Genomic DNA, 44,996 nt, shown 5'->3' on the forward strand with positions numbered 1-44,996 from the left:
CCAGATTTTTTATAATGCTGTTTTAACTCTAGTAATTCAATCCCTCTTTCTCTTTGTTCACCAGTGTTCATATACGTTAAATACATATTCGTCTTTTTACCAAAATCAAATGTATATACGTAACCATCAATGAGTTGATCGTTCGTTTTATTTAGCGCTTGTTTTATAAATGCTGTAAGTGAAGCTTTAACATCGTCCTGTTCAATCGCTTCCATCTCTTCTTGTAATTCAGCTAAAGCTTCTCTCCACCCGATTTCTGGGTAGGAGAGAAGAAATGAAGAACATGAAAAAGCAGTTTGTAAACTTTGTTTCATATTTTTCCGCCCCCATTATTTAAGAAATTGTCATACAAGAGCCTGGACCACCTGCAAATGATAAACCACAGCTTCCTTGTTCGTTATATAAATCTGCAACTTGTTCACGGTGAGATGTCGGGATAACAAAACGATCTTTATATTTTGCGATAGCAAGAAGACGATACATATCTTCTACATCCTGTTTCGTTAAGCCAAGTTCTTTTAATACAGCTTCATTTGGTACTTTATTAATTTGAAGTGCTCTCATATGCGTTCGCATAACAGCCATTTTCTTCAATGTAAGACGAATATGTGATTCATCCCCTGCAGTGAGTAAATTCGCTAAATATTGAATTGGAATACGCATATTATCAATAGCAGGGAAAATCTCTTCTGCTTGCCAGTTACTACCTTTTCCTTCCACCATATTCATAATTGGGCTAAGCGGCGGGATATACCAAACCATTGGCATTGTACGATACTCTGGGTGAAGAGGTAGAGCAATTTTCCAATCGATAATCATTTTATAAATTGGCGATTGTTGCGCCGCTTTAATCCATTCTTCAGGAATTCCTTGTTTTTTCGCTTCAGCTGCTACTTCAGGATCATTTGGATCTAGGAAAACAGTAAGCTGAGATTCATATAAATCTTTTTCGTCTTCAACAGAAGCTGCTTCTTTTACTTTGTCAGCGTCATATAGCATTACCCCAATATATCTGATACGTCCTACACATGTTTCTGAACAAATTGTTGGCATACCAGCCTCAATACGTGGGAAACACATTGTACATTTTTCAGCTTTATTCGTTTGCCAGTTAAAATACACTTTTTTATATGGACAAGATGATACGCAGAATCTCCAAGCACGACATGCATTTTGATCCACAAGAACAATCCCATCTTCTTCACGTTTATACATTGCACCAGATGGACAAGATGATACGCACGATGGATTCATACAATGTTCGCATATGCGTGGTAAATACATCATAAAGACATTTTCAAAATCAGTTTTAATTTCTTCTTCCATTTTCTTTACGTTCGGATCTTGTAATCCTGTTATATGTCCACCAGCTAAATCATCTTCCCAGTTTGGACCCCATTCAATTTTATCGATAAATTCACCTGTAATTGCTGATTTCGGACGAGCAACTGGCTGATGCTTACGCTGCGGACTATTTGTTAACGTTTCATAATCATAGTTCCAAGGTTCAAAGTAATCATCAATCGTTGGTTGATCTGGGTTGTGGAAAATATTCATAAGGCGCTTCATTTTCGAACCGGATTTCAGCTGAATTTCACCATTTTTCAATTCCCAGCCGCCTTTATATTTCTCCTGATCTTCCCATTGCTTCGGATAACCAATACCAGGCTTCGTTTCTACGTTATTGAAATACATATATTCAGCACCTGGACGATTTGTCCAGGTGTTTTTGCATGTTACGCTACAAGTATGGCAGCCGATGCATTTATCTAGGTTCATTACCATTCCGACTTGTGCTTTAATCTTCAAGCCAATCTACCTCCTTCAGTTTGCGAATTACTACGTTTAAGTCGCGTTGATTCCCCGTCGGACCATAATAGTTAAATCCATAACTTAATTGACCATATCCACCAATCATATGCGTCGGTTTTACGTGAATTCGAGTTGGACTATTATGCGTTCCCCCGCGGTTACTTGTTAATTTCGTACCAGGTACGTTAATGTGACGATCTTGCGCATGGTGCATAAATGCCATTCCTCTCGGTATACGGTGTGTTACAACGGCACGCGCTACAACAACACCGTTACGATTAAAGCACTCAATCCAATCATTATCTGCAACACCCGCTTCAGCAGCGTCCTCTTTATTCATCCAAACGGTTGGACCACCTCTAAACAGCGTTAACATCGGTAATGAATCGAAATACATACTATGAATGGACCACTTATTATGCGGTGTTAAATAGTTCAATGTAATCTCTTTTCCTTCTACTTCAGGACGTGATTTACGGAACGGTTTATGTTGCAGAATTGGTTTAAATGTTGCCATCGTTTCACCAAATTCTTTCATCATGTCATGATCTAAATAGAAAGATTGTCGTCCAGTGATTGTTCTCCAAGGGATGAGACGTTCCACATTTGTTGTAAACGGTGAGTAACGACGTCCACCTTTTTCTGAACCTGTAAAAGCCGGAGAAGTAATTACTGTTTTTGGCTGCGCTGTAATTTGTTCAAATGTGAAGCACTCTTCTTCACGTTCTTCTGCTAAATCACGTAGTTTTAAATTTGTTTGTTTTTCAAGTGCTTCCCATGCCTTTACAGCCATATGACCGTTTGTTGTAGAAGAAAGCGTTAATACTGCTTCAGCAGCATTGATTGCTTCTTTTATGTCTGGGCAACCTTTCGCAATAGTATCCGTTCGAACAACTCCTAATTTGCTCTTTAATTGCTCATACTCTTTTTCTGCTGACCAAGAGATCCCTTTCGTACCAATCGGTTGTTTTCCGGCATTTGGTCCAAGTGCTGTCATTTTGTCATAAATCGTTTTATAATCCCTTTCAACAACATGAATTTGTGGCATCGTTTTACCCGGGATTGGTTCACATTCACCTTTACTCCAATCTTTAATCTTGCCAAGTGGTTGCGCTAATTCTTGCGGTGTATCATGAAGAAGTGGTGTTGCAACAACTTCTTTCATTGGCTCAAGATCTATTTTCTTCGCTAAATCTGACACAGCTTTAGAAAGTGAAGTGAAAATATCCCAGTCAGAGCGTGCTTCCCACGGTGAACCGATTGCTGGATTAAATGGATGCACAAATGGATGCATATCTGTACTACTTAAATCATGTTTTTCGTACCAAGTTGAAGCAGGTAAGACGATATCAGAATACAGTGCTGTTCCAGCCATACGGAAATCTAAATTAATGAGTAAATCCAGCTTCCCTTCTGGCGCTTCTTCATGCCACTTTATTTCTTCTGGTCGTAATGAATCACTGTCGTCATTCATTAACCCGTTTGTTGTACCTAATAAATGTTTTAAGAAATATTCATGTCCTTTACCAGAACTCGAAATTAAATTCGCACGCCATACGAATAAGTTGCGCGGGAAGTTGTTTTTGTTATCTGGATCTTCAATCGCAAATTTCAGTTCTTTTTCTTTTAATTTTTGTGCAACATATTTTCCGATTTCTTCTTGCGTTGTTGCACCAGCAGCAACAGCTTCTTTATATAGTTCAATTCCATTTTTCTCAAATGTAGGATAAGAAGGTAACCAACCAAGTCGCGCCGCTAAAACGTTATAATCACCGTGATGTTGATAACGAGAGTTTCCTTCCACTGGTGATGCTAAATGTCCAACTGGTGTATCTTCATAGCGCCATTGATCTGTTACGAAATAGAAGAAAGATGTACCATTTTGTAATTTTGGTGGCCCTTGCCAATCTTTTGCCATCGCGATTGTTTGCCATCCTTCTGCTGGTCGTAATTTTTCTTGCCCAACGTAATGCGCCCAGCCACCGCCGTTTACACCTTGTGCCCCAACGAGAAGTACAAGATTTAAAACGGCGCGATAAATCGTATCAGAGTTAAACCAATGGTTAATACCAGCTCCGACAATAATCATTGAGCGACCGTTCGTATCAACAGCATTTTGTGCGAACTCACGAGCGATTTGAATAATAAGCTCACGTTTCACTCCTGTCATTTTCTCTTGCCATGCAGGTGTAAACGGAACGTCATCATTGAAGTCTTTCGGCTCTTGTCCGCCAAGCCCTCGGTTCACACCGTAATTTGCTAACGTTAAGTCGTATACAGTTGTAACGAACACTTCGCCTTCTTCTGTCATAACCTTTTTCACTGGAATTGTACGTTCTAATACTTTGTTTCCATCATCAGAGAAGTACGGAATTTGTACAGTTCCAATCGATTCTTCCATTCCAAGTAAAGAAAGACGTGGATCAATCTTTTCACCTGTTTCTTCATCTTCTAAACGCAAGTTCCATTTCTTTTCGTTATCCCAACGTGAGCCCATTGTGCCATGAGGTGTTGCAAAATCATTCGTGTTCTCGTTCCAAAGAACAGGTTTCCATTCTCCTAACTTCGTTTCGCGTCCAATATCAGCAGCGTTTAAGAAACGATCAGCAACGAATTGATCTCCTTTTTGTTTCAATGTGACAAAGAAAGGAAAATCAGTATATTGCTTCGCATACTTTGTGAAATATTCCACTTGATTATCTACGTAAAATTCTTGTAAGATCACATGCCCCATTGCCATCGCAAGTGCACCATCTGTACCTTGTTTCACACTAATCCAATCATCCGCAAACTTTGTAGATTCAGCGAAGTCAGGACTGACAGAAACGACTTTCGTTCCTTTATATCGAACCTCTGCTAAAAAGTGAGCATCTGGTGTTCTCGTCATCGGTACATTTGAACCCCATGTCATAATGTAACCAGAGTTATACCAGTCACTACTTTCTGGTACATCTGTTTGATCGCCCCAAATTTGCGGAGAAGCTGGTGGTAAATCTGCGTACCAATCATAAAAACTAAGCATCGGCCCACCCATAAGTTGCATAAAACGACTACCAGCAGCATGACTTAACATCGACATAGCTGGAATTGGTGAAAAGCCAACATTTCGATCTGGCCCGTATTTAATTACTGTATAAAGTAGAGAAGCTGAAACGAGTTGTAATACTTCATCCCAATTCGCACGAATAAATCCACCTTTACCACGCGCCTGCTTATACTTACGTGCTTTTTCAGGGTTTTCCACAATACTTTTCCAAGCATCTAGTGGTGACTCGTTATTTTGTAGTTCCTCTTGCCACATACTCCAAAGAACACCACGTACATACGGATATTTCACACGAAGTGGACTATAAATGTACCAAGAAAAACTTGCTCCACGTGGGCATCCTCGCGGTTCAAAATCTGGCATATCAGGACCTGTCGTTGGATAGTTAAGCTCCTGCCCTTCCCACGTCACAATTCCATCTTTCACATATATATTCCAGCTACATGAACCAGTACAGTTCACGCCGTGTGTAGAACGAATTACTTTATCATGCTGCCAACGCTTTTTGTACACATTTTCCCATTCACGATCTTCATATGTTTCTTGTGTATGATTATCGTTATAACGATCTATTGGTGAAAAATATTTTAAACGTCTCATTAGTGCTGAAGTTTTTTTCTTCATACTGTTCACTCCTTTAATACGTCTCTCTTACATACCCTTACTATAAGAGAGGTTGTAAAATACAGATGTGACATTTCGCACAGTTCAAGAGATTGTCAAAAATTCAGTAGAAAATAAGTTTGTGAGAAAACCTTTTGTTCCTTTGTGAAGGTTATGGTTAATCGTGATTATTAGGAGAATAGTATTTTGAGGTATCGACTATTTTGCAAAAGAAAAAACGCAGGAGAAGTTCCTACGTTTTTTCTTTATAAATATATGAAAAAGAATTTTGATATTATTTCAAAAATTCCATAAAGAAAAGAATATAAATTGTATGTAAGGAATTTTTTCTTCAATGTCATTTTTAATATCAAGTCTCATTTTACATAAAACTACAAATCATTATTTACTGTATTGCCCTTAGTTACGGAAACAATTATACTAGATATAATCAAAATAAATAATCTGAATATTCTCAGAATTAAAGGTGGAAGTTTTACTATCTACATATAGAATTAGAAATATGTCAACTAAATGGATTAGAAAACGATAATAACATTAGGAGGATTACGATGCCCCAGCTTGATTCATTACATCCCACTGTAGAAAAAATAATCAATAATATTGAAAAAATAATGGTCGGAAAACGAAAAGAAACAATCTTAGCTTTGACAGCTCTCTTAGCTGAAGGTCATGTGCTATTAGAAGATGTTCCTGGTGTCGGTAAAACAATGCTAGTACGTGCTCTTTCTAAATCCATTGATGCTGATTATAAGCGAATTCAATTTACACCTGATTTACTGCCGTCAGATGTAACAGGAGTTTCTATTTATAATCCGAAAGAGCTCCAATTTGAGTTCAAGCCTGGACCAATTATGGGGAATTTTGTACTTGCTGATGAAATTAATCGTACATCTCCAAAGACACAATCTGCTTTACTTGAATGTATGGAAGAAGGCAATATTACAATAGATGGTATTACAAGACCTTTACCAAAGCCGTTCTTTGTCATGGCTACACAAAATCCGGTCGAATATGAAGGAACATATTCTCTACCAGAAGCTCAGCTCGATCGTTTCTTATTGAAACTAAAAATGGGATATCCTACACCAGAGGAAGAATTTGAAATTTTAAACCGGATGGAAAAAACAAATCCACTCTCTCAATTACAGACCATTACTACAATACAAGAATTACTTTATTTACAACAAAGCGTACGGGTAGTAAGTATGGACAAAGCAATTAAGCATTACATTGTAAAGCTTGTTAATCAGACTCGTACGTACAGTTCTATACAGTTAGGTGCAAGTCCACGTGGTTCGATTGCTTTAATGAAAGCTTCACAAGCTTATGCATTTATCCATGGCAGGAATTATGTTATTTCAGACGATGTTAAACTTTTAGCCCCTTACGTTTTAGCACATAGACTCATTCTAAAAATGGAAGCAAAATTTGAAGGAATAACTGGCAAACAAGTTATCGCAAAAATCGTTGCACGAACTACCGTGCCTACTCAAAGGACGATGAACCCTTGATGAAACGAATGCTGCGAGCGCTATATCACGTTATGAAGTTATTGCTACTCCCTTTATGCCTAGTCTTAACATTTGTGTACGCTATGTTTCAAGGAGGGTTTGTAAGTTGGTTTTTATTTTACAGCATAATTCCCATTGCTCTTTATTCGCTACTACTCCCCTTCTACGCTTTACGGGACGCTGAAGTAAAGCGAATAACAAACCAAAATGGATATGTAGTAGGAGAACAATTTGTAAGCACGATTACAATAAAAAGAAAATTTCCTTTTCCCTTACTTTATTTAGTTATAGAAGATGCACTGCCACCACAATTTATAAGTTGTAAACAAATAAAGATGAATAAGGTAGTACTCTTCCCAGGATTGAAACGAAATATTTCGTTTCAATATGTTATTGACACAATCCCTAGAGGCGAGCACACTTTTTCAAGCGTTCGTGTCAAAACTGGCGATTTATTCGGCATGATGGAGAAAGAAGTAACTTTTTTAGTTCCAGATACATTTTTAGTCTATCCCCAGTATGTAGATATAGCGTATCGACAATTGGAAAATCATTTCGAACAAGGAGCGCTTTCAGCAAATATAAATTCAGCAAAAGACTCTACAATCTCGGTCGGTGTCAGAGACTATAAACCTGGCGATCGCTTTTCATGGATCGATTGGAAAGCAACTGCACGAACAAACAATATTATGACAAAAGAGTTTGAACAACAGCGCAGCCATAATATTATGATATTCATAGACAGAACCGAGTCTCCTCTATTCGAATCAGTCGTCACATTTACTGCCTCTATCGTAAGGGCTGTCTTGAAACAAAATTCACCAGCATCATTCGTGTCTATCGGAAAAGAACAAACCATTTTCCCTTTAGACAATGGAGATACGCAGTTACAACAAATCCTTTGTCATTTAGCAAAAGTACAAGCAGACAGTGTATTTCCGCTCTCCCAGAGTGTAGACATGGAACTAAGAAAAATTTATGAACCCGTCACGGTTATACTCGTGACCAGTAATCTTTCTCCCGATATTCAAAAGGCGGCTGATTGTGCTGCTATAAGAAATAGAAAATGTATGGTTTTTGTCGTGAAAGAAAAAGCGAATCAACTTTCACACCGAGAACTCAGTATACTAGAAACTCTAAAAAAACGACAAATATTTGTAAACACGGTTTATGAAAACCGGTATACAAACGTGTTTTTTGAGGTGAGCAAATGATGATATTACAAGCAAAATACAAGTGGGATACGAACAGATTCTTCATGCATGCATGTGTATTTCTTCTTTTACTAGAATGGCTAAGACCTCTTATAGGTATTACAAATGTAGGTAGATTAGATATTTTCGTAACATTTATAGGAATTTGCTTCGCTCTCTCTTTTTTTCAAACGAGGTGGCAGATTCCTATAAAAATTGTCACAGTCTTATTTATCATTCATTCCCTATATTATAAAAATGCTTTTATAAATCCATCTTGGCTAACAACATTCTTTTCTGATATGTTTCGAAATTCCTCCCTGTTTTTCCAAGGGAATTTACTAGATATTTCTCCAGTTTTTCCGACGGTTTTATTTTTTCTCTCATTTTGGTTTTTGAGTTCTTTCACTTCATTTTGGATTATTCATAAAAAACGTGGGTTTCTATTCCTTGTATTGACTATTATTTATATCGCAACTTTTCATAACTTACATTTATACAATGCAAACTACGCTATTATTCGTACTGTTGTCATCGGCTTTTTTATGCTTAGTCTTCTTCAAGTAGAACGAATAAAAGAACGTGAACACTTACAAAATTATGCTAGAGAAATCTCAAAATTACTTAGACCACTTACAATATTTATCGTATTATTAGCAACCATTGCATACTTTGCTCCAAAATTTGGCCCTCAATGGCCAAACACAATGGATTTTTTAAAATTCAACACATCTGAAGCAAGTAAAGAACAAAAAGTTTCTACAATTGGGTATGGTTTAGATGACTCGCGATTAGGCGGTCCTTTTAAGGCGGATCCTACAATTGTTTTCACAGCACGAACGCAAAACAAACAATATTGGAGAGTAGAAACAAAAGATTTTTATACAGGAAAAGGCTGGGAAATTTCTGAAAATCCGAAAAAGATTTCTTTTAAAAATAAAAACGACGTCGTAAGCTGGTACGAACAAAATACAAAAACGAAAACGACTGAGGCAACAATTACCATGCAAAAAAGTTACCCTCACCTTACCTATCCAGCAGGATTAGTATCAGTTGAGGCTGCTTCTGATGTATCATACAGTGTTGACCCGTTTTCAGAAAAAATTTATACAATGAATGGAGACTCTTCTACTACTTTACATTCATATAAAGTAACATATGAGATCCCTGAGTTTTCCATAGAAAACTTGAAAGCTGTAAAAACAAATGAAGGTCAAGAAACAAATCCTTATTTTATGACAAAGTACACACAACTTCCCAAGTCATTACCACAGCGCGTAAAAGACTTGGCTGTCAATCTTACAAATGATAAAGACAACCGATATGATAAAGTATTAGCTATTGAAAATTACTTTACAGACAACTCTTTTACATACGAATCAACAAATGTCTTATTCCCTGCCAAAAGCCAAGATTATGTAGATCAATTCCTTTTCGATACAAAAAGCGGCTACTGTAATAATTTTTCGACGTCTATGATTGTACTACTTCGTTCTGCCGGGATTCCTGCTCGCTGGGTAAAAGGCTATACAGAAGGAACTCTTAACAATACACTTGCCTCTGCAGAAGGTGAGGATGTTTATACAATCACGAACGATAACGCACACTCTTGGGTCGAAGTATATTTCCCAGGATACGGATGGATTCCATTCGAACCAACAAAAGGATTTACTAATCCCTATAATTTTATAAATAATACGCCTGCTCCTATTTCACAAAATAGCGAAGCAAATAATTCTAATAACACGCAAATACAACAACGAAATAATGAAGCAAAACTTAAAAGTTTAATAGAAAATACAGAAGAAGCTTCTACTAAAAAGGTTACAAATTCTCAAACTAGTTTTTCTTGGTGGTACGTATTCCTCTCTACGATACTAATTAGTATTATGGGATACATTCTCTTCACCACTAGAATGATATGGAGGACATTTCTTATTATTCATTTCTATAAATACCGAAAAAATGATGCTGTTTATCAAAAAGCTTACGGTGCACTTTTAAAACAATTTGCGAGAATTGGCATACCACGGAGTGAAAGTCAAACATTCCGAGAATACGCTCTCCATATCGATACACTTTACAACTCGGCCGATATGCAACAACTTACTGCCAGTTATGAGAACGCTATGTATAAACAGAGGCAGACTGCAGAAGAATGGAAGAAATCTGTACACTTATGGGAAGTGCTTATGAAAAAAGCAGCTTCTCTACCTAAATCAGATGACTTTGATACAGTTATTTAATCTTGAAAATGTGAGTTTAAAGAAAACGTCTCAAAGAACTACATTGTTCTTTGAGACGTTTTTTAATAAAGTGAAACTCCTAATTATTCTCCAAGTACCTTCTCAATCTCAACCTCTAAATCTACCGGCTTCGTCTGCGGCGCAAAACGCCCTACTACTTTCCCGTCTTTTCCAATTAGAAACTTCGTAAAATTCCATTTCACTGCTTTCATACCGAGTAAACCTGGTGCTTGTTCTGTCATGTAGGTATATAAAGGATGAGCCTTATCACCTTTCACATCAACCTTTGCAAACATCGGGAAGTTTACACCGTAGTTTAACTCACAAAAACTAGTAATATCTGCTTCTGTACCTGGCTCTTGTCCTCCAAATTGGTTACAAGGGAAACCGAGTATTTCTAGTCCTTGGTCCTTATATTTATCATACACCTCTTGTAATCCTTTATATTGAGGTGTGAAACCACATTTACTAGCTACATTTACAATAAGAAGTGCTTTTCCTTCATAATCTCTTAACGACTTTTCTTCACCTGTAATTGTTTTAGCTGAAAAATCATAAACTGTCATTGTCTTTGCCCCTCTCTTCACTATCATTCTATGTTTATACTATACTACATTCGTGAATATACAGCTCTTATTACGTACTTACACGCTGAAATGATAGCGCTTTATTTTTGTTCGAAAATTCGACAAAAAATACTAGACTTTTATTTTGGAAAGTTTTACAATTGAAATGTGAACAAAATGTGACAGTTTATATTCCATTATAAAAGAAAAGGATGGTGTCCATTATGAAAACTGCACAACATGAAACGATTTCAAATCGCGAGTTTTATTTCGTACTATATATGATGTTATTGTATGTTACTGGCTGGGTAATCGATGTAAATGGTTTATTCTTAAGCTCCTACTTTAATTTAGCAGGAGAGATTATGCTTCCATTAGTAGGCGGGATTGTTGGACTGTTCATTATGTCTATTAATAAACAACAAACGAAATAATAATATTACAAAAAGGCAGAAGACGAGCTTTCGTTTTCTGCCTTTTTTCTATTTTAGCGTATAATAGAAACATGCAGTATATAAGGAGTGGTAAATATGAAAAAAGTAGAGCAATTATCTTCTCACCTATATCTTATTGATGATTTCGATTTACAGCATAATGAACGAACAGGTACGTACGTTTTATTAGGTGACGATATTACTTTAATTGAAACTTGTGCAGCCCCTTCTCTTCCGTATATTTTAGACGGCTTACAACAATTACATATTGATTTAAACGATGTTAAAAACATTATCGTTACACATGTGCATTTAGATCACGCTGGCGCAGCTGGTTTAATGATGGAAAAATGCCCAAATGCTACGTTATATGTGCATTCTCGTGGTGCTCGTCATATGATTGATCCAACAAAACTTATTTTAGGTGCAAAAGCTGTTTACAAAGAAGATTTCGATAAACTCTTTGATCCAATTCTTCCAATTGGAGAAGAACGTGTTCATATTGTACAACATGGTGATACGTTAAAAATTGCAAAAGACCGCACCCTTACATTTTACGATACACCAGGACATGCGAAGCACCATATTAGCATTCACGATTCATTAACAAACGGGATTTTTACTGGCGATACAATTGGAATTTATTATAGAGAACTCGCAGACGTTGATGTAGAGTTATATCTACCATCAACGTCCCCTTCACAATTCCAACCAGATGCGATGATTGCTTCTAAAAATCACATTCAAAGCATGAATGTAGATACTATTTATTTCGGTCATTACGGCGCATCCTCTCATGTTACAGAAGTATACAATCAATTGGAACATTGGTTACCTATTTTCATTCAGACTGGTAAGGAAGTCTTTGAACAGTATAATGATTTCGATGAAGCAACTAAAGCTTTACAAACTGTGTTAATGGATAAAATCTCTTCTCATCTTACAACGTTAAACGTTCCAGCTGATCATTCCGTTTATAATATTTTACATTTAGATATAGAAATTAGCGCAATGGGCATTATTGATTATTTCACGAAGCAAGAAAAAGCAAACTCCACTATTAACTAACAGTAAAAGAAGAGATATACAACAGTAGTTATTGTATATCTCTTCTTTTTTTGAATATATTTTGAGTAAAGGATGGTGGAATATAATGCAAAAAGTAATGCTATACCTCTGCTTCACATTATTTATCGTCTTATTATTATTTGTAGGAGTAAAAATTCAATTTTATTTAGATACAGACACGCAAGTGAACTTTAACGTTTATCCAAGATTATTCTACTTTACACTCTTCCCTCTTATAGTTGGCATTTTATTACGATTCCTTCAATCTATTAATCGCGAAACGAGTAAACAAAACTGGAGCTTTCAACCGGATAAATTTATTGCTATTACAGTGCCTATACTATTCATTTCCTTTTCCCCAGCACTACTCTTTTCACCACTTGCAGAATACCTACCTTATTTAGTTAATATTATTCTAATAAATACAACTTTTGTTACGATTATTAGTTTAATAGCTGGTTATTCCCTTTTAGATTGTTTTATACAAAAGGATCATGCAGCGATGAAAAAATATAATTGAATGCTTTATTTTCTTTCAATAAAAAAAGCTCGAAGCTAAAGCTTTGAGCTTTTTTACTTATCTCACCTTTTCATTTACATACTCCATAAACTGCTCCGCTTTAATAAACCTTTCTTTGTACGCTTCAGGTACTTCTTCTACTGTTATCCCCCCACTCGATTTCGTTTTTACTAATACGGTTTGATATGACATTAATGCTTCCATATATTGTTCATACTCTTCAGGAGTTAATACTTCTTTACTAGATTTATGGCCATTTAATTTATCAAAATACGGCTGAAGCTCCATCTCTATTCTTTTCATTTCTTCTTTTTTAGCTGATGATAATTGATCGTAATCAATATTACCGTTTGAATCTCCGTACGCAAGCTTTGCATCTGTTAATTTTTTTAATTCTTTTGTAAACTCTTCATATTCCTTCGCACCCATTTCATCTTTCGCTTCTAATAATTTTGCACTAAAACGCATGTACGCCTCTAATGTCATCGCTCCAGCATGTTTTTTTAAATTCTCAAAAGAACCGTATATACCATCCGCCATAATAGATTGATATGCAAAACCGGTCGTAGGGATTAAAAGTGCTGCTGCAAGCACTCCGGCGATTAGGCGTCTCTTCACCTTACTTCCCCCGCGATTCATTTTGATTTGAACAATTATTTTTTCTTTTAACTCCGGCGGGGCAACAATTCCCTTCGCTTCTTCTCGTATAGATTCTCTAACTCTACAATCTAAACTCATTTCACATTCCCTACCTCTCCTAAAAAAATTTCTTCTACTTGCTCTTTTTGACGTAGTTTCTTTAATGCCGCATGAATTCTAGATTTCACTGTACCAATTGGAATATGTAATATTTGTGCTACTTCTTCTTGTGAATAATCATGTAAGTATCTTAAGATAATAACTTGTTTCAATTTATACGGTAATTTATGAATGAGTTCGATTAGTTTTTGGTTTGATATTTTACTTACAACATCGTTAGAAAAATCAATTTGCACTGGCTTTCTTTGCTCTTCTGCTTTTTTTATAATTCGTAGTCGCATCCACCTCTTTCTTCTATAAGAATGAATTTGTTTAATCGCAAGCCCAATTAGCCAAGGACGAAATGGCTTCTCCCTATCATATTTACGAAGCGATTCATATAGCTGTATGTATACTTCTTGAACGACATCATCTACATCCGTTTTATCTTCAATTAAAAAATGTGCTGTTTTATATACTTCTTGAATCGTTACATCATACAATTCGCTATACGCTTCTTTATTGCCTGATAAAGTTAATTGAATTAAATGTGCGTAATCTATTTCACCCTTCATATTCCAGCCCTCCTTTGTCTTACACTATATATTGGCAGGTAATTCATATTTCGTTCGATTTTTTAAAAGTTTTTTTATATAAGTTAATATTATGATTCATTGAGTTCATAAGCTTCACTTATAATCAAACATAACTATTATATAATTTTCCAATTTCTAATGAACATTTAAAATGATTTATATAGTCAAATTTAGGAGGATATATGATGAAAGCTATCGTTGTAACGTCGTTCGGTGGTCCTGAAGTGATGAAATATACAGATGTGGATGTGCCGACTATTTCAGAAGACCAAGTTTTAATTCGCGTTGTTGCTACTAGTGTAAATTTCGCCGATATTAAATCCCGTTATGGTAAAAAAGGAAATAAAGCACTACCTTTTATACCAGGGATAGATGTCGCTGGTGTTGTAGAACGAGTCGGTTCTCATGTGAAAAATATTTATCCTGGACAGCGAGTCATCGCTTTTCCTCAAAATGGATCTTACGCAGAATACGTTGTCGCAAACGAAAATCTTACTTTTTCTTTACCTCATGAAGTCGATTTTCAAACTGCAGCTGCTTGTCCAATTGTATCTTTTACAAGCTATAATTTACTCGCTAATGTTGCAAGGCTTCAACAAGGTGAATCTGTACTCATTCATGCGGCTGCTGGCGGAATTGGCACTACTGCTATTCAACTTGCTAAACTATTAGAGGCTGGAACAGTTATAGGCATTGTCGGAAGTGAAGCAAAAAAAGAAATTGCTTTAGATGCTGGAGCTGATTATGTTATTTGTCATCAAGCTGAAGATTTTGTAGAGAAAGTCAATGAACTGACAAATGGTGAAGGGGTTGATGTAATTTTAGACTCTATTTCTGGAACGGTTTCTGAAAGAAGTTTAAACTGCCTTGCTTATTACGGTCGCCTCGTTCATTTCGGTAATGCTAGCGGTGAAATTGGTAACTTTCAAACGAAAGATTTACATGCAAGTTGCCGCTCTATACTCGGTTTTAGCTTTGGAACCACACGAAAAAAGCGTCCTGAACTGCTCCAAGAAACTGCAAATGAAGTTTTCCGTTATTTGCGTGACGGACGTTTACAAATTAAGGCTACGAAATCTTTTCCACTTCAAAATGCAGGGAAAGCACATGAATGGGTCGAAAGTAGAAAAAGTACAGGGAAAGTAATACTAACTGTTTAGTCCTCTTCCTGAAATGAATACTGGAAACAGAGGTGGCATTCATGGGATCACGAATTATGCATGTTATTATCGCTAGTGGTATTGCTGAGAAACTATCAATTCACGATAAGACTTCTTTCTTACTTGGAGCTGTAGCTCCTGATGCTGTTCATTCAAAAAAAGAAAAAGGAACCTCACATTTTTATGCCGGTACAACGAAGAACTATACGAGAAGAATAGATTATGACTCATTTTTTCATAAATATGAATCACATATAGATTCCCCATTTATTTTAGGCTATTATACCCACCTCATTGCCGATGATAATTGGCTAAGTGGATTTTTTCTACCTTGGCTAAAAAATAGAATAGAGAATGACGAAACTATCGCACCCCTGTACTATAACGATTTTAAATTGTTAAATGCAAAGTTGCTTCATCATTACGATCAAGAACAACAGCTTTTCTCTCTTCTCAATCAAGAGGCTCACATTGTGGATATTGAAGAGGTTTCTAAAGAAAACGTTTTAGAATTTCGAAAGTATCTTTTTGAAGATATGTTATATCCAAAGCAACATTTGCATGAAGACTTACAAGTATTTACGTTTGACCAAATCGTTGGCTATATTGAGACAGCTATTGAAAAAGGAGTATTTTTTATTAAACAACTCTCTAATGAAAAATCCACTTCAAAAATTTAATCCCCCTCAAATATATTTGAGGGGGATTTTCACATAGCAATATTATTATTGGTTCTTCTCCATAACCGCAAAATAATTCCCTTCACTATCAGCAAAGTTAAACACTTTACCAGAAGGCATAGTTACCATTTCTCCAACAGTAACATTTTTATTTGTTAAATCTGTATATAATTGATCAAGATTTTCTGAGAAGAACATTAGGGACGGTGTACCAAGATTCAATTCTGGGCTCATTTTAGAAATAACTTCTTTATTATGTAATATAATGCTCGTTTCTGCACCGTTAGTCGGAGCGATTTCAATCCATCTCATTCCTTGCTTATTATCTTCCTCTGCAACTACATGAAACCCTACCTTTTCCGTCCAAAAATTTACTGCCTCATCTTGATTATTTACATATAACATAATTTGTCCTACTTTATGGATCATTACATTTCCCCCTAATGGTTTTTATATTCTATGTAGCTTTCTACAAATACTATCGTTATTCCTTTTGAGTTGGTATGTACTTCTTTGCAAAATTTATCGACTGACTCATCCCATCCAGTTCATCAAAATAATCATTTCTTTCAATCATGTTATATCCGTCGAATCCAATTTTATCTAATACTTTGAAGAATATATCGAAATCTACTTCACCATTCCCTGCTGCGACTTCTATATACTTAGTTGAACGATCACTTTTCACTTCTTTACAATCTTTAATATGAGTTTGTACTATATAATCTTTTAATAGTAATAAACCTTCTCCCGGATTTTCATTTACATCACTTATTAAATTTGCTGGGTCAAAGTTAACAGCTAGTCCTTTCGAGTTTGCAGTTTCTAAAAATCGTTTTAATACTATTGCTTTTTCAGATCCCGTCTCAATGGCGAAGAATCCTCCAAATCTGAACGCTAAGTCCCCTATTTCATTACAAACACGTAGCATTTTATCATAGTACTCACTATTTTCATCCTCAGGGATTTTCCCAATATGGGCTGTTACTATGTTAGCTCCTAACCTTAACCCTTTATCAGTAATATATTTAAAACTCTCTATTACACATTCAGCTTCAGTTCCTATTATTCCATTTTCTCCGAAGCTAATTGCTAATGACGGGACTTGAATCTCATTAAAAGATAAGTTTTCTTTTAATGTATTCCATTGTATCTTTGAGATGTTAGCTAAGTTGAAAGTCGGATTCATAGCATATAATTGAATATATTCTAAATCCCATTCCCTTGCTTTTTGTATTCCTTCGTTTACTTCAATATATTTCGTATTCAAAAACATTCCTAATTTCCTATCCATATATGTACCTTCTTTTTATTATTTCGCATCATTTTAATATTCGACTTTTTTATATTATTTCCTCGTATAAACCAAATAAATAAACTACCCTTTTTTCGATACTCCCAGTAGAAGCATATATATGATAGGCACATTAAAAACACTAATACAATTCCCATTATCACTTGTTTACAAACAAAAAAGACGTAACTACAAATAGTTACGCCTTCTCCATCATTTATCTAGGCTTTTTCTTCCCAGTAAATGCTGGTTTCTTTTTCTTTGGTGCTTTCGGTTTCGTTTCTACGAATGATCCCTTGAACATTTCTTGCTTCGTAAATACAATGCCTAGTTTTTTCGCAAATTGCAGTAATTTACGCTCTTCTTGTGGTGTTACAAGAGACACGACAGTTCCTTCTTTACCCATACGTCCAGTACGTCCTGAGCGGTGAATATATTGGTCTACTGTGTCTGGTAATTCTAAGTGAATTACATGTGTTAAATCGTCAATGTCGATACCACGTGCTGCAATATCAGTAGCAAGTAGAATTTCTACTTTCCCTCCGCGGAAAGCACGCATTGTCGCTTCACGCTCTTGTTTACTTGCTTCTGCATGAAGAGCTGCTGCTTTCATTTTACGGAATTTCAATTTCTCAGTAATTTCATCTAAACGGAATGGGTCGTTTAAGAACGCAACTGCTTTTACATCGCCCATATGCATAATTCTTCTTACGTAATCATTTTTTTCGCGTCGCTCACAAATGATATACGTATGCTCAACTAAGCTTTTTGATTCTGCACGTGTTACACGTACTAATTGTGGTTCCACTGCTAAATCACGTGCCGCATCTTCTGCCGCTTTTGTCATTGTCGCCGAGAAGAATACTAATTGACGATCGCGCATCGTTGATTTAATTACATCTTGCACTGCGCCCATCATTTTTTGCTTTACAATTTGATCAAACTCATCAAATACAATTGTTTTTACTTCATGCATTTTTAGCTTTTTCATACGAATTAATTCTAAAATACGGCCTGGTGAACCGACAATTACTCTTGGGTGTTTCTTTAATTTTTCAACTTGGCGCTTAATATCTGCACCACCAATTAAAGATGCACCTGAAATTTCAGTTCCTGCTGTAAACTTTTGAACCTCTTCATGAATTTGCATTACAAGTTCACGTGTTGGCGCTAAAACAACAACTTGTGGCTGTTTTACTTCAGGATTAATTTTATGTAAAAGGGGTAATAAGTACGCTAATGTTTTTCCTGTTCCAGTTGGAGATTCAGCTATAACGTCTTGTCCTTCTAAAATAGTTGGAATCGCTTGTTTTTGAATTTCAGTTAACTCTTTAAAACCAGCCTTCTCCCAAGCTTGTTGTAAAAATGGTTGCATATCTTTTATCATTTGTTTTTCTCCTTTATCTCTATTTTTGAAGAAAATGCTGTATTGTTCGCACCGTTTCTATCATGTGTGAAATAACAGCTATTAAATCATCAACATGGTCTTCTGTAATCGCTTTTTGAAATAGAACCTCTACCTTATTATGATATGAAATCGCTTGCTTATTATATTCGTATGAAACTTTCTGCATAATCATTCTTTCTTTTCCCCATATAGAACGCATTAATGTTTCAATTTCTTCACATTTTACTTCTGGTTGTTCTAACGGGAATGAAAATGCTAGCTTCATCTCACAACCTGGTGTAAACTGAGGCACTTCTAGTATTTCACCAGACAAGTTCTTTGCATCCACAGATAATGAAAATGTTGCTTCTACTAATGGTTCAAACGGTTCTGTTAATTGAAATGAGATATGATATATACGACTTAATGAAGCAAGATCCATCATATCTTTTCGATCTGTTACAAGAATATCTCCATGTAGATCAAAATCATACACAGCACCTTCTACGATTACTTTTAAATTGTCAAAAGCAGTTGGATCAAACATAATTTCCTCCAAAAAACAGGCGCCTTTCGATGGAAAGGCGCCACTTGATGTATATATAGTTTACAGATAAACGAGATGAATTACAACCTTTTAGAATAAACCTACTGCTTTTCCATCTTCATTTACATCCATTTGAAGTGCTGCTGGCTGTTTTGGAAGACCTGGCATTGTTAACATTGTACCTGTTAACGCAACGATAAAGCCTGCACCGATAGATGGTTTTAACTCACGAATTGTAACGATAAAGTCAGATGGACGACCTAATTTTGTTGCATCGTCAGAAAGAGAGTATTGTGTTTTCGCCATACAAACTGGTAGGTTACTCCAACCTTCTCCTTCATATTGAGCTAATTGCTTACGTGCTTTCGGAGCAAATTCAATATCTTTTGCGCCATATACCTTTTGAGCAATTGTACGAATTTTTTCTTCTAATGGTAATTCTAATTCATAAAGTGGTGCGTAGTTGTTTTCACCTTTTTCGATTTCTTTTAGTACTTTTTCAGCAAGGTCAACTCCGCCTTGGCCACCTTTCTCCCAAACTTCTGTTAAGGATACTGCATAGCCACGCTCATTACACCACTCTTGTAAGTATGTAACTTCTGCATCTGTATCTGTAATGAATTTATTAATTGCAATTACGAAAGGCACACCGAAGCTTTGAATTGTTTCAACATGCTTCTGTAAGTTTTCCATACCTTTTGCTAATGCATCTACATTTTCTTCTTTTAATTGATCTTTTGCAACGCCACCATGCATTTTAAGCGCACGAATCGTCGCAACAATAACAACTGCTTCTGGTTTAATGCCAGCTGCACGAGCTTTAATATCTAAAAACTTCTCAGCGCCTAAATCAGCACCGAATCCAGCTTCTGTAATAACATAATCACCTAATTTTGCTGCCATTGTTGTAGCGATAACACTGTTACAACCGTGAGCGATATTCGCAAATGGTCCGCCATGAATGATAGCTGGTGTATTTTCTAACGTTTGTACTAAGTTCGGCTTTAATGCGTCTTTTAATAATAGTGTTAACGCACCTTCTACACCTAAATCTTTAACCGTTACAGGTTGATTTGCAAAGTTATAAGCAACTACGATGCGAGATAGACGTGCTTTTAAGTCTTGAATATCTGTTGCAAGGCAGAACACGGCCATAATTTCAGATGCTACTGTAATGTCAAAACCGTCTTCACGTGGTACACCTTGTACAGGTCCACCAAGACCAATTACTACGTTACGAAGGGCACGATCATTTAAGTCAACACAGCGTTTCCAAACAATTTTACGTGTATCAATTCCAAGTGGGTTTCCTTGTTGGATATGATTATCAATAAACGCTGCTAATGCGTTATTGGCAGTTGTGATCGCATGGATATCTCCAGTAAAGTGAAGGTTAATGTCTTCCATTGGTACGACTTGTGAAAAACCGCCACCTGCTGCTCCACCTTTTAATCCCATCGTCGGTCCAAGAGATGGTTCACGAAGTGCAATTACTGTTTTCTTACCAATTTTGTTAAAAGCTTGACCTAAACCAACTGTTACTGTTGATTTACCTTCTCCAGCTGGAGTTGGGTTAATTGCTGTTACTAAAACAACTTTACCGTCTTTCTCATCTTGTAAGCGCTTAAAAATATCAAGAGATAACTTACCTTTATAATGCCCGTATGGCTCTAATTCATCTTCTAAAATATTTAAATCAGCTGCAATTTCTTGAATCTTCTTCATACTCGCTTCTTGTGCGATTTCAATATCGGATTTCACTGTTGTAGTAGTTGTCATATACCCTAGTCCCCCTTTAATTGGTTCTGATGATATTGTATCAGTTTTTTGTATTTTCTGCACTTATTTACCTCCTAAAAATTCTTTCATTTCTTTATACGTTTTTTAACATAAATACCCATAAGAATGTTAACGATTGTTGCAACTCTGTAGGTAGTTGACCTAACATCTTCTCATTTACTCCGCGCTTATATACGCCGATGCCATCTACAACTTTAAAACCTTGTTCTTTCGCTAACTGTTCAAATTCCCAAGGCATCATTGTATTACAAACAACGTCTTTTCCGTACAAGCGAGGATAACTATTCTCTCGTGGCTTTGCTGTCGGTCCTAAAATTGCAATACATGCATATCCATCTTTCTTTAACACACGCTTTATTTCATTTAACGCTCGTAATGGCTCTTCCGTCCATTCTAAAGAATTAATTGCCATAATTGATTCAAATTGCTCATTTTCAAATGGTAATGCAGAAAGATCTCCTTTTATAAAAGATAAATTTGGTCCTTCCCCGCGCTCCTTACCTTTTTGAATCATCACTTCCGATAAATCTACTCCCACTGCTTTATAGCCTGCGCGACTTAATTTATATGTACCGTACCCATCACCACAACCAACATCGAGCACTAGTGCTTCTTTCTTCACGTATTGTTCAAAAAACGGAATAATTGTGCTCCTACTCCCGCTGTCCCACATCTCTTGACTATTTTGATTCCAAAACTCTGCACTACTATCCCATTTCTTTTCTGCTGATTCATGCCAATTAAATTTCGTCATACATTCCCCTACCTTCACGCTTTATCACTCATTTCATTCTACATCATTTTCCAAAATCCCTGTTTTATCCCGCTTGTAGTAAGACACCTACCTCAAAATTCAATGGATGCGGACCAGTTAATGGGAGAGAACTGCTAATAAAAATCCAATTGTTGCTGGCTGATAATCAGTCCTAGTGAAAAAAATCCCACACTCTATCTTCAATAGGAGATGGATATGTTAACGATGGAATACGTATTCTCCATTTTTTGCTTTACTTGGGTTTAACTCATACTCATGCTCTTCTCATTTTGAAAGATACTATAGATACACCCAATTGAAAGAGAGGGATGTACATGCGAAGAAAGAGAAATCATCATTTTAAAAGTGGTGAAAAAAACGAAGAGTATGCTGCTGAAATATCACCAGCTGGCATTCCAATTAGACATAAGCGTAAAGAAATTGCAAATGAAATAGAAGGTACAAATACCGGCGCAATGGTAGGCTATGTCGCTTTATTTCTTTCGTTATTCTCCATTGCTTTTTATCCAGTTACGCTCGGCTCCCTAGCAATTTTAGTTGGCCTATTAGCTGTCAATTTCGGAGCAAGAACACTTGGATATACAGCAATTGGTTTTGGTAGTTTTTCTGTTTTATTTACTTTACTTTATCCCCTTGCTTTGTCAGCGTTTTAAAAAAACACACCAAGTTATACTTGGTGTGTTCATTCGTGATACAACATAATATAACCGCATCCACAGCAATGTTTCGCTGTAATTTCTTGAAACACTGGATAATTTTCTTCATCCCTATGCTCAATAAAAACCTTTTCAAAACGGTACATGTTTGGCGCATATGCCCAATCTTGTTTCGTACGTGCATATAACGTTGAGGAAAAAAACTCCTCACCACCGCAAACGATACATGTATTCTTCATCGCTATCCCTCCTATGCTTGTCTTACTTCATCTATATGAACATAAGCATAAAAAAAAGACCTTCTATTACTAGAAAGTCTTCTCTGAAACAAAAAGAAATGTACCAAACATTCCTACTCCGCTATATTCTTTTGAAACACCAGCTTCTGTTTTAAATGTTTGCTTTACAGTCATAAAGAATACACCATTTCGTGCATCTGTACTTTCAAATTGTAGTTTTTCTTTTTTACCATCTACATTTTGCGTGCATTCAAAACTACTCTCGTTACAATTCAACGCATACTTATCCTGTACATACACTTTAAAATCTGATTCTTTCGGACAAGTTATAAGTAATATTGCCACGAGAATAATACTTATAATACCCACAATTGTATAATATTTCTTCATTTGTACTCCTTTCAAATGACAAGAAAACTTGACTTCATACGCCAAGTTTTCTTAGTCAACAACCCATTGCCACTCTTGTTCTTTCTTATCAAAAATGAGCCAACCTGTTTCTGTTGCTTCCTCTTTCAATTCATCGATATTATCTAACACCTCATCCGTACTTTCATACGAACCAACTACATATACCGGAATTTCAAGACCTCTTCTTGACTCAATCTTCCCTGCTAGATCTATGTAAAGACCATCTTCCATTAGTGGAATAAGTCCCATAATCAATTCTTTTGAAATCGCTGGGAAAATTTTTGATTTTTGGAAGAAAGAAAAACGTTTCTTACCGAAAGCACCGAGTTTATACGGAATGACTTTACTTAACATTCCTACAAAATCAGCAATTCTACGATAATACACTTTGTTGTACCATCCGTCATCATGTGAAAAATAAACAAATCTATTTTTCAACAGCGGAAAGAATGTTCTTGCAAGTGGTTCTTTTTTGTGAGCCAAATATAATAATTCTGCAATTTCTTTCGGCTCTAATTCATCTAAATCGCTTGCATCATCAAAATCTACCCAACAAAATTCATCAAATTCATCAATCTCTGCTTGAATTAACTTATGTATATTTTCTTCCTCAACATATTCAAATAAAGTATGATAATGAAAATCCGTCCATTCGAAGTTGTGCTTCAAAAGCAACACTTGATGAAGCGGTGAAGGGATGTTACTCGCAAACTCTTTAAACGTAATTCCTGATGTAATAAAACAATGACCTCGACGATTACCATTAATATATATCATATTCTTTACTTGGTCAGATCCTCCAGACAAAGCACCTAGCCACCTTCGTTTTATATGTTTCAATTCTATAGCATATTTTAACATGAAAAATTTTAGAAACATAGAAAAAACTTCAAAAACTATTTACAATTTCATGTGTTTTATTACATAGTGATTACAAGAAAAAACGCCTGCTCATAAGCAGGCGTTTTTAAAGGATTTCATCAGGGTTTTGAGGATGATGATTTCCCTCTTTCTTTTCTTCTTTTTGGAACATCGATTGAATTTTATCAATTGTTTGTGGAGCTAATTCAATCATTTTTTCTGCTAAATGTGTCGCATTTTGTAGATGAAGAATATTTACTCCATCTTTATTCACCACAAGAAATGCTACTGGTGTAATAGAAACACCACCCGCGCTACCGCCACCAAATGCAGCGTTACCGTTCGCTCTTTGTCCATCATTCGTTTGGAAATCAGAACCTCCTGCTCCAAAACCGAACGCTACTTTAGAAACCGTTAACACCACACCACCGTCAGCCGTTTGAACAGGCTCTCCAACAATCGTATTTACATCAACCATTTCTTTTAAATTTTCCATTGCTGCTTTCATTAACCCTTGAATTGGATGATCCACCGTTCATAACCTCCTTTGTCATATCTTTCCTAGTTTTTCCGAAAGTTTGTGAACTAAACATAAAATTTTATATTGATTTCAAAAAACTTAAGTTGTAATATTCAGAAAAATAAAAAAGAGGTCGATTCATTATGATGCGAAAATTAACAAAGAAAGATCATGAACAAGTATTCGCTTACCTAAAAGAAGAAGCAGCCCTTAACTTGTTTATTATTGGAGATATTGAAGCTTTCGGTTATGACACAGATTTTCAAGAACTATGGGGAGTATTTAAAGAGAATGGAACATTAAAATCAATTTTACTCCGATTCCACGATTCATTTATACCTTATAGTAAAGAAGAATTTATTACCACTGATTATGAGGCACTTCTTTCCGCATATAAGCCACTTAAACTCTCTGGTAAGTCAACTATCGTAGAACAATTTGAAACTGCTTCAAATATACAACTAGGTACTAAAAATGAAATGTATTTTTGCGAATGTCTAAATGACAACAACTTACCTAGCACACCAATTCATGAAACAATTAAACTTGCCTCACTCGATGATATAGAACGAATTATGAAATTACGAAGTGACATCGCTGAATTTCCGACTACTAATGAATCAGAGAAAATATTAAGGCAGGCTATCGAAACAAATACAGGACGCACATACTATATTGAAAAAGATGGCGTGATCATCGCATCCGCCTCTACTTCCGCTGAAAATTCATTATCCGCTATGGTAGTTGGTGTATGTACACACCCGAATTATCGCGGAAATGGCTACGCTTCACTCATATTACAAAAAATGATCCAAGACTTTACGAAAGAAGGCCGAACACTTTGTTTATTTTATAACAATCCAGCTGCTGGACGAATTTATAAACGACTAGGATTTAAAGACATTGGGATGTGGACGATGTATCGATAATAAAAGGTACTCTATAAACGAAAATAGTTGTAACTTAGCAATAAAAGCTGATTACACAAAAAACCCACACCGTTATTATGAAGAAACTACTTGTAAAGCCATGCCCCTAACTAAAACATGTCATGTATTCAAGCTAATTTTAGACAGATAAACGCCCCAATTGTTGCATCTACTCCAGCAATTGGGGCGTTTACCCTCAAATTCTTTCCACTATATTTATGAAACATTTATCACACCTATGTCGCTATTATCTTTACGTGCAAATGCCCTTCTAAATATTACTGCGTCTTATTATACTGTGCTTTAAAATCAATATATTCCTGTTTCGCATCTTTGTTATTATCCTGTTTCCTATTAAAATAAGTTATAATTTGGAACATATTTTCTACTAATTTTCCATCCCCATTCTTTTTCTTATAATCTATATCAATACTTAATTGTAATATCTGTTTTGGATTTTTTGCAGAGTCAAAACTAAGTGAAATTGTTGATCCATCATATTCATCATAGTTAATTTTTAACTTATCATTAATAATACTTTGGAATTCGGATTCAGTTAGTCGATATCCTACTGAATTAGGCTGATCAAACTTTTTTATATCATCCCCGGGCTTCATCTTTAGTTTCCCTATCCCTTTTAAACGATCTACAATTAAGTTTACGTATGAAACATCTAGATTTGAATCCGAACTTTTCACCTGTCCATTTTCATACTTAACATGAGTACTATAAATAGTTTCTTTTTTATAATTCTCATTTGTCCTTTTTCCCTTGTCTTTTTCTATATCAGTCGCAACTGTTTGTATCGCCTCTCCATATAAACTTTTATCTTTTGTATTATATACACCTTCCGTAGTTTGACGAATTGTCTTACTGTGCTCTCCATCTTCTTTTTGCTCAAACGTACTATAAATACCTCTTTGTTCCACAAAAGCATACCCATCATCACTCGCAGACATAACCGTCTTCATATCACCTTCATCCAATGCCTTAACAAATGGCTCATACTCTATCTTTTCTTCAAAAAAACTACATGCTTGTAGTAGGCTGATTGTTATTATGATACTAATCATTTTAAAAACCCTTTTTTTGTTCATTTCATCATCACACTACTCTCTCTACATTTCCAACTAGATACTCTTTTATTCACATTACATAATTAAAATTTCTTTTAGCAATACAAATATTCTTCTTTAAATCATTACTTTTTTTACCATCAAAACTTACAATACACCCTTTCTTTATGCCTTATGTTTCAATTTACCTTTTTTATTTTTCTTTTGATATCTTGGAGTTTCTCTTTTATGTTGCTCCCACGTTTTATTAAATGACGGAAATTTAAACCTGCAATATGCTAATAGCTGAAATTCAGCTGCTCCGATTGCTATCGTATACATTAAAAAGGTCCCTACTACATACATAAATAAATCATCAAACCCATAATCGTTATGAAAATATATCAAAATAAGAATAGTTACTGCGTATAGTGTAGCCCACTTCATCATCTTTCCTTTTGTTTTACTAAAAAAAGAAGCAGACCTCTCATCCATACTAAACACACCTTCACTTGCCAATTTAAATGTATCTATTGTTGTTACAATATGAAAAATTACTGCTCCTAAATATAGCAAACATACATAATTCAACGTAATACGATCCATTGAATTATTAGCTATTTCAGAAACAACTAAAACTGTAAGTAATATAGTAGCCATTTGAAGTGCGTATAATAATACGACAAGTGTTTGTAGCTTTTGAAATTTAAATTGAGCTTTTGGAAATAAATATAAAATGAAAAAAATTACTTGCAGAGCATATGCCAACACCTCTAGCTTAACAACCCCTATGTTAAGGAGAACCATACAGTACTCCCAACCACCTGATACAATAATAGAAAAAACGGCTATTGAACTATAAAGTATTCCTCCAAACATAAATCCTGTAGCCCCCTCAGGACTTAAACGATCATTACATGTCATCCTAAACTTATCTAAATCTTCTTCTTTTATATTCCACATCCTGGCTCTTCACCTTCTATATGTTTCAATTATTTTTCGCGCACTAAAATTCTATTAATATATTATTATTTATTTTTCGTTTTGAATTTCTTATTTCGCTTTCGAATTCTCCCACGCATTCTCTCATTCTCTTCCCATGACATATGAAATGACTTGAATTTGAATCTACAGTACGCCAATAGTTGGAATTCTGCCGCTCCGATTGCAACCGCATACATCAATACAGTTCCTACTCCATACATAACAAAAAAATCAATTGAATAATCATTTTGAAAATACATTAAAATAAGTAGTATGAATATATATATTATAGCCCCCTTTATCATAGCTCCTTTTGTCTTACTAAAAAACGAGGTGGATCTTTCATCACTACTAAATGCACCTTCACTTGCTTGTTTAAATGTATCTAGCGTTGCTACAATATGGATAATAACTGCTCCTACAACTAGTAGCCCGGTATACATCCTACCAATTGAATTGTCAGCCATTTCAGAAACAATCGAAACTACAAATAATATCGTTCCAAGTTGAAACGCATATAGTAATACGATTAGCGTTTGTAACTTTTGAAATTTAAAACATGCTTTCGGAAATAGATATATAATTAAAAATATAATTTGAATACTAAATAACACAATTTCAGTTTTAACAATTGTTCTATCAAAAAAATTGTTGTAGTAATTCAAATCACCTACAAAAATAATAAACATAAATATTGAAATATAAAATATTGTTCCAAGCATAAAACCCGTAGCACCTTCAGGACTTAAACGCCCTTGACATGTCATTCGAAACTTATCTAAATCTTCTTCTTTTATATTCCACACCCTGACATTCCACCTTCTATACAGTTTAAATAATTCTCATGCACTAAAATTCTATTACATTCTTAATATTTTTAAGTACATAGATCTTTGTACAACTAAATTTAGATAATTTTTTAGGTATACCATTACCACATTAATTACGCTAATCATATAATCAGATTGCTTTTTGATAGTTCAAATAGTATCCTTTCTCCTCAAAAGTTCCAACTACTCTTCTCTCTTTCACTTAAGTATAACCGTCTTCTTGTCACCTTCATCCATTGCTTTTATTAGGCTCTCATACTTTATTTTGATTTCCTAAAACTACACGCGCTCAGCAAAACATAACTGTTATCACAGTAACTATTTTTCACTATCCCTTTACTCATATCCTCACAACATTTATCATTCTCAAAATTCAATCAAAATATATTATTTTTAATTTATATACTCTTTTTCATAATTTACATATTCTTTTTTGGCACTTTGATTATTATCTTCTCTGGTATGATAATATGTTAAAATTTCTTGATTGCGTTTTATAAGCTTATCTTCTTTTCTTTCTTCATAATTTACCGATATTGTTATTTGTATTATTCTCATTTGATTTTCTTTTGTATCATTAGGCGTATTAAACTCAATCATCAATATTGCAGAATCAAATTTATCATATTTTAAATTTAACTTGTCATTTATTATGCTTTTAAACTGTAATTCAGTTAAATCATAGCTTATTATGCTCGGTTCACTAGATCTTTTTGTATCTTCACTTGGTTTCAATTTACTAAGTTCATTTAATCCTCTAAACATTAATTTTACATATGAAACATTCATAGCTTGATCCTGGGCTAATGAACGGGATTTTTCATTTTTTAAATTTGTACTATAGACCGTTTCTTTTTTGTAATTTTGATTACTACCAACGTTTTTATCATTTTTTATATCAGTAACAACCTTTTGAGTTGTTTTCCCATATAAGTCGTCTTCTTTCACATTATATACTCCATGGGTTGTTTGATATATTATCCTGCTATGTTCACCATCTTCTTTTTCTTCATAAGTACTTTCGCTAGTCTCTTCTTTCACATATGCATATCCATCATCACTCGCAGACATAACCGTTTTCATATCCCCTTCATCCAATGCCTTTACCAATCTCTCATACTCTATTTTTGTTTCCCCGAAACTGCACGCACTTAGTAAAAACGTTACTGTCATTACAATAACTATTTTTTTAACTAACCTTTTACTCATGCCATAATTACACCTTTCCCCTTATTTTATACATTACTTATTATTCAAATATTGTTTTTCATACTCCTCATATCGGGTTTTAGAAGCTTTATCGTTATCTTCTTTAGTATTTAAATAGATTGCTATTTTTTGATCATGCCTTATTAATCGGCCTTCTTTATTCTTTTTTCATATCCCATTGTGATGCTTATTGTAGTGAATTCCATTGGATTTTCTTTTGAATCTTTCGCCGAACTAAACTCCATTAATAATATTGCTTCATCAAATTTTTCGTAGTCCACCTTTAACTTATTATTAATTATTTCTTGAAATTCCGATTCAGTTAAGTAATATGTTACCTTGGGTGGTTCATTAAATCTTTTTTTATCTTTTTTTATCTTTTTTATCTTTTTTTGGCCTTAAACTATCTATTCCCTTCAATCTATCAAATATGAAATAAACATTCGAAACATCCAAATTTTGATCTGGACTTTTTGATTGATTATCTTCATAGTTAATACTAGTTCTATATACAATCTCTTCTTTTTTTTGCTCACTATTTAATGAACTAGCAATTTCTTGCAAAGTTGTTCCATAGAACTTTTTTTCTTTAATATTGTATACTCCTCCTGTTGTTTGATATACAACGCTAATGCGATTATCATTTTCCGCCCAAAACGTGCTATCCCTAATCTCTTCTTTCACATAAGCATACCCATCATCACTCGCAGACATAACCGTCTTCATATCCCCTTCATCCAATGCCTTTACTAATCTCTCATACTCTATCTTCGTCTCCCCAAAACCACATCCACTTAATAAACTTGATACTATTGACAGAACTATCATCATCTTAGGTTTCTTCTTTAACTTCATACTGACACCCCGTTGATTTCTCTAGGCATTTTTAAGTTCATTATGTTCCTTTTTGGAAAGTAATATATTTCACCCTTATTTACTTTTCGTTTTGGATTTTGTATTTTGTATTTTGCTTTCGAATTCTCCCACGCATTCTCTCATTTTCTTCCCAAGTCATATTAAATGATTTAAATTTGAATCTACAGTACACCAATAGCTGGAATTCTGCTGCACCAACGGCTACTGTGTACAGTAAAACAGTACCTATTACATATCCAATCAAAGTATCAATCGCATAATCATTATGAAAATAAATCAAAATAAGTAGGATTAATACGTATATTAAAGCCCCTTTCATCATAGCTCCTTTTGTTTTACTAAAAAAGAAGCAGATCTTTCATTCATACTAAAAGCACCTTCACTTGCCTGTTTAAACGTATCAATCGTTGTCACAATATGAACAATTACTGCTCCTATAAATAAAAAACCTACATATACCAATGTAATTCCATCGATTGTATAATCCGATATTCCAGGAAGAATTAAAGTCGTGAATAATATTGTACCTAATTGAAATGCATATAATAATACGACAATCGTTTGTAACTTTTGAAATTTGAATCTAGCTTTTGGAAATGAATATAGAATTAAAAAAATTATTTGCAAGCTATATAGCACAAGTTCAATTTGAACAATTGTTTTTTCAAATAAAGTAGTATAGTAGTCCCAACCAAACGTTACTAAAGTACCTATAAGAAAAAACATCATAACTGAAACGTACACTATTGTCCCTATCATAAAACCTAAAGCACCCTCAGGGCTTAATCGACGTTTACATGTCACCCTAAATTGATCTAAATCTTCTTCTTTTATTTTCCACATTCAAGTGCCCCACCTTTAACAACATTCATTTAAATCATGTAGATTAAAAATAAAAACCTTCTCATTTTAACGAAAAAAGAAGGTTTTCCTGCTGTTATATATTCATGCTATATACAAAATTTCCCCTCTTCAAATAACGTATTATAATTGTTGATTCTTGGATTTTTATTTCCGCTATTAATTTAGGCATTTTTACTTTTCTTAAAAAATACCAAATATGCAAATAATGACGAGATTAAGAGGAATACCCCCGCCCCTATACCCTCATATATTTTAAAATAAACAGCAGCAATTATCACAAATATTGACATTATTATTATTAGAATCATTGTATATTTCATTATAAATTCTAACACTTTATAGATAGATACTATTGTCCTTTCAAAAAAACTTTTCTCTGTTTCCAAAACATTTCGATCCTTATTCAAAATAACACCTTCCCCTTTTTACAAATTGACTTTCGAATAAATTTTCCCTTTCGACATAAGAACAGAGCGAACTGCAGAACGTAACTACTACCCATTCAGATTGATCCAACTGAAAAATCTCATGTCGAATTATTCAATCAATTACATATAGATCTTAGAATAAAAAACCTCCTCATTCTAACCAGAAGAGAAGGTTTTATTAATCTCAGATATTCTTACATTATAATAATGATTCTTTTTGAGCTATTTCATAGTGCTCTGCTATTTTTTTACACATCTTTTTATATTCCAGCATCCACTCTGCTATTTCTTCTATCTCTTCATCAGTGGACTTTTTCTTATATTTAAAACCAATCACTTTCATATCCGAAAACACTTCTTCTTCCATTTCTTCATCTACCGGAATACATTGGATAATAACTTTCGTTGTGTTTGAGACTTGCACAAAAATTTCAAATGTGCCAACAAACATAGCAACCGTTCGGAATAATTCTTTATTACTCATATATAAAACCCTTGCAAGTTCTTCTGCAAGTTCAGGATATATAAACAATACATCAATCATTTCAGCAGCTATTATGCAATCATCTACTGATACTTTCTCCAATATTTGCTGCTTAATTAATTCCCCAGTTTTATGCTCACACTCTTGTTGAAAATATACAGTTTTTTCTTTTGAAAATAGCCACATATGTAGACTCCTTCCTAATAAAAACAACAATTAGAACTCTTAATTCAAGAATACCTTTATATTATTCTTCTATAAAACGAAACTAAAATCTGGTTTTTACTTTTCATATTTCCAGAACTATAAATACACTAAATTATTATTGTGTATCCACTGCAATTTTTATTTCAACATACTGTAGCTCTTCATCACCGCTAAAAATATGATAAATAGGTGAAATCATATCAAGTTCATTATCTTCCATATACTGAAGCATCTCAGCATATGCATACTCGGTTAATGTTTCATAATCTCCTGTCAATCGTTTCACAAGCATGTCATCTACATAGTAATAGCTTCTAAATTTCATTGTTTCTAATGGTGGAACTTTATCCTCATATATCGGCATAAATAATTCAATATACATATTTTCATCTGAAGGAACATTTTTCAATGCATAAAATAGTGAACCTTTTGCTGTTAAGTTCGCTTTTTCTATTTCTAGCATAAAATCGTCAATCGAATCTTTCATATAGGTATAATGAATATAGTATTCTTTTGAAACAACATTTGTATATGCAATACTTTGACCTTCTATAATCATTTTACGGTTTCACCTACTTCTATAATAGGAGCGTAAATATCTAACCAAGTATCACCGTATACATCTAAGCATACATGATAAAAACTACTATCTAATTTAATATGGTTTTGATTTGCCACCTCGTGTATTAAATTATACACATCTTCAATATCACCATCTTCATCCGTAAAACGCACACTTAAAGCATCTTCAATTATTAAACCATCAATGTATTCATATGCAGAATCTCCCCCCAGTTCCACACGTTCATTTACCGGAACACAATATGTATATTCACCATATGCTGGTTCATTTTCAAGTGGTTTATATTTAAAAAGAACCGGTCCTACTGCATAAATCCCATTACGGATAACTTGATTTCTCAGCGCAATAGCAGGTAGTAACCAATCTTCTTTTTTGACGACTTGAGTAATACTAATTAAATTTAATAGTGATAATGCTTTATATTGAACTTTCACAACATCTACTCCTCTTATCTTTATTTCTTTCTAATTCGAATGGAAACGTGCAATTTCTCATTTCATACGCATAAATTAACAACTTATGCTATAGCAAAAATTCATTTCTTTTATTATCTACTTTTCGATTTGTTTTTTTTATTATATTTTCTAAATTTCTGACGTTGTCTCTCATTCTCTTCCCACGTCATATTAAATGATTTAAATTTAAATCTACAGTACACTAAAAGTTGGAATTCAGCTGCACCTATGGCTACTGCGTACATTATAATTGTTCCTACCACATACAAAATTAATGTATCAAATTCATAATCATTATGAAAATAAATTGTCATTAGAAGGACTAATATATAAACCGTGCTACATTTTATTAATTTTCCTTTTTTTTCACTAAAAAATGACCGAGACCTCTCATCCATACTAAACGCACCTTCACTTGCTTGCTTAAACGTATCAATTGTTGTCTCAATATGAACGATAACTGCTCCTAAAAATAATAACCCTACACAAATTAAAGTCATACGATCAATTGAATAATTAGTCATTCCAGGAAGAACTAACGCTGTAAATGTTATTGTACCTAATTGAAATGCATATAATAATACAACGAGCGTTTGTAACTTTTGAAATTTAAAACGAGCTTTCGGAAATAAAAATAGTATTAAAAAAATTATTTGTAAACTATATAAAACTAATTCAATGGCAACAATTATTTTGTCAAAAAGGGTTGAATAGTAATCCCACCCATCTGTAACTAGCGCTACGAAAATAAAAAACATCAATAATGAAACAAAAATGATTGTTCCCATCATAAATCCCGTAGCCCCCTCAGGACTTAAACGCCTTCTGCATGTCATTCTAAATTCATCCAACTCTTCCTCTTTTATATTCCACATACACCATTTGCACCTTCCTTGTAGCCGAATTATCAAAATAGCTCCCCAAGTTTTGTTGTTATTTTTTTCACTCCTTTTTTTGTAACATCAATTATACTGTCTCCTCCAAGCCTGTCCCATTTTTTATTCAACAGCGCTGTACCAACTACTGCCACCCCAGCTCCTACCACAGTACCAACAGGCGGAAGGAAAAACGATCCCGCTACTGCACCAGTTGCAGCCGCTCCGGCAGTTGCTCCAATATCTACTGCTGAATCTGTTGCTATATCAACTATATCATGTCGTTGCCAACCATCTTTCTGAGCATCTGCAATATTATTTCCAACTGACACAACCGCTCCAAATATAGCGGCCCCTTTTAAAAATTTACCAGTTTTCCCAAGTTCTTTGAAGGCTTCTTTCCATTGTCCAGGATGTAAATCTTTTAACCCTTTTACATACTCCGTTTTAAACGAACTCCATCCCCTTTCTTTAATTGCAATAGATAATCCTTTTTGCCCCCAATTCTGATGGAATTTTTGAAAGTCTTGAAATTCCGGTAACTTATAAATTCCTTTTCTTGCTTTTCTTACCTGTTCATTCGTGATTCTCGAATTTTCTACACCATCCATTTTAAGTCCATTTTTTACGTAACGAAATATACTATCATCACTACTATCCATCTTCAGTAATTTGAATACTTCCACTAAATCTTCTTTTTGACGTGTTGATAGTGTAAACTTCCCTTTTCCTTTTCGACCATCAGGATCAAAAATTGCTTTAAAATCATAATTCTTTTTAGCATAATACATACGAGCAAAGGCAGCTATTAAAAATTTCGTTCCTTTTTGTTGTATATCAAACGCCGTCATATGATTCGAAATACCATTTATTAAGTTTCCATTCCATCCACCAGCCATAATTTTTTCGACTATCTTACTAGAAAAATCTCCATTGGCTGCTTGTATTTCTTTCATTCCCTTGTCTAATGAACTTAACATTTCATTAAAATGTTGAAGTTCATTTTGCTGACTATTATACGTTTCTAATTTTTCTAGCGTATCACTAATTTCCTTTTGACTTTTTTGGATTCCTTCAGATATTCCTGAAGATGATGGATACTGAGTTGGGACAATGTCTGCTATAGTCGATATAGTTTGTTTTGCTTCTTCATTAGAACGATCAAATTCATTGCTGTATCCATTAATTTTTTTCTTTACATTATCTAAATAGTTCCCATAAATCTTTGTGTCACTATCACTATCAACTGTACTATTAAAACTCTCTATTGCTTTTTGAAATTCATTTTTCAACTCTTCCGCTGCAATTTGAAATCCAGCAATCGTAGTACCATGTACTCTAGAAAAATACCTCTTTATTTCATCTGCTGCTTTCCCTTGAAAAGAATTAAGTTGGTTCAAATCATCTATTTTCCCTAATAAAGTTTCAAAATATTGATTTAGTTCGTCAGCACTTGTTTGAAATCTTTTTTGTAATTCGTTTACTTCTTGTAATTCAATATTTTTATCCACGTTTCTCTCCCCTTATTTCATTTTTACGTAGAATGTTTTTCTAGTGCTGCTGTATACCAACTTTTAGTTCTTGCCCAAGTTTTGCATCTTTCTCTACCATTTTCGCTCCAATTTCTTTTACTCTACTTATATCATTTTCTAACAATTTCTCATATCGCTGAACTTTCTGAGAAAGTTTTTCAATCGCTTCACAATATTTTTTCAGTTTACTTAAATTCGTACGATGTAACTGCATACCATTAAATTTAGTCTTACCTAAATCACTAGCACCACTTTTCAAATCACTTACTTTCGCATCAAATACCCCTTTATTTAATTTAATTTCCCCCATTTATCATTTCCCCGCCTTCTGTACTTCTACTTGAATACTAGCGTCAACCATTGAAACACTTCTACTTAGAGAAAGAATACTAGACTCACATGTAGCGATTTCTCTTTCAAGCCGCCGTATAGCTTGATCGATGTCTTCTTGCACTCTCCCTAGTTCTCCGATAAACTTCCCTAAATTCGAAATGACTTGTTGTTCATATGTTTCTTTAAAAGTAGTTGCTCTTTGCCCTTTCCAACTACTCTCGTTTATTTCTAAGGACTTAAACTGCTCTTGATTTTGTTTAATTGCTTCAAGATTATTTACAAATTTCCCTTTAGCAGTTATTAGCCTTCTTAGTTTCATTTGTAGTTCAGCCAATTGCCCTTGTTGATGACTTATACTACTTAATAAACCAGATTTTTGACTATTTAATTCCTCTATCCCCATGCAAATCCCCCCTTAAATAGTTGGCACTTTAATTCTAGTAGCAAAACGATTTTCAACAAAATACCCTTCAAATGGATTTAATTTTGTACTACTTAAATCTTTATTAGATACATCGAAGACCATTTGGCCTGATGATTTTCTAAGTAAAATAACATGAGATTGCGTTTTTATTGTTTTTGAAACTAAGTCGTATCGACTGTCAATTGAATCAACATCACAGCCAATTACGAAGTGGATGCCCATAAATGCACCATTTGTTATTAATTCCGCTAAACTATATATATCGCTATCTTCTAAATTACTTAAAATATCATTTACATCTGCAATTACGATTACAATCGGCTTAAATTTCTTAATAAATTCTGCCGGGTTCACTGTTTCACTTGATGCTTCCTGCTCCTCTTTAAACGCCGCTTCTCTCGATTTATAAGCGTTTGTAACTTGTTTAATCGTTTTCTCAATTCCTGTTTTTTCAGCTACATATAAAGCAGCGCTCTCTCTATAGTTTGAGAAATTTCGTGTTCTTGTATCAATTAAACCTAGGTCAAAGTGTCCACTGTCTGCTAACTGTTGAAGGAATTGATGAACTACATTTTCAACTTCATCTTTCTTAATTCCCCCTACAACAATATTAGACGCTTCCGTTAAATCTAATTCGAGAGGCGTAACGTTTTCTGTCTCTACACCAAATGTTAGTTTGCCTGCTTCAATAATTTTTCTTGTTTCTGGCCATGCAATGAATTCCTTGTATTCCAGAACTTCAGGTACCATAGGAATTGCTTTCGGTCTTTCTCCATCCCAGAAGGAATCCATCTCTTTTCCTTCAGCTTGTATATTTTCAATTCGAGTAAGGACATCTTCTCCATTTGTCGGTAAAGCTGTTTGGAAGATTGTTGGTTCGTCAATTTTAACTAAACCACGGCCTGCTAATTCTTCAATTTTTAACTCTGTTCTTCCTACAATAGCTCTAGATTCTGCCTCATCTATCATATATAGAGCAATTTGTAGTTTAATATTTGTATTTACTTGTACTCTCAATGCATTTTGACGTGTAGCCGTAAGCATTAAATGAATTCCTACTGCTGCCCCTTCACGTACAATTTGTGCAATAATGCGTTCAAAGTCTTCGACAAATCCAGCTTCTCTAACAGCATCATAGTTATCTAACGTAATTAATATTGTTGGTAATACTTCTTTACTAGCTCTCTCATACATTTCAAGACTCGCAACACCATATTTACTTAGCAATTGCTTTCTATCTTTTAATAGGTCTTCTATGCGACGAAGAAATTTCTCGCATTTTTCAACTTGGTCTAATGTAATGATGTCTGCCACATGCGGTAAAGATTTTAATGGCATTAAGCCATTTGTTCCGAAGTCTAATAAATACACATGCAAATGCTCCGGACTATGCTGACGAGCTACATCCATAATGACTGATTGTAAGAATGTTGATTTTCCGTAGCCTGGGCTTGAGAAGACCGCTACGTGTCCGTCTTTACTAATATCTAATGTTAATGGTGTTTGTGATTGTAATTCAGGCTGATCTAGTAGACCAACTGTTGCTTTTAATGGTTTCTTTTCTTTCGTCCATGCTTCTTTGAACTGAATAGCGTGTAAGTCTTGTAAATATACGCTTTCTGGAAGTGGTGGTAACCATGGTCTAGCTAACGCTTCAATTTCATTTACTTCTGCGTAATCGTGAATGTAGTCAATAACAGCATCCAGTTCAGATGGTACGCTTATTACTTCTTTACTGCTACCAAGTCCACTTAAGTCTTCACTTAATATTTCATATTGTCCTAGATCATTTATTGCATATATCGTTGCATCTAAATGTTCTTTATCTTCTTTGTTTTCTACATAGTCTGCTCCGCTCCAAGCTGATTGGAATAGTTCATAAATTTCATTATTCCCAACTTGTAAGTAAGCACGTCCTGGTAATGTAATTTCAGCAGCATCCGGTGTTTTTAAAATTTCATTACTATCTGACGTATTTTGAACTTTTAATGCTAGTTTGAATTTCGAGTTACTCCAAATTTGATCATCTACAACACCACTCGGTTTTTGCGTAGCTAATATTAAATGGATTCCGAGCGAACGACCGATACGCGCTGTTGAAACTAACTCTTTCATAAACTCTGGTTGTTCTGACTTCAGTTCCGCGAATTCATCACTAATTAAAAATAGATGTGGCATCGGTTCACTTACTAAGCCTTCTTTATACAGTTTTTGATACTGATTAATATGGTTTACATCATTTTCACCAAATAATCGTTGTCTTTTTTGTAACTCAGCTTTAATTGATGCGAGCGCTCTCATACTTTGTGCTCCATCTAAGTTCGTAATTGTTCCTAATAAATGCGGTAAGTTTTTGAATAAATTCGCCATACCGCCGCCTTTATAGTCAATTAGTAAAAAGGCTACTTCGTACGGATGGAAATTAACTGCTAGAGATAAAATGTACGATTGTATAATTTCCGATTTACCTGAACCTGTTGTACCTGCTATTAATCCGTGTGGTCCGTGTGCTTTTTCGTGTAAATTTAAGTTTACGATATCTTCTTTACCACGTAATCCAAGTGGTACAGCTAAAGATTTATGCGCTGCATTTTTCTCCCAACGACTTGTGATATTCAGTTCTTTTACTTTTTCAACGCCGTACATTTCTAAAAATGTTACGCTTTCTGGAATACTATTTTTTAAGTTTTGCAAATGATTTAATGGTGCTAATGCCCGTGAAATATCTTCTAAATTAAACCCTTTCGGTACGTGATTTAGTTTAAATTGACGGTTAACAAGCTCTCCTTGCTCTAAGATGATGTTCCCTTGTTTTGCATCTCTTATATCTATTACCGTTTTCACATGCTCCGGTAAACTTTGCATAACATCTTGTACAAATACAAGTGATACACCTAATTGACTCGGATCATCATTAAAGAATTCCATAACAACATGGTCTAATATTAGTTTTTCATCTGTAATGAGAACGACATAGTGCGGTGCAAAGTACATTTTTTCATTAGTAGAACTTTTTTCATCTAGTTTTAATTTTCGTTCTTTCAATATTTGATACAAACTATTTAACACTTGATCACGGCTACGATCATGGTATACAAATCCACGTACATTTATATCGCGAACACTTCCATGAGGTAACCAGCGCATCCAATCCCATTTTTCTTTTTCTTCTTCCGGAAAAATAGTAATAAACTGCAAGTCATAATAACTATGGAATAAAGCCGTTTGTGCAACTAATAATTGTAATTGCTCTAACACTAAAGAGCGTTGGCCAATATAACCGACTGGTCCATTCATTAAATCTGTTACAACTGGTACATCTTCCAATGATAGATAACGCTGTCTTAGTTCACGTGCTATATCGATTAATTCATCTTTCGTTTGACTAAATTCTTCTTCATTAAATTGAATTTCAAAACTCGTATTAGCTTGTCCTGTTCCAACGCTAAATGTTAAGAAATCATGATGTAACATTGTTTTTTCATAAATTCTAGGATTTACTTGAACTGCCATATTACGTATTACTTCTACATTTGGATTGTGATAATGTAATGCGTGACGCTGTTTTTCACTTTCTGCATGTAAATCTTTCGTTTTTTGTTTTATATACTCTCTATAGCTTTTATCTCGTTCAACAATGTCGACTTTATATTGCTTCAAATTTTTAATATACGATGTGACAGAAACAATGATTGTTACTAATGTCATCGCAATCGATGCGATAATAAACATTCCATATTTCATGAAAATAGCAAGTAATACAGTTACGACAATCATGACAAGTGAAGGTGCAATGATTCTTGCTAAATGCTCCGTTGGTTTTGATGGCATACTTGAAGGCTTTGCAATTGTCATTTTCTCTTCTGGTTCACGGTAAATAATACGTGGTGAACGATGATAGTCGGGATAACCACTTTGATAATTTGTTTCTGATTCTACTAAAATAGGTAACGCAGATTTCACTTTATCTTCTGAAGAAAGTACTTGAATGTCTTCACTACCAATCTCCAATAAAATACCATCAAAATATAATACGTCTCCTGATTCCAACATAACGCTATCTTTTAACTTCGTATAATTATGAAATACATCCCCGCCATACACGTTCACTTTAAAAGAATCGTACAACGTTTCGCGAGATAGCATTAAATCTACAATAGTCCCGGTAATAGAAATATCATCGTAATCGTTTTGACTCACTGTAAGAGAATGTTTCGTTCCGATATCAAACACTTTAGTTGTGCCAACAATAGATATAAAGATTTTCAAGCTCACATCTCTTGTTTTCCCAATCTCAATTTCCTTATTAAATTCTATTAATTGATCCTGTACCATCCAAGCATTTACTTCATTATTCCACTTTAACTCTATTTCTTGTTCTAAACTTGGATTCGTAATATCATTTGTCCACTCTTTTCCAATCGACACTATTGATTGCTCATTTGGATGTAATGTGCACTTATATATTTTGTCTCCATAAGTCAATACTAATAGTTGCTCCATCCGTGTTCACTGCTCCTTTTCAACTGCTTACTCTTTTTTCTCTGTGTCCGACAAATTTTTATCGCTTGATGAATTGCCATATTTCTTTTTATATTCATCTAATTGTTGCTCATATGTTTTTAACTTTTGATCACGTTCTTCTCCTGATAAATCCGGATTATTTTTCAATGATTCAATTTGTTTAACAAGGCCGTACATAATAAGCTGAGGATCATCAAGTGTCTTAGCTAAATCTAATGATTTATCAAAATTACCTTTTCCGTTATACATCCAATACAGCAAATACTTTTCATCACTTTTCAAACTAATATTTTTCATAATCGATTTCTTTTGAGCTTCACCTAGTTTTTCAGCTGTAATGTATGCAAATGCTAACTCATATTTAGATGCAATCGGTAATGATTCAAACTCCTCTTCATTCAATTGCGTAATGACTTTGTCATAATCAGTTGCTATGAAACTTGCATTTGCTTCTAACAATTTATTTTGATAAGGAAATTTTATAAAAGTGAAATATATTAAAGGAGCAGCTAAAATAACTGTCGCCGCTATGAAGGAAAAAGCTAAGTATTTAAATGATTTGTAGCTTTTTTTAGGTACTAACTGCATATTTTTTTCTGTTTTTGTTTGTTCCTTCTCAAAGCTGTCATCAAGAAACTGCAGTAATGCATCTAAGCTTTCCATTTGAGCAACGGTCTGTTCAAATGTTGTTTCTTTTGCATCTTTTAGTAACCCAGCATACAAATCATCAAAGTTATGTTTTTGGGAGAATAAAGCAATAATTAGACACTTATATTGTGTTAAAAATTGCTCTTCTAATAACGGGGTTGGCGGAACAATATCTCGAATTCCTCTATGTATAATACTTGGTATTAAATTAGCATTAAAAACTATATTGTCTGGATGTAAAAAGAACGTGATTCGTTTATTTAAATATTTACGAAACTGCGCAACATTCCGAAGTAGTCTTAATTTCTCATTTCTTCCAAAACGGCTAAGATCGTCCCACTTATATAATTTTTTATCTACTTGATATAGAAACGTAAACATATCATCCGTTTCTTCTATTGTTAATGGTACAAATTCAGATGATTCGCCCGTAATTATATCGAATTGACGGAAGTCTTTTATACGTGTTTGAGATTTGGTCATCTCCAATTTCCAATTTTCTTTTTCTATTTGAAATTGATAGTTCATTGCATCAATTTGAATTATTTTTTCCGTCATGTTTATCCTCTTCTCCTTTTCTTTATAACCCGTAATAACTTATTTTCAAATAACTAAAAGTAAAAAATATTCTTTATAAAACTTGCAAAATATCTCCATCTGTTATTTGGTGATCAATTAAACGATCATTATCTGTTAAAACAATTGACTTATTTTTCACTTTAATTACAAAATGTGAACCTTCATGATTATCAATCTTTAGCGTATCTAATAAGTTTTTTAATAAATATTTAATAGATTGATGATTCGGAATACGCAAATCATATGTATTTCCATTCCATTTACTAAAATCTACTGTCACATTGATATGTGTTTGTATTGCCATCGCTTTACCTCCAACTTTTACGAAGAACCGTATAAATACCGATGCAAATAAGTAGAATGCCGCCGCCAAATAATAATATTATTGTTATACTAATTGGCTCTTCATTCATTGTTTCATTACTCGCTACTTCATCTGCACTTTTTCTGACAATGTATTCACTGCTAAATAAACTATTTTTCGTATCTTTAACACTATTATTCTCTTTTGGTTTTGTAAAAAGAGAATCTCGCAAAGCTTCCATATCTTTTTGTTCTTTCTTTTTCTTTTTCTCAATTTCTTCCTCTATATCTTTGTTAAATAACTCAATCGATGCTTTATCTAATTCTGTTTCTTTATGTTCCTTTTTATTTTTTTCTTGGTCGCTTTCTTCAAGTCGATCCACTTTAAACTTAATCTTCCCATCATCACCAAGATAACTGTCAGCCGCGCTCCTTATCGGTAGCGCGACAAACAGTAAAAGGATAGAGAGAAATGATAACTTAGCCACTATGCTCCATTGTTTGATCATTTACTTCTTTTTCCTCCCATTTCTTATGCCATACAAATAGATTACTAACCAATCCAATAATGGCAATTACAAACAATACGACAAAAATAACTTTCCCAGTATCTTTACCACTAATAAAATCATTTAGAAAACTTTCTATATACTGAAGCGGTGAGAATTGACGTATCTTTCCGACAGACGACATTTGATCTACTTTACTTCCAACTGCCTCAGTTAAAAATAGGTACATGCTTAAAAATACTAATAGTATAAACATTCCTACCATTTTTATTTGTCGTAATAAGTAGGTTGAGACTAATACAAACGCCATCATAATAAATGTAATGAACGCAATCCATAGTAAACTTTGATCCTGACCGAACTTTAAAAGACGCCCAGAAATGATACCTATACTAATCCCTTCCACAATTGATATACCGAAAGCTACTACTGTAGTTGGTACATTCATATCAATTAATGAGAATTTCTCTTCAAAATGATCTGATTGCATTCGTTTCTTTTCTTGATTCGCAATTGCGTATGCTGTAAATAATGCAACAATGAAACAAGTTAATACAATTAAGTATGGTGTAAAAGCATTTCCTGCTACAATTACTCCATCATTTTGCTTTTGAACTGGACTAGCTAAAAAGTCATATAGCATCTCATTTTGACGATCTCCAATACGGCTATTGGCTAAAATTTTCGTAAAGTTTTTGGAGAATGATTTATCATCTTCCATTTTCTTCGTAAAGTCATTTAATAATAAATCAGCTTTTGAAACAATTGTCGTTCCGCTGTCTTGAATTTCTTTTGCTTGTCCATTAATTTGATCAAATGTTTTATATACATCGTCTGAAGTTGCTAAACTATGCTTCGAACTTTCGACCAATGACTGACTTTGCATCATTAATGATTTAATACCAGAATCTAACGATAAAATAGCTGTTTGCTCACCAGCATGATTTGTTGTTAATACTTGCTGCTCTTCAACTAGCTTTAAGCTATTCTCACGCCATTTCGCTAAACCTTTTAAATACTCTCCTAAATTTTCATTCATACTAGTTGCTTGTTGCGTCGTTCCATTTAATTTCTCCGCTAGTAGCATAGAATTTTGATCCGCACTAGTAATAGATTGTTGATAAGAGTTTATTTTTTGTTTTAAACCTGACATATCTTGCTTTATTTCTGTAGTAATACTTGATGAAACAAGATTTGAAATTAAATCAATTAAGCTTTGTTTATTTAATACGTAGTACAAAGATTGATTCGTCGCAATTGCATCTAAACTTCCCTCTTCTAACTTAGGACCTACATCTTTCGTTCTTAAATCAATCCCATAATACATTTCGTAAAGGCTCATTAAACCTTGATAACTTTCGACTGTATCTACTGCTTCTTTTATTAATGCACTAGATATATTTTTTGTTAATACTTCTGCTTTTTGATGTACAACTTGATTCGTTGTACTTTCAATAGTCGTTGAGTTATCACCTTGATTTTGGTTTCCTCCGTTACCTGTTCCAGATCCACCTTCTTGGTTTCCTCCGTTACCTGTTCCAGATCCACCTTCTTGGTTTCCTCCGTTACCTGTTCCAGATCCGCCTCCTTGGTTTCCTCCGTTACCTGTTCCAGATCCGCCTTCTTGGTTTCCTCCGTTACCTGTTCCAGATCCGCCTCCTTGGTTTCCTCCGTTACC

At 34.3% G+C, this 44,996-nt stretch carries 42 protein-coding genes and 4 pseudogenes (1 of these 46 only partly in view); 10 read left to right on the top strand and 36 right to left on the bottom strand.

Translation table 11 applies throughout. From position 1 onward, the window contains the following. The 3 genes in view from narJ to MR143_RS24930 are tightly spaced (at most 19 nt apart) and all read right to left on the bottom strand, a layout consistent with a single transcriptional unit that may run on beyond the window. Positions 1-314, bottom strand: partial view of a nitrate reductase molybdenum cofactor assembly chaperone gene (gene narJ / locus MR143_RS24920; RefSeq protein WP_196478587.1) — the 5' portion only. Its footprint begins 217 nt before the window's first position; only the first 314 of its 531 coding nucleotides appear in the window; it begins with the start codon at positions 312-314; its stop codon lies off the left edge, out of view. A 19-nt stretch (positions 315-333) separates the two neighbouring features. Further along, entirely contained in the window at positions 334-1,809 is a 1,476-nt protein-coding gene (gene narH, locus MR143_RS24925) for a nitrate reductase subunit beta (protein ID WP_074594368.1), read from the bottom strand. Further along, positions 1,799-5,482, bottom strand: coding sequence for a nitrate reductase subunit alpha (locus tag MR143_RS24930; protein ID WP_242281064.1), 3,684 nt, complete (start codon positions 5,480-5,482; stop codon positions 1,799-1,801). The genes narH and MR143_RS24930 overlap by 11 nt, the downstream gene beginning before the upstream one ends. A gap of 551 nt (positions 5,483-6,033) precedes the next feature. Between MR143_RS24930 and MR143_RS24935 the strand changes: the two genes are divergently transcribed. The 3 genes from MR143_RS24935 to MR143_RS24945 are packed head-to-tail and all read left to right on the top strand — an operon-like array spanning position 6,034 to position 10,435. After that, positions 6,034-6,996 (top strand): AAA family ATPase, encoded by a 963-nt coding sequence (locus tag MR143_RS24935; RefSeq protein WP_001135813.1) that lies wholly within the window; start codon positions 6,034-6,036, stop codon positions 6,994-6,996. Beyond that, the gene (locus MR143_RS24940; RefSeq protein ID WP_000827539.1) at positions 6,996-8,210 is read left to right on the top strand and encodes a DUF58 domain-containing protein; all 1,215 of its coding nucleotides are present in this window, start codon (positions 6,996-6,998) and stop codon (positions 8,208-8,210) included. The genes MR143_RS24935 and MR143_RS24940 overlap by 1 nt, the downstream gene beginning before the upstream one ends. Continuing rightward, the gene (locus MR143_RS24945; RefSeq protein ID WP_002163970.1) at positions 8,207-10,435 is read left to right on the top strand and encodes a transglutaminase TgpA family protein; all 2,229 of its coding nucleotides are present in this window, start codon (positions 8,207-8,209) and stop codon (positions 10,433-10,435) included. The genes MR143_RS24940 and MR143_RS24945 overlap by 4 nt, the downstream gene beginning before the upstream one ends. Before the next feature lie 83 nt (positions 10,436-10,518). Here MR143_RS24945 and bsaA read toward each other — a convergent pair whose 3' ends face one another. Then, positions 10,519-11,001, bottom strand: coding sequence for a glutathione peroxidase (gene bsaA / locus MR143_RS24950; protein WP_000219442.1), 483 nt, complete (start codon positions 10,999-11,001; stop codon positions 10,519-10,521). Between the two features lie 224 nt (positions 11,002-11,225). Between bsaA and MR143_RS24955 the strand changes: the two genes are divergently transcribed. The 3 genes from MR143_RS24955 to MR143_RS24965 all read left to right on the top strand — a co-directional run bounded on the left by MR143_RS24955 (position 11,226) and on the right by MR143_RS24965 (position 13,023). After that, positions 11,226-11,435 carry a DUF3925 domain-containing protein gene (locus MR143_RS24955; RefSeq protein ID WP_000844984.1) on the top strand — a complete coding sequence of 70 codons (210 nt, stop codon included), beginning with the start codon at positions 11,226-11,228 and terminating at the stop codon, positions 11,433-11,435. 96 nt (positions 11,436-11,531) lie between these two features. Beyond that, on the top strand, positions 11,532-12,503 hold the full coding sequence (locus MR143_RS24960; RefSeq protein WP_000754972.1) for an MBL fold metallo-hydrolase: 972 nt from the start codon (positions 11,532-11,534) through the stop codon (positions 12,501-12,503). Positions 12,504-12,588: 85 nt separating this feature from the next. After that, positions 12,589-13,023 (top strand): hypothetical protein, encoded by a 435-nt coding sequence (locus MR143_RS24965; RefSeq protein WP_001174541.1) that lies wholly within the window; start codon positions 12,589-12,591, stop codon positions 13,021-13,023. Between the two features lie 57 nt (positions 13,024-13,080). Here the strand turns inward: MR143_RS24965 and MR143_RS24970 are convergent, their stop codons facing one another. Both MR143_RS24970 and MR143_RS24975 read right to left on the bottom strand, forming a co-directional pair. Beyond that, a complete protein-coding gene (locus MR143_RS24970; protein ID WP_000050698.1) occupies positions 13,081-13,761 on the bottom strand; it encodes a DUF3600 domain-containing protein in 681 nt (226 codons plus the stop codon). After that, positions 13,758-14,336: a sigma-70 family RNA polymerase sigma factor gene (locus MR143_RS24975; RefSeq protein ID WP_000675553.1), complete on the bottom strand. Its 579-nt coding sequence runs from the start codon at positions 14,334-14,336 to the stop codon at positions 13,758-13,760. Before MR143_RS24975 ends, MR143_RS24970 begins: the two co-directional genes overlap by 4 nt. A gap of 206 nt (positions 14,337-14,542) precedes the next feature. Between MR143_RS24975 and MR143_RS24980 the strand changes: the two genes are divergently transcribed. Together MR143_RS24980 and MR143_RS24985 are read left to right on the top strand one after the other, a co-directional pair. Beyond that, the gene (locus tag MR143_RS24980) at positions 14,543-15,517 is read left to right on the top strand and encodes a quinone oxidoreductase family protein (RefSeq protein ID WP_199717894.1); all 975 of its coding nucleotides are present in this window, start codon (positions 14,543-14,545) and stop codon (positions 15,515-15,517) included. A gap of 41 nt (positions 15,518-15,558) precedes the next feature. Beyond that, complete coding sequence (locus tag MR143_RS24985; RefSeq protein ID WP_000535631.1) at positions 15,559-16,197, top strand: zinc dependent phospholipase C family protein; 639 nt, start codon at positions 15,559-15,561, stop codon at positions 16,195-16,197. Positions 16,198-16,242: 45 nt separating this feature from the next. Here the strand turns inward: MR143_RS24985 and MR143_RS24990 are convergent, their stop codons facing one another. From MR143_RS24990 to MR143_RS25015, 6 genes are all read right to left on the bottom strand, one after another. After that, positions 16,243-16,626 (bottom strand): VOC family protein, encoded by a 384-nt coding sequence (locus tag MR143_RS24990; protein WP_000581478.1) that lies wholly within the window; start codon positions 16,624-16,626, stop codon positions 16,243-16,245. 55 nt (positions 16,627-16,681) lie between these two features. Then, positions 16,682-17,491, bottom strand: a complete 810-nt coding sequence (locus MR143_RS24995; RefSeq protein WP_000375222.1) for a sugar phosphate isomerase/epimerase family protein — start codon at positions 17,489-17,491, stop codon at positions 16,682-16,684. A gap of 217 nt (positions 17,492-17,708) precedes the next feature. After that, complete coding sequence (locus tag MR143_RS25000; RefSeq protein WP_000588614.1) at positions 17,709-18,878, bottom strand: DEAD/DEAH box helicase; 1,170 nt, start codon at positions 18,876-18,878, stop codon at positions 17,709-17,711. 19 nt (positions 18,879-18,897) lie between these two features. Beyond that, positions 18,898-19,425, bottom strand: a complete 528-nt coding sequence (locus MR143_RS25005) for a hypothetical protein (RefSeq protein WP_000460219.1) — start codon at positions 19,423-19,425, stop codon at positions 18,898-18,900. Positions 19,426-19,515: 90 nt separating this feature from the next. Continuing rightward, positions 19,516-21,204 (bottom strand): formate--tetrahydrofolate ligase, encoded by a 1,689-nt coding sequence (locus MR143_RS25010; RefSeq protein WP_033672993.1) that lies wholly within the window; start codon positions 21,202-21,204, stop codon positions 19,516-19,518. A gap of 94 nt (positions 21,205-21,298) precedes the next feature. Then, complete coding sequence (locus MR143_RS25015) at positions 21,299-21,979, bottom strand: class I SAM-dependent methyltransferase (protein ID WP_000160041.1); 681 nt, start codon at positions 21,977-21,979, stop codon at positions 21,299-21,301. Between the two features lie 335 nt (positions 21,980-22,314). Between MR143_RS25015 and MR143_RS25020 the strand changes: the two genes are divergently transcribed. Further along, on the top strand, positions 22,315-22,653 hold the full coding sequence (locus MR143_RS25020; protein WP_001253201.1) for a hypothetical protein: 339 nt from the start codon (positions 22,315-22,317) through the stop codon (positions 22,651-22,653). A 29-nt stretch (positions 22,654-22,682) separates the two neighbouring features. Here MR143_RS25020 and MR143_RS25025 read toward each other — a convergent pair whose 3' ends face one another. The 4 genes from MR143_RS25025 to ytfJ form a co-directional block, all read right to left on the bottom strand. Continuing rightward, the gene (locus MR143_RS25025; protein WP_242281065.1) at positions 22,683-22,895 is read right to left on the bottom strand and encodes a hypothetical protein; all 213 of its coding nucleotides are present in this window, start codon (positions 22,893-22,895) and stop codon (positions 22,683-22,685) included. Positions 22,896-22,964: 69 nt separating this feature from the next. Beyond that, on the bottom strand, positions 22,965-23,285 hold the full coding sequence (locus tag MR143_RS25030) for a hypothetical protein (protein ID WP_000761174.1): 321 nt from the start codon (positions 23,283-23,285) through the stop codon (positions 22,965-22,967). 51 nt (positions 23,286-23,336) lie between these two features. Then, positions 23,337-24,113: an oxalate:formate antiporter gene (locus tag MR143_RS25035; protein WP_000014087.1), complete on the bottom strand. Its 777-nt coding sequence runs from the start codon at positions 24,111-24,113 to the stop codon at positions 23,337-23,339. Positions 24,114-24,273: 160 nt separating this feature from the next. Further along, on the bottom strand, positions 24,274-24,699 hold the full coding sequence (gene ytfJ, locus MR143_RS25040; RefSeq protein WP_000349986.1) for a GerW family sporulation protein: 426 nt from the start codon (positions 24,697-24,699) through the stop codon (positions 24,274-24,276). Positions 24,700-24,830: 131 nt separating this feature from the next. Here ytfJ and MR143_RS25045 point away from each other — a divergent pair, with 131 nt between their 5' ends. Beyond that, positions 24,831-25,616 carry a GNAT family N-acetyltransferase gene (locus MR143_RS25045; protein ID WP_060852180.1) on the top strand — a complete coding sequence of 262 codons (786 nt, stop codon included), beginning with the start codon at positions 24,831-24,833 and terminating at the stop codon, positions 25,614-25,616. Between the two features lie 278 nt (positions 25,617-25,894). Here the strand turns inward: MR143_RS25045 and MR143_RS25050 are convergent, their stop codons facing one another. From MR143_RS25050 to MR143_RS25140, 20 genes and pseudogenes are all read right to left on the bottom strand, one after another. Beyond that, positions 25,895-26,689, bottom strand: coding sequence for a DUF3952 domain-containing protein (locus tag MR143_RS25050; protein WP_000623464.1), 795 nt, complete (start codon positions 26,687-26,689; stop codon positions 25,895-25,897). 168 nt (positions 26,690-26,857) lie between these two features. Next, complete coding sequence (locus tag MR143_RS25055) at positions 26,858-27,634, bottom strand: hypothetical protein (protein WP_000267131.1); 777 nt, start codon at positions 27,632-27,634, stop codon at positions 26,858-26,860. Positions 27,635-27,699: 65 nt separating this feature from the next. Continuing rightward, positions 27,700-28,461, bottom strand: coding sequence for a hypothetical protein (locus MR143_RS25060; RefSeq protein ID WP_000267138.1), 762 nt, complete (start codon positions 28,459-28,461; stop codon positions 27,700-27,702). Positions 28,462-28,692: 231 nt separating this feature from the next. Continuing rightward, positions 28,693-28,829, bottom strand: a pseudogene (locus MR143_RS33540) (DUF3952 domain-containing protein); the annotation flags it as partial. Between the two features lie 49 nt (positions 28,830-28,878). After that, a complete protein-coding gene (locus tag MR143_RS25065; protein ID WP_000044428.1) occupies positions 28,879-29,694 on the bottom strand; it encodes a DUF3952 domain-containing protein in 816 nt (271 codons plus the stop codon). 33 nt (positions 29,695-29,727) lie between these two features. Then, positions 29,728-30,549: pseudogene (locus tag MR143_RS25070) on the bottom strand (DUF3952 domain-containing protein). Between the two features lie 79 nt (positions 30,550-30,628). Continuing rightward, positions 30,629-31,413, bottom strand: a pseudogene (locus tag MR143_RS25075) (hypothetical protein). Positions 31,414-31,595: 182 nt separating this feature from the next. Beyond that, positions 31,596-31,841, bottom strand: coding sequence for a hypothetical protein (locus MR143_RS25080; protein ID WP_001030784.1), 246 nt, complete (start codon positions 31,839-31,841; stop codon positions 31,596-31,598). Between the two features lie 220 nt (positions 31,842-32,061). After that, on the bottom strand, positions 32,062-32,532 hold the full coding sequence (locus tag MR143_RS25085; protein ID WP_000266199.1) for a hypothetical protein: 471 nt from the start codon (positions 32,530-32,532) through the stop codon (positions 32,062-32,064). 136 nt (positions 32,533-32,668) lie between these two features. Then, entirely contained in the window at positions 32,669-33,112 is a 444-nt protein-coding gene (locus tag MR143_RS25090) for a DUF5085 family protein (RefSeq protein ID WP_000582722.1), read from the bottom strand. Next, entirely contained in the window at positions 33,109-33,570 is a 462-nt protein-coding gene (locus tag MR143_RS25095; RefSeq protein ID WP_000868166.1) for a DUF5085 family protein, read from the bottom strand. The genes MR143_RS25090 and MR143_RS25095 overlap by 4 nt, the downstream gene beginning before the upstream one ends. A 113-nt stretch (positions 33,571-33,683) precedes the next feature. Further along, complete coding sequence (locus tag MR143_RS25100) at positions 33,684-34,466, bottom strand: hypothetical protein (protein WP_033690143.1); 783 nt, start codon at positions 34,464-34,466, stop codon at positions 33,684-33,686. 32 nt (positions 34,467-34,498) lie between these two features. Then, positions 34,499-35,977, bottom strand: coding sequence for a T7SS effector LXG polymorphic toxin (locus tag MR143_RS25105; protein ID WP_000360011.1), 1,479 nt, complete (start codon positions 35,975-35,977; stop codon positions 34,499-34,501). Positions 35,978-36,017: 40 nt separating this feature from the next. Further along, complete coding sequence (locus tag MR143_RS25110; protein ID WP_000503888.1) at positions 36,018-36,308, bottom strand: TIGR04197 family type VII secretion effector; 291 nt, start codon at positions 36,306-36,308, stop codon at positions 36,018-36,020. Between the two features lie 3 nt (positions 36,309-36,311). Then, positions 36,312-36,734: a YwqH-like family protein gene (locus MR143_RS25115; RefSeq protein WP_000510565.1), complete on the bottom strand. Its 423-nt coding sequence runs from the start codon at positions 36,732-36,734 to the stop codon at positions 36,312-36,314. A 12-nt stretch (positions 36,735-36,746) separates the two neighbouring features. Next, entirely contained in the window at positions 36,747-41,258 is a 4,512-nt protein-coding gene (gene essC / locus MR143_RS25120; protein WP_000436722.1) for a type VII secretion protein EssC, read from the bottom strand. 27 nt (positions 41,259-41,285) lie between these two features. Further along, positions 41,286-42,485 (bottom strand): type VII secretion protein EssB, encoded by a 1,200-nt coding sequence (essB, locus tag MR143_RS25125; protein ID WP_000136612.1) that lies wholly within the window; start codon positions 42,483-42,485, stop codon positions 41,286-41,288. Between the two features lie 73 nt (positions 42,486-42,558). Then, positions 42,559-42,810, bottom strand: coding sequence for an EsaB/YukD family protein (locus MR143_RS25130; protein ID WP_001007571.1), 252 nt, complete (start codon positions 42,808-42,810; stop codon positions 42,559-42,561). A 4-nt stretch (positions 42,811-42,814) separates the two neighbouring features. Further along, positions 42,815-43,318: a type VII secretion protein EssA gene (essA, locus tag MR143_RS25135; RefSeq protein ID WP_000595655.1), complete on the bottom strand. Its 504-nt coding sequence runs from the start codon at positions 43,316-43,318 to the stop codon at positions 42,815-42,817. After that, positions 43,290-44,996 (bottom strand): annotated as a pseudogene (locus MR143_RS25140) (type VII secretion protein EsaA); the annotation flags it as partial. The pseudogene MR143_RS25140 and the gene essA, both read right to left, overlap by 29 nt.

Origin of the sequence: Bacillus cereus group sp. BfR-BA-01347 (assembly GCF_022663835.1) — a bacterium.
Lineage (GTDB): Bacteria > Bacillota > Bacilli > Bacillales > Bacillaceae_G > Bacillus_A > Bacillus_A thuringiensis_K.

What these genes read in the sequence shown, in the direction of transcription:
- MR143_RS24980 (WP_199717894.1), top strand. Translation starts at nt 14,543, where the DNA reads ATGAAAGCTATCGTTGTAACGTCGTTCGGTGGTCCTGAAGTGATGAAA.
- bsaA (WP_000219442.1), bottom strand. Translation starts at nt 11,001, where the DNA reads ATGACAGTTTATGATTTTTCAGCTAAAACAATTACAGGTGAAGAAAAG.
- MR143_RS24975 (WP_000675553.1), bottom strand. Translation starts at nt 14,336, where the DNA reads ATGAAGGGTGAAATAGATTACGCACATTTAATTCAATTAACTTTATCA.
- essA (WP_000595655.1), bottom strand. Translation starts at nt 43,318, where the DNA reads ATGATCAAACAATGGAGCATAGTGGCTAAGTTATCATTTCTCTCTATC.
- MR143_RS24970 (WP_000050698.1), bottom strand. Translation starts at nt 13,761, where the DNA reads ATGAGTTTAGATTGTAGAGTTAGAGAATCTATACGAGAAGAAGCGAAG.
- MR143_RS25005 (WP_000460219.1), bottom strand. Translation starts at nt 19,425, where the DNA reads ATGTTTGATCCAACTGCTTTTGACAATTTAAAAGTAATCGTAGAAGGT.
- MR143_RS24930 (WP_242281064.1), bottom strand. Translation starts at nt 5,482, where the DNA reads ATGAAGAAAAAAACTTCAGCACTAATGAGACGTTTAAAATATTTTTCA.
- MR143_RS24940 (WP_000827539.1), top strand. Translation starts at nt 6,996, where the DNA reads ATGAAACGAATGCTGCGAGCGCTATATCACGTTATGAAGTTATTGCTA.
- MR143_RS25025 (WP_242281065.1), bottom strand. Translation starts at nt 22,895, where the DNA reads ATGAAGAATACATGTATCGTTTGCGGTGGTGAGGAGTTTTTTTCCTCA.
- essC (WP_000436722.1), bottom strand. Translation starts at nt 41,258, where the DNA reads ATGGAGCAACTATTAGTATTGACTTATGGAGACAAAATATATAAGTGC.
- MR143_RS24960 (WP_000754972.1), top strand. Translation starts at nt 11,532, where the DNA reads ATGAAAAAAGTAGAGCAATTATCTTCTCACCTATATCTTATTGATGAT.
- MR143_RS25015 (WP_000160041.1), bottom strand. Translation starts at nt 21,979, where the DNA reads ATGACGAAATTTAATTGGCATGAATCAGCAGAAAAGAAATGGGATAGT.
- MR143_RS24965 (WP_001174541.1), top strand. Translation starts at nt 12,589, where the DNA reads ATGCAAAAAGTAATGCTATACCTCTGCTTCACATTATTTATCGTCTTA.
- MR143_RS24985 (WP_000535631.1), top strand. Translation starts at nt 15,559, where the DNA reads ATGGGATCACGAATTATGCATGTTATTATCGCTAGTGGTATTGCTGAG.
- MR143_RS25030 (WP_000761174.1), bottom strand. Translation starts at nt 23,285, where the DNA reads ATGAAGAAATATTATACAATTGTGGGTATTATAAGTATTATTCTCGTG.
- MR143_RS24995 (WP_000375222.1), bottom strand. Translation starts at nt 17,491, where the DNA reads ATGGATAGGAAATTAGGAATGTTTTTGAATACGAAATATATTGAAGTA.
- MR143_RS25000 (WP_000588614.1), bottom strand. Translation starts at nt 18,878, where the DNA reads ATGATAAAAGATATGCAACCATTTTTACAACAAGCTTGGGAGAAGGCT.
- MR143_RS25055 (WP_000267131.1), bottom strand. Translation starts at nt 27,634, where the DNA reads ATGTGGAATATAAAAGAAGAAGATTTAGATAAGTTTAGGATGACATGT.
- MR143_RS24955 (WP_000844984.1), top strand. Translation starts at nt 11,226, where the DNA reads ATGAAAACTGCACAACATGAAACGATTTCAAATCGCGAGTTTTATTTC.
- MR143_RS25100 (WP_033690143.1), bottom strand. Translation starts at nt 34,466, where the DNA reads ATGTGGAATATAAAAGAGGAAGAGTTGGATGAATTTAGAATGACATGC.
- MR143_RS24935 (WP_001135813.1), top strand. Translation starts at nt 6,034, where the DNA reads ATGCCCCAGCTTGATTCATTACATCCCACTGTAGAAAAAATAATCAAT.
- MR143_RS25130 (WP_001007571.1), bottom strand. Translation starts at nt 42,810, where the DNA reads ATGGCAATACAAACACATATCAATGTGACAGTAGATTTTAGTAAATGG.
- MR143_RS25110 (WP_000503888.1), bottom strand. Translation starts at nt 36,308, where the DNA reads ATGGGGGAAATTAAATTAAATAAAGGGGTATTTGATGCGAAAGTAAGT.
- MR143_RS25050 (WP_000623464.1), bottom strand. Translation starts at nt 26,689, where the DNA reads ATGATTAGTATCATAATAACAATCAGCCTACTACAAGCATGTAGTTTT.
- MR143_RS25090 (WP_000582722.1), bottom strand. Translation starts at nt 33,112, where the DNA reads ATGATTATAGAAGGTCAAAGTATTGCATATACAAATGTTGTTTCAAAA.
- MR143_RS25045 (WP_060852180.1), top strand. Translation starts at nt 24,831, where the DNA reads ATGATGCGAAAATTAACAAAGAAAGATCATGAACAAGTATTCGCTTAC.
- MR143_RS25065 (WP_000044428.1), bottom strand. Translation starts at nt 29,694, where the DNA reads ATGAGTAAAAGGTTAGTTAAAAAAATAGTTATTGTAATGACAGTAACG.
- MR143_RS25020 (WP_001253201.1), top strand. Translation starts at nt 22,315, where the DNA reads ATGCGAAGAAAGAGAAATCATCATTTTAAAAGTGGTGAAAAAAACGAA.
- MR143_RS25115 (WP_000510565.1), bottom strand. Translation starts at nt 36,734, where the DNA reads ATGGGGATAGAGGAATTAAATAGTCAAAAATCTGGTTTATTAAGTAGT.
- MR143_RS24990 (WP_000581478.1), bottom strand. Translation starts at nt 16,626, where the DNA reads ATGATCCATAAAGTAGGACAAATTATGTTATATGTAAATAATCAAGAT.
- MR143_RS24945 (WP_002163970.1), top strand. Translation starts at nt 8,207, where the DNA reads ATGATGATATTACAAGCAAAATACAAGTGGGATACGAACAGATTCTTC.
- MR143_RS25010 (WP_033672993.1), bottom strand. Translation starts at nt 21,204, where the DNA reads ATGACAACTACTACAACAGTGAAATCCGATATTGAAATCGCACAAGAA.
- MR143_RS25085 (WP_000266199.1), bottom strand. Translation starts at nt 32,532, where the DNA reads ATGTGGCTATTTTCAAAAGAAAAAACTGTATATTTTCAACAAGAGTGT.
- essB (WP_000136612.1), bottom strand. Translation starts at nt 42,485, where the DNA reads ATGACGGAAAAAATAATTCAAATTGATGCAATGAACTATCAATTTCAA.